This is a genomic window from Streptomyces sp. AA4 (assembly GCF_000158875.1).
GTDB lineage: Bacteria > Actinomycetota > Actinomycetes > Mycobacteriales > Pseudonocardiaceae > Amycolatopsis.
The window spans coordinates 3833978-3891351 of record NZ_GG657746.1 but is presented as its reverse complement, the minus strand read 5'-3'; the positions used below and the strand labels follow the sequence as shown (position 1 = coordinate 3891351).

At 70.5% G+C, this 57374-nt stretch carries 53 protein-coding genes and 1 pseudogene (1 of these 54 cut by a window edge); 22 read left to right on the top strand and 32 right to left on the bottom strand.

The window, feature by feature from the left end:
• The 3 genes from SSMG_RS17905 to SSMG_RS17895 form a co-directional block, all read right to left on the bottom strand.
• Positions 1-930: the 5' portion of an MFS transporter gene (locus tag SSMG_RS17905; RefSeq protein ID WP_009078125.1), read on the bottom strand. Its footprint begins 327 nt before the window's first position; 930 of the gene's 1257 nt are visible here — the first part of the coding sequence; the start codon lies at positions 928-930; its stop codon lies beyond the left edge, outside the window.
• Complete coding sequence (locus tag SSMG_RS17900) at positions 927-1511, bottom strand: helix-turn-helix transcriptional regulator (RefSeq protein WP_009078124.1); 585 nt, start codon at positions 1509-1511, stop codon at positions 927-929. Before SSMG_RS17900 ends, SSMG_RS17905 begins: the two co-directional genes overlap by 4 nt.
• Before the next feature lie 83 nt (positions 1512-1594).
• Complete coding sequence (locus tag SSMG_RS17895; RefSeq protein ID WP_037714056.1) at positions 1595-2164, bottom strand: dienelactone hydrolase family protein; 570 nt, start codon at positions 2162-2164, stop codon at positions 1595-1597.
• 245 nt (positions 2165-2409) lie between these two features.
• On the opposite strand from SSMG_RS17895, the gene SSMG_RS17890 reads away from it, so the two are divergent.
• Positions 2410-4035 carry an ABC-F family ATP-binding cassette domain-containing protein gene (locus SSMG_RS17890; RefSeq protein ID WP_009078122.1) on the top strand — a complete coding sequence of 542 codons (1626 nt, stop codon included), beginning with the start codon at positions 2410-2412 and terminating at the stop codon, positions 4033-4035.
• Between the two features lie 69 nt (positions 4036-4104).
• On the opposite strand, the gene mshC is transcribed toward SSMG_RS17890, so the two are convergent.
• The 4 genes from mshC to SSMG_RS17870 form a co-directional block, all read right to left on the bottom strand.
• Positions 4105-5343 (bottom strand): cysteine--1-D-myo-inosityl 2-amino-2-deoxy-alpha-D-glucopyranoside ligase, encoded by a 1239-nt coding sequence (gene mshC, locus SSMG_RS17885; protein WP_009078121.1) that lies wholly within the window; start codon positions 5341-5343, stop codon positions 4105-4107.
• An 81-nt stretch (positions 5344-5424) separates the two neighbouring features.
• Positions 5425-6189, bottom strand: a complete 765-nt coding sequence (locus tag SSMG_RS17880) for a MerR family transcriptional regulator (protein ID WP_009078118.1) — start codon at positions 6187-6189, stop codon at positions 5425-5427.
• A gap of 157 nt (positions 6190-6346) precedes the next feature.
• Positions 6347-8305 (bottom strand): VWA domain-containing protein, encoded by a 1959-nt coding sequence (locus tag SSMG_RS17875; protein ID WP_009078117.1) that lies wholly within the window; start codon positions 8303-8305, stop codon positions 6347-6349.
• Positions 8305-9702: an ATP-binding protein gene (locus tag SSMG_RS17870; RefSeq protein ID WP_009078116.1), complete on the bottom strand. Its 1398-nt coding sequence runs from the start codon at positions 9700-9702 to the stop codon at positions 8305-8307. The genes SSMG_RS17875 and SSMG_RS17870 overlap by 1 nt, the downstream gene beginning before the upstream one ends.
• Positions 9703-9802: 100 nt before the next feature.
• Here SSMG_RS17870 and SSMG_RS17865 point away from each other — a divergent pair, with 100 nt between their 5' ends.
• Complete coding sequence (locus SSMG_RS17865; protein WP_037714053.1) at positions 9803-10600, top strand: hypothetical protein; 798 nt, start codon at positions 9803-9805, stop codon at positions 10598-10600.
• A gap of 377 nt (positions 10601-10977) precedes the next feature.
• Here the strand turns inward: SSMG_RS17865 and SSMG_RS17860 are convergent, their stop codons facing one another.
• Positions 10978-12021 (bottom strand): ferrochelatase, encoded by a 1044-nt coding sequence (locus SSMG_RS17860; protein ID WP_009078114.1) that lies wholly within the window; start codon positions 12019-12021, stop codon positions 10978-10980.
• 88 nt (positions 12022-12109) lie between these two features.
• Here SSMG_RS17860 and SSMG_RS17855 point away from each other — a divergent pair, with 88 nt between their 5' ends.
• Entirely contained in the window at positions 12110-12694 is a 585-nt protein-coding gene (locus tag SSMG_RS17855) for a TetR/AcrR family transcriptional regulator (RefSeq protein WP_009078112.1), read from the top strand.
• Between the two features lie 434 nt (positions 12695-13128).
• Positions 13129-14298: a Cmx/CmrA family chloramphenicol efflux MFS transporter gene (locus SSMG_RS17850; RefSeq protein ID WP_037714050.1), complete on the top strand. Its 1170-nt coding sequence runs from the start codon at positions 13129-13131 to the stop codon at positions 14296-14298.
• Positions 14299-14349: 51 nt separating this feature from the next.
• Here the strand turns inward: SSMG_RS17850 and fabI are convergent, their stop codons facing one another.
• Complete coding sequence (gene fabI / locus SSMG_RS17845; RefSeq protein WP_009078109.1) at positions 14350-15117, bottom strand: enoyl-ACP reductase FabI; 768 nt, start codon at positions 15115-15117, stop codon at positions 14350-14352.
• Between the two features lie 40 nt (positions 15118-15157).
• A complete protein-coding gene (gene fabG / locus SSMG_RS17840) occupies positions 15158-15862 on the bottom strand; it encodes a beta-ketoacyl-ACP reductase (protein WP_009078108.1) in 705 nt (234 codons plus the stop codon).
• Positions 15863-16029: 167 nt separating this feature from the next.
• Here fabG and SSMG_RS17835 point away from each other — a divergent pair, with 167 nt between their 5' ends.
• From SSMG_RS17835 to SSMG_RS17810, 6 genes are read left to right on the top strand one after another with little or no spacing between them, the layout of a single operon-like run.
• Entirely contained in the window at positions 16030-17352 is a 1323-nt protein-coding gene (locus SSMG_RS17835) for an MFS transporter (protein WP_009078107.1), read from the top strand.
• Between the two features lie 14 nt (positions 17353-17366).
• Positions 17367-18032, top strand: a complete 666-nt coding sequence (locus SSMG_RS17830) for a response regulator transcription factor (protein WP_037714048.1) — start codon at positions 17367-17369, stop codon at positions 18030-18032.
• Positions 18033-18036: 4 nt separating this feature from the next.
• Positions 18037-19425 (top strand): HAMP domain-containing sensor histidine kinase, encoded by a 1389-nt coding sequence (locus SSMG_RS17825; protein ID WP_009078105.1) that lies wholly within the window; start codon positions 18037-18039, stop codon positions 19423-19425.
• Complete coding sequence (locus SSMG_RS17820; RefSeq protein WP_009078104.1) at positions 19422-20363, top strand: TAXI family TRAP transporter solute-binding subunit; 942 nt, start codon at positions 19422-19424, stop codon at positions 20361-20363. Before SSMG_RS17825 ends, SSMG_RS17820 begins: the two co-directional genes overlap by 4 nt.
• 16 nt (positions 20364-20379) lie before the next feature.
• Positions 20380-20805, top strand: a complete 426-nt coding sequence (locus SSMG_RS17815) for a thioesterase family protein (protein WP_009078102.1) — start codon at positions 20380-20382, stop codon at positions 20803-20805.
• A complete protein-coding gene (locus SSMG_RS17810) occupies positions 20805-21266 on the top strand; it encodes a tRNA (cytidine(34)-2'-O)-methyltransferase (RefSeq protein ID WP_009078101.1) in 462 nt (153 codons plus the stop codon). The genes SSMG_RS17815 and SSMG_RS17810 overlap by 1 nt, the downstream gene beginning before the upstream one ends.
• On the opposite strand, the gene SSMG_RS17805 is transcribed toward SSMG_RS17810, so the two are convergent.
• Positions 21253-22047 (bottom strand): alpha/beta fold hydrolase, encoded by a 795-nt coding sequence (locus SSMG_RS17805; RefSeq protein ID WP_009078099.1) that lies wholly within the window; start codon positions 22045-22047, stop codon positions 21253-21255. The genes SSMG_RS17810 and SSMG_RS17805 overlap by 14 nt on opposite strands.
• 114 nt (positions 22048-22161) lie before the next feature.
• On the opposite strand from SSMG_RS17805, the gene SSMG_RS17800 reads away from it, so the two are divergent.
• Positions 22162-23016 (top strand): AraC family transcriptional regulator, encoded by an 855-nt coding sequence (locus SSMG_RS17800; RefSeq protein WP_037717438.1) that lies wholly within the window; start codon positions 22162-22164, stop codon positions 23014-23016.
• On the opposite strand, the gene SSMG_RS17795 is transcribed toward SSMG_RS17800, so the two are convergent.
• The 4 genes from SSMG_RS17795 to SSMG_RS17780 form a co-directional block, all read right to left on the bottom strand.
• Positions 22982-23962: a VWA domain-containing protein gene (locus tag SSMG_RS17795; RefSeq protein ID WP_009078098.1), complete on the bottom strand. Its 981-nt coding sequence runs from the start codon at positions 23960-23962 to the stop codon at positions 22982-22984. The two genes, SSMG_RS17800 and SSMG_RS17795, sit on opposite strands and share 35 nt — an antisense overlap.
• Before the next feature lie 46 nt (positions 23963-24008).
• Complete coding sequence (locus SSMG_RS17790; protein WP_009078097.1) at positions 24009-24962, bottom strand: DUF58 domain-containing protein; 954 nt, start codon at positions 24960-24962, stop codon at positions 24009-24011.
• Positions 24963-24966: 4 nt separating this feature from the next.
• A complete protein-coding gene (locus SSMG_RS17785) occupies positions 24967-25962 on the bottom strand; it encodes a MoxR family ATPase (RefSeq protein WP_220508231.1) in 996 nt (331 codons plus the stop codon).
• A 181-nt stretch (positions 25963-26143) separates the two neighbouring features.
• On the bottom strand, positions 26144-26698 hold the full coding sequence (locus SSMG_RS17780) for a molybdenum cofactor guanylyltransferase (RefSeq protein WP_009078095.1): 555 nt from the start codon (positions 26696-26698) through the stop codon (positions 26144-26146).
• A 65-nt stretch (positions 26699-26763) separates the two neighbouring features.
• On the opposite strand from SSMG_RS17780, the gene SSMG_RS17775 reads away from it, so the two are divergent.
• Positions 26764-27558: a GNAT family N-acetyltransferase gene (locus tag SSMG_RS17775; RefSeq protein ID WP_009078094.1), complete on the top strand. Its 795-nt coding sequence runs from the start codon at positions 26764-26766 to the stop codon at positions 27556-27558.
• Between the two features lie 118 nt (positions 27559-27676).
• On the opposite strand, the gene SSMG_RS17770 is transcribed toward SSMG_RS17775, so the two are convergent.
• Positions 27677-29065: an NlpC/P60 family protein gene (locus tag SSMG_RS17770; protein ID WP_050788215.1), complete on the bottom strand. Its 1389-nt coding sequence runs from the start codon at positions 29063-29065 to the stop codon at positions 27677-27679.
• Between the two features lie 360 nt (positions 29066-29425).
• On the opposite strand from SSMG_RS17770, the gene acnA reads away from it, so the two are divergent.
• The 4 genes and pseudogenes from acnA to SSMG_RS17755 all read left to right on the top strand — a co-directional run bounded on the left by acnA (position 29426) and on the right by SSMG_RS17755 (position 33746).
• A complete protein-coding gene (gene acnA, locus SSMG_RS17765; protein ID WP_037714040.1) occupies positions 29426-32233 on the top strand; it encodes an aconitate hydratase AcnA in 2808 nt (935 codons plus the stop codon).
• Between the two features lie 134 nt (positions 32234-32367).
• Positions 32368-32532, top strand: a pseudogene (locus SSMG_RS47675) (hypothetical protein); the annotation flags it as partial.
• 39 nt (positions 32533-32571) lie between these two features.
• Positions 32572-32895: a helix-turn-helix domain-containing protein gene (locus SSMG_RS46970; RefSeq protein ID WP_234392755.1), complete on the top strand. Its 324-nt coding sequence runs from the start codon at positions 32572-32574 to the stop codon at positions 32893-32895.
• Positions 32892-33746, top strand: a complete 855-nt coding sequence (locus SSMG_RS17755) for an IS3 family transposase (protein WP_009077419.1) — start codon at positions 32892-32894, stop codon at positions 33744-33746. The genes SSMG_RS46970 and SSMG_RS17755 overlap by 4 nt, the downstream gene beginning before the upstream one ends.
• Before the next feature lie 478 nt (positions 33747-34224).
• Here the strand turns inward: SSMG_RS17755 and SSMG_RS17750 are convergent, their stop codons facing one another.
• The 11 genes from SSMG_RS17750 to SSMG_RS17700 all read right to left on the bottom strand — a co-directional run bounded on the left by SSMG_RS17750 (position 34225) and on the right by SSMG_RS17700 (position 46621).
• Positions 34225-35829 carry a phospholipase C gene (locus SSMG_RS17750; protein ID WP_009078091.1) on the bottom strand — a complete coding sequence of 535 codons (1605 nt, stop codon included), beginning with the start codon at positions 35827-35829 and terminating at the stop codon, positions 34225-34227.
• A gap of 17 nt (positions 35830-35846) precedes the next feature.
• Positions 35847-37007, bottom strand: coding sequence for a Dyp-type peroxidase (locus tag SSMG_RS17745; protein WP_009078090.1), 1161 nt, complete (start codon positions 37005-37007; stop codon positions 35847-35849).
• A complete protein-coding gene (locus SSMG_RS17740; RefSeq protein WP_009078089.1) occupies positions 37004-38143 on the bottom strand; it encodes an EfeM/EfeO family lipoprotein in 1140 nt (379 codons plus the stop codon). Before SSMG_RS17740 ends, SSMG_RS17745 begins: the two co-directional genes overlap by 4 nt.
• A 117-nt stretch (positions 38144-38260) precedes the next feature.
• Positions 38261-39889, bottom strand: coding sequence for an alpha/beta hydrolase (locus tag SSMG_RS17735; RefSeq protein WP_037714038.1), 1629 nt, complete (start codon positions 39887-39889; stop codon positions 38261-38263).
• A gap of 123 nt (positions 39890-40012) precedes the next feature.
• Positions 40013-40417: an Imm7 family immunity protein gene (locus SSMG_RS17730; protein WP_009078087.1), complete on the bottom strand. Its 405-nt coding sequence runs from the start codon at positions 40415-40417 to the stop codon at positions 40013-40015.
• A 24-nt stretch (positions 40418-40441) separates the two neighbouring features.
• Entirely contained in the window at positions 40442-40912 is a 471-nt protein-coding gene (locus SSMG_RS17725) for a nitroreductase family deazaflavin-dependent oxidoreductase (protein ID WP_009078086.1), read from the bottom strand.
• The gene (egtD, locus tag SSMG_RS17720) at positions 40905-41876 is read right to left on the bottom strand and encodes an L-histidine N(alpha)-methyltransferase (RefSeq protein ID WP_009078084.1); all 972 of its coding nucleotides are present in this window, start codon (positions 41874-41876) and stop codon (positions 40905-40907) included. Before egtD ends, SSMG_RS17725 begins: the two co-directional genes overlap by 8 nt.
• Positions 41873-42637, bottom strand: coding sequence for an ergothioneine biosynthesis protein EgtC (gene egtC, locus SSMG_RS17715; RefSeq protein WP_009078082.1), 765 nt, complete (start codon positions 42635-42637; stop codon positions 41873-41875). The genes egtD and egtC overlap by 4 nt, the downstream gene beginning before the upstream one ends.
• A gap of 4 nt (positions 42638-42641) precedes the next feature.
• Complete coding sequence (gene egtB / locus SSMG_RS17710; protein WP_009078080.1) at positions 42642-43991, bottom strand: ergothioneine biosynthesis protein EgtB; 1350 nt, start codon at positions 43989-43991, stop codon at positions 42642-42644.
• 62 nt (positions 43992-44053) lie between these two features.
• Entirely contained in the window at positions 44054-45316 is a 1263-nt protein-coding gene (locus SSMG_RS17705) for a glutamate-cysteine ligase family protein (protein ID WP_009078077.1), read from the bottom strand.
• 378 nt (positions 45317-45694) lie between these two features.
• Positions 45695-46621, bottom strand: a complete 927-nt coding sequence (locus SSMG_RS17700; RefSeq protein ID WP_009078074.1) for a LysR family transcriptional regulator — start codon at positions 46619-46621, stop codon at positions 45695-45697.
• A 109-nt stretch (positions 46622-46730) separates the two neighbouring features.
• Between SSMG_RS17700 and SSMG_RS17695 the strand changes: the two genes are divergently transcribed.
• On the top strand, positions 46731-47939 hold the full coding sequence (locus SSMG_RS17695; RefSeq protein ID WP_009078072.1) for a Glu/Leu/Phe/Val dehydrogenase dimerization domain-containing protein: 1209 nt from the start codon (positions 46731-46733) through the stop codon (positions 47937-47939).
• A gap of 222 nt (positions 47940-48161) precedes the next feature.
• On the opposite strand, the gene pip is transcribed toward SSMG_RS17695, so the two are convergent.
• Genes pip through SSMG_RS17675 form a run of 4 tightly spaced genes read right to left on the bottom strand, consistent with a single transcriptional unit; the run spans position 48162 to position 51049 of the window.
• On the bottom strand, positions 48162-49109 hold the full coding sequence (gene pip / locus SSMG_RS17690) for a prolyl aminopeptidase (protein ID WP_009078069.1): 948 nt from the start codon (positions 49107-49109) through the stop codon (positions 48162-48164).
• A 10-nt stretch (positions 49110-49119) separates the two neighbouring features.
• Positions 49120-49869: an ESX secretion-associated protein EspG gene (locus SSMG_RS17685; RefSeq protein ID WP_009078068.1), complete on the bottom strand. Its 750-nt coding sequence runs from the start codon at positions 49867-49869 to the stop codon at positions 49120-49122.
• Between the two features lie 4 nt (positions 49870-49873).
• Complete coding sequence (locus tag SSMG_RS17680) at positions 49874-50659, bottom strand: WXG100 family type VII secretion target (RefSeq protein WP_009078066.1); 786 nt, start codon at positions 50657-50659, stop codon at positions 49874-49876.
• 33 nt (positions 50660-50692) lie between these two features.
• Positions 50693-51049, bottom strand: a complete 357-nt coding sequence (locus tag SSMG_RS17675; RefSeq protein WP_009078065.1) for a hypothetical protein — start codon at positions 51047-51049, stop codon at positions 50693-50695.
• Positions 51050-51193: 144 nt separating this feature from the next.
• Between SSMG_RS17675 and SSMG_RS17670 the strand changes: the two genes are divergently transcribed.
• The 5 genes from SSMG_RS17670 (at position 51194) to SSMG_RS17650 (ending at position 56238) form a co-directional block, all read left to right on the top strand.
• On the top strand, positions 51194-51781 hold the full coding sequence (locus SSMG_RS17670) for a TetR/AcrR family transcriptional regulator (RefSeq protein ID WP_009078063.1): 588 nt from the start codon (positions 51194-51196) through the stop codon (positions 51779-51781).
• Between the two features lie 300 nt (positions 51782-52081).
• The gene (locus SSMG_RS17665; protein ID WP_009078060.1) at positions 52082-53407 is read left to right on the top strand and encodes a hemolysin family protein; all 1326 of its coding nucleotides are present in this window, start codon (positions 52082-52084) and stop codon (positions 53405-53407) included.
• The gene (locus SSMG_RS17660; protein ID WP_009078058.1) at positions 53404-54447 is read left to right on the top strand and encodes a hemolysin family protein; all 1044 of its coding nucleotides are present in this window, start codon (positions 53404-53406) and stop codon (positions 54445-54447) included. Before SSMG_RS17665 ends, SSMG_RS17660 begins: the two co-directional genes overlap by 4 nt.
• Positions 54448-54529: 82 nt before the next feature.
• Entirely contained in the window at positions 54530-55462 is a 933-nt protein-coding gene (locus tag SSMG_RS17655; RefSeq protein WP_037714031.1) for a hypothetical protein, read from the top strand.
• Positions 55463-55551: 89 nt separating this feature from the next.
• Positions 55552-56238: a substrate-binding domain-containing protein gene (locus tag SSMG_RS17650; protein ID WP_009078054.1), complete on the top strand. Its 687-nt coding sequence runs from the start codon at positions 55552-55554 to the stop codon at positions 56236-56238.
• 223 nt (positions 56239-56461) lie between these two features.
• On the opposite strand, the gene SSMG_RS17645 is transcribed toward SSMG_RS17650, so the two are convergent.
• Entirely contained in the window at positions 56462-57250 is a 789-nt protein-coding gene (locus SSMG_RS17645) for an aldo/keto reductase (protein WP_009078052.1), read from the bottom strand.
• Positions 57251-57374: the final 124 nt, after the last annotated feature.

Sequence of the window (57374 nt, the reverse complement as noted above, 5' to 3'; positions counted from 1 at the left end):
GAACAGCCCGACGTAGACCCCGAGCACCGTCGTGGCGCCCGGCAGGTTCCAGATGGCTACCGACATCAGCCCCGCGGCGACCAGGCCCCAGCCCTGCAGCAGCACCGGCGCGACCCGGCGCGCCAGCGTCGCCACCGCGAACCCGGCCGCCAGCCCGCCGATCGCCTGCACGCCGCGCAACAGCCCGGCGTCGGCCTCGCTGCCCCGCAGGATGTCCAGCACAAACACCACGAACAGCACCAGGAACATGCCTTGCGCGAGCGAGGTCAATAGCGCTGACACACTCGTCGCCCGGAGCCGCTTGCCCGTCAGATCGCGGACGCCCGCGAGCCAATCCGCCTGCTCGGGCGCGGTCTTGCGGACCGCTGCCCGGCGGAACGGGAACGCGAGCAGCATCCCCGCCGCGGCGAGCGCGACCAGGTACCCGACGATCACGCGGTCCAGCCCGCCCCAGCCCAGCAGCGCTCCCCCGGCCCAGCCGCCCGCGAGCCGCGCGACGCTGCTGTTCACGCTCATCAGCCCGTTCGCCGGGGTGACGTCCTCGACACCGACCAGCTCGGGCACCAACGCGCTGCGCGCCGGTTCGAACACCGACGCCAGCCCGGCTTGCGCCGCCATCACCGCGTAGACCGCCGCGACCGGCAACTCGGAGCTGGCCAGCAACGGCAGCACCACCACCGCCTGCCCGACGCACACCACCGCCAGCACGACCCGGCGGTCCCACCGGTCGGCGACGATCCCCGCGACCGGGCTCAGCAGCACCGCGGGCAGCAGGCCGAGCACGATGCTCAACGCGGTCGTGACCGCCGATCCGGTGCGGACGAACAGGTACACCGGCAGCGCGACCTGCAGCATCCATTCGGCGGTCTCGCCGAAGAACGCGGAGACCCAGAGCCGGGCGAATCCCGGTGCGGCGAGCAGCCGTCTCATGCCGGTTTCCCGTCGTGCCCGATCCGGCGGAAAGCCCGCATCCCGAGGAAGACCGCGCGGGCGTCGGCGGGCGCGTCCTCGCGGATCGTGCTCACGTAGGGCCGGACCAGGTCGTCGATCGCCTTGGTGAGTGCGTTGACTTCCTCCGGGGTCGCGTTCAATCCGTAGGAGAAGAAGCCGCCTGCCTCGCGCCAGTCCTCGTCCAGCTGCTCGATCGTGTCGAGGTACCGCTGGGTCAGCTCCTGCTCCTCGGCCAGCTCGGTGCCGGTGACCGCCAGCTGTGCCGCCGCGAGCGCCGGGTCGTCGCCTGAGCCGCCCAGCACGAGGCCGACCTGGCAGGCCCGCCACGGCCGTTCCCGCCCGTCGCCGCCCTCGGCCCGCTCCACCAGGCCGTGTTCCGCCAGCTTGCGCAGATGCCAGCTGCAGTTCGACGCCGTCGAGCCGACCGCGTCCGCGCACTCGCTCGCGGTCGACGGGCCGACGGCCATCAGGTGGTGCACCAGCGCCGACCGCAACGGGTGTGCGAGGGCCCGCAGCAGCTCGACGTCGTCGACCCGCTTGCGCGGGGGCAGTTCGGTCATCGGCCGTCCCAACTCTGAAGGGTTTCTTTCGAAACTGTTCTTTCAGAGTTGCAGGCCGCTGCCCCCGCGTCAAGCCGGCCCGGTTACCGCGCGGCCAGGAAGGACCGTGCGCGCTCCAGGAGCACGCCAGCCGCCTCGGGGTCGTAGGCGGGCAGGGAGGAGTCGGCGAAGAGGTGCTGGTCGCCGGGATAGACGAACAGCTCCGCGTTCGCGGCGGAACCGACGAGCTCGCGCGCGGCGGGCAGGTCCTCCTCGAAGAACTCGTCGTGCTCCTTGCCGTGGATCTGGACCGGGACCCCGTCCGGCCAGGCCGGTCCGAACTCCTTGACCGGAAGGCAGGAGTCGATGAGCAGCGCGCCGCGCGCACCGGGGCGAGTCTGCGCGAGCCGCTGCGCGATGGTGACGCCGAAGGAGAAACCGGCATACACGAGGTGCTCCCCCAGCGCCTCGGCCTCGGCGACGCCGCGCTCGCGCAGTTGCTCGAAGCCTGCCTTGCGCGCGAAGGCGAAGCCGTCCTCGATGCTGCCGAACGTCCGCCCTTCAAACAGATCGGGCGTGTGCACCGTGTGCCCGGCCCGGCGCAGCTCGTCGGCCACGCTCCGGACTCCGTCGGTCAATCCCTGAATGTGGTGGTACAGCACGATTTCAGCCACGTCGGAGCCCCTCAGTCGATGAACCAGTTGCCTGAACTTCGGCAACGCTAGCGCCACCGCGCGCGAACTCCGCGAAAAACCATTTGCCCGGCGAGACGCCCTCCGCGTTATGCTCTCCGCCATCATGGACAGCTGAACCGAGCCCTCCCCGCATCGAGGCCGCTCCCGGTCGAGCCCTGCTCCCGGGAAGCCGCGCGTTGCCCGTCGGGGATTTCGCTTCCACCGCAAAGGCCCGGTGTTCACTCATGTCTACTGTCCTGCACGCCTCCGACCTCGTTTTCGGCTACGGCGCCCGCACCGTCCTCAACGGCGTTTCGCTCGTCGCGTCGCCCGGAAGGCGGATCGGTCTCGTCGGCGAAAACGGGGTCGGGAAATCCACCCTGCTCCGGCTGCTCGCCGGGCTGGAAGTCCCGCGCGCCGGCGACGTCGTGCGGCACGGCGACCTCGGCTTTCTCTTCCAGGAACTGCCGTTCGCCGGCACCGCGAGGGTTTCCGACGTCCTCGACGAGGCGCTCGCCGAGATCCGCACCGCCGCGGCGACGCTCGACAAGCTCGCCGCCGTGCTCGCCGAACGTCCCGACGATCCGGAGGTGCTCAGCGAGTACGGCCACGTCCTCGAATGGGCGCAGGCCCACGACCTGTGGGACGCGGACCGGCGCGCCGATCTCGTCCTCGCCGGTCTCGGGCTCGGCGACATCCGGCACGACCGGCGGCTGCACACGCTCTCCGGCGGCCAGCGGTCGCGGCTCGGACTGGCCGCGCTGCTGGTCCGGCGGCCGCGGATCATGCTGCTCGACGAGCCGACCAACCACCTCGACGACAACGCCATGGAGTTCCTCGAGCGCCATCTCGCGGAGCTGACCGGCGTCGTCGTGCTGTCCTCGCACGATCGCGTGTTCCTCGACGCGGTCTGCACCGACATCGTGGACCTGGACCCGGTTCCGGCGGACCGCCGCGTCGGCGGCGCGACGCGCTACGGCGGCAGCTACACCGACTACCTGGGCCAGAAAAAGGCCGAACGAGCGCGGTGGGAGCAGCGGTTCACCGAAGAACAGGAGGAACTCAAGCAGCTGCGGGAATCCGTGCACGGCACCGCGCGCCGCGTCGCGCACAACCGGGCGCCGCGCGACAACGCGAAGATGCTCTACGACTTCAAGACCGGTCGCGTGCAGAAGCAGATTTCCCGCCGGGTCCGCAACGCGCAGCTCAAGCTCGAAACGCTGGAGCGCGAGCAGGTCCGCAAACCTCCCGCGCCGCTGCGGTTCCGGGCCCCGCTCACCGCGGACACCAGCGGCGAAGGCCCGGCGGTGTCGGTGCGCGGCATCGCGGTGCCGGGCCGGGTGCAACTGGACGAGCTGGACGTGGACCGCAGCGCGCGGCTCCTCGTGACCGGCGGCAACGGGGCGGGCAAATCCACGCTGCTGTCGGTGCTCGCCGGTCAGCTCACCCCGTCGGCCGGGACTGTCCACTTCGGACCCGGCGTGCGGGTCGGGTTGCTGGAGCAGGACGTCACGTTCGCTCGGCCCAAGCGGACCGCGCAGGAGGTGTACCGCGCCTCCGCTGGCGAGGCGGCGCCTTCGCTGTCCACGCTCGGGCTGCTGCCGCCGAGGGAACACGACCGTCCGGTCGGCGAGCTTTCGGTGGGCCAGCGTCGCCGGTTGGCTCTGGCGGTGCTGCTCGCGGAACCGCCGGACGTGCTGTTGCTGGACGAGCCGACCAACCACCTGTCGCTCAGCCTGGCCGAGGAACTGTCCGAAGCGCTGGACAGCGCGCCGGGCGCGGTCGTCCTTGCCTCGCATGACCGGTGGCTGCGCCGCCGCTGGGAAGGCGACCACCTGGCGCTGGCGGACGGCCAACGCCAGGATGTATAGGTCGTTATACAGTTAGCAGAACGGGCAGTGGCCGGAGCGATTTCCGGCCACTGCCCGTTCCCGAAAGGCTCAGAGCACGATGCCCAGCAAGGCGTCCACGGCCTCCTTGATCAGCCCCGGAGCGGCCTGATCGGTGCCGTCGCGGCGCAACGCCGACGTGACCCACGCGTCGATCGCGGTGAGGGCCTTCGGCGTGTTCAAATCGTCGGAGAGGTGGTCGCGCAGCCGGGCCACGGTGTCCTCCGCGTCCGGTCCGGCGGGCAGCGCGACCGCTTCGCGCCAGCGGGCCAGCCGCTCCTGCGCGTCGACCAGCAGCTGGTCGGTCCACGCCCGGTCCTCGCGGTAGTGCCCGGCGAACAGCGCGAGCCGGATCGCCGCCGGGTCGACGCCGTCGGCGCGCAGCCGCGACACGAAGACCAGGTTGCCGCGGGACTTCGACATCTTCTCGCCGTCCAGCCCGATCATCCCGGCGTGCACGTAGTGCCGGGCGAACGGGTGATCGGCGGCGACGGCCTCGGCGTGCGCCGCGCTGTACTCGTGGTGCGGGAAGATCAGGTCGGAACCGCCGCCCTGGACGTCGAACCCGAGCCCGAGGCGGTTCACCGCGATCGCGCTGCATTCGATGTGCCAGCCCGGCCGTCCGGCGCCCAGCTCCGACTCCCACGACGGCTCGCCTTCGCGCGCGACGCGCCACAGCAGCGCGTCCAGCGGGTGCCGCTTGCCGGGACGGTCCGGGTCGCCGCCGCGCTCGGCGAAGAACTTAGCCATGGTCTCGGCGTCGTAGCTCGACTCGTAGCCGAACCGGCCGGTCGCGTTGTGGTCGAAGTAGACGTCCGGGAACTCGGCGTCGTCCGCGCGGTAGGCGCTGCCGTCGGCGAGCAGCTTCGCGATGACCTCGACGATCTCCGGGATCGCCTCGACCGCGCCGACGAACTGGCGCGGCGGCAGCACCCGCAGCGCCTCCATGTCCTCGCGGAACAGCGCCGTTTCGCGCATGCCGAGCACGATCCAGTCGTCCGAATCGCGTTCCGCGCGCTCGAGCAGCGGCTCGTCGATGTCGGTGACGTTCTGGACGTAGTGCACCTCGTGCCCGTTGTCCCGCCAGATCCGGTTGACCAGGTCGAACGCGAGGTAGGTGGCGGCGTGGCCGAGGTGGGTGGCGTCGTAGGGGGTGATGCCGCAGACGTACATCCGGGCGGCGGCGCCGGGTGCCGTCGGGCGGACCTGCCCGGTCGCGGTGTCGTGGAGCCGGAGGGGGCGGGGCGTGCCGGGCAGCCGGGGCACGGCGACGGATGACCAAGTCTGCATGCCTCCGACTGTAAGCGTGACGTCCGTCCGTTATCCCACCCGGTGGGAGGGACAGCTGTGGTGTCCCTCCCACCGGAGCGGTCAGGCCCGCTGCCGGACGGCGTTCGCCCGCACGACGTCCCGCACGTACGCCCCGATGCCGGGCCGCTGCTCGTCCTCCCGGACGAGGAACGCCAGCTGCGCGGGCTCGTCGGCGTACAGGTCGGCGATCTTCTGCTGCATCGCGTACCCGCACTCCCCCATCACCGCCGACAGCATCGCCCGGTGCTCCTCGGCGAGCTCGGCCGCCGCCGGGCTGTCCGCGGGCGCGCCGTCGTCGACCAGCGCGAGCAGCCGGCGCACCCAGTCCTTCCTCCGCCGCTCCGCCTCGGCCCACTCCTCCTTGGTCTCCGGCAGGTCGGTCCGCTGCCACTCGGCGCAGCCGCCCCACCGGCGGACCACCTCCTCCGAGTAGCCGTCCGGCGCCTGGAACCCGCCGAACACTTCGAATTTCTCCTCGGGCGTCAACGCGTTGCCCATGGCTCTCGCCTCCAGCAATCGATCGACGGCCGCGACCATGTGCGCGATCCGGTCCGCCTGCGCCACCAGCAGCTCCCGCTGCCGTTTCAGGTGGGCGTCGGCGCCGATTCCCGGATCCGCGAGCACGGACGCGATCGTCTCCAGGGGAAAGCCGAGCTCCCGGTAGAGCAGGATCCGGTGCAGCCGGTCGAGATCGGCGGGCTCGTAGCGCCGGTAGCCGGACGCGGTCCGCCCGCTCGGCGACAGCAGCCCGATCTCGTCGTAGTGGTGCAGCGTGCGCACGGTGACGCCGGCCAGCGCCGCCACCTCGCCCACCCGGTAGCCCATCGGTCTCCCCTGTCGGTTCTTCGGCCGTGCGGCCCTTGCGAGAACCACGATCACGCCTCACGCCGCGTGAGGGTCAAGCCTGGCGGACACGGCTGTTCGGCGCGAGCACGAACGAAGGACGCGTCGAGGTGTTCGACCACGGACCTTCGCCGAGGGGTCAGCGGCGCCGCGTGCGGAGGTAATCCCCCACTACCGCCGCGCCCAGGCCGTCCAGGTCCGGGGCCACGACCCGGCCGCCGGAGCGGCGGGCGATGGTGTCCACGAAGGCTTCCAGCCGCGGGTCGTCGCCGAGGCGGAACACGGTCACGGACGCGCCCAGTTTGGCAATCCTGTCCACTTCGGACAGTGTCTTGTAGATGGTCGCCGGTTCGGGCGGGTAGGAGAATTCCGCCTCGCCGTCGGGTTCCAGGTGGGCCGTGGGTTCGCCGTCGGTGACCATGAGGACCACCGGCTGGGCGTCCGGGTGGCGGCGCAGGTGCCGTCCGGCCAGCAGCAGCGCGTGGTGGGCGTTGGTGCCTTGTTCCCAGGTGCCTTCCAGACCCACCAGTTCCGGCAGTTCCACCGGCATCGCGTAGCGGCCGAAGGTGATCAGCTGCAGCGCGTCGTTGCGGAACCTCGTGCTGATCAGCTGGTGCAGCGCCAGCGCGGTGCGTTTCATCGGCAGCCAGCGGCCCTCCTGGACCATCGACCACGACGTGTCGACCAGCAGCGCGACGGCGGCCCGGGAGCGGTGTTCGGTCTCGATGACCTCGACATCCTCGACATCGAGCCGAACGCTCCCCGCGCCGACCGCGGTGGAGCGCAATACGGCGTTGCGCACCGTCCGCGGGACGTCCCAGGGCTGCATGTCCCCGAATCGCCAGGGGCGGCTGGAACCCGTCGGTTCACCTGCCGCGCCCGCGGATTCGGTCTCTCGTTCCCCGGCTTTGCCGCGCAGCGAATTGACCACATCGGACAGTGCGGTCTCGCCAAGACGGCGCAATGCCTTGGGAGACAACCGCAAGGTGCCGTCCGCGGCGCGTTCGAACAGGCCCTGCTGACGCAGTTCTCGTTCCAATTCGGACAGCCGGCGCGCGTCGACGCCCGCGTCCGGACCGAGCTGGCGCTCCAGCGCCTCCAGATCGATGTCCTCCAGGCGGGCACCCGGGTACGACTGGCCGAGCTGCTCGGCGAGCGCGTCGAGTTCCGCGAGATCGGCCATCGCCTGTGCGCCTTCGCCGAGGCCCAGCGGGTCTTGCCCGCGGAAGCGCGAGGACGACGTCCAGTCCTCCCCCGGCCGCAACGCGCGCAGCTGGGAGTCCAAAGCGGACAGCTGCTGCGCCAGCCTCGGGTCGCCGAAGGCCTGCTGCGCCAGCTCGGCCAATTCGGCCCGCTGTTCCTCGGACATCGAGTTCAGCATCCGCTGTGCGGCGGCGGAACGGGCGGCCAGCACGTCGATCAGCTCGTCGACGTTCTGCGGGTTCTCCGGGAAGAACTCGCCGTGCCGCCGCATGAACTCGCTGAAGCGTTCGTCGATGTCGCTCGCGCCCTGGGCGTGCGCGGAAAGCAGCGCGTTGAGGTCGCCGAGCATCTGGTTGATCCGCTCGACGTCCTCGGGCCCGGCGTTCTGCATCGCCTGTTTCATGCCCTGGAAGCGCGCGTCCAGCATCTCGCGGCCGAGCAGGTCGCGGATCTGCTCGTACTTCTGCCGGGCTTCGTCCGAACGCCAGTCGTACTCGTTCAGCTCGCGGACCGCCGCGGCGGTGCCGGGCGGCAGCGCGTCCAGCTGGGCTTCGCGGAAGCGGGCCTCGTCGTCGGGGTCCGGGAACAGCTCCCGGCGCTCGGCTTGGAGCGCTTCCTGCAGCAGCTGCTGGACCTCCTGCAGCGTGCCGTCCAGCCGGTGCCGCCGCTGGATCTGCGAGCGGCGCTGCCACAGCCGGCGGGTCAGCTCGTCGAGACCGGCGGTGCGTTCGGTGCCGCGGCGCAGCAATTCCTCCAGCGCCGACCGCGGGGACGAGCCGCCCATCACTTCGCGGCCGATCTCGTCCAGCGCGTCCCGCAGGTCCGCGGGCGGGGCCAGCGGATCCGGCCCGTCGTGCCACGGGCCGTAGGAATATCCCTCCGGTAAGAGCGGCATTATTCGCCGTACACCGTCGTGTCGCCGTCGGAGTCCTTCGCCAGCCTGCGGGCGAGGAACAGCGACTCCAGGGCAAGTTCGACGGCCGCCGCGATCCGTCCCGCGGGTTCGTCCGCGGACACTCCGGCCCGCTGGGCGACCTCGTGCAGCACGGGCAGTTCCGGCAGCGCCGCAAGGACTTCCGTGCCGGGCACGCGCTCGCCGGTGGCGACCAGGTGGCCGTCGGCCACCGCGTCGGACAGCGGCCGCAGGTCCAGTCCGGCGAACCGCTCGCGGGCGGTTTCCGCGATCGCGCGGCGCATCAGGTGCACGAGGTGCTCGACCTCGCGGCCTTCCTCGCCGGGTTCGAACTCGACCTTGCCGCGCAGCACGGCGGGCACGGCTTCGAGATCGACCGGACGCGCGACCGCCGGGTCCTCCCCCGTCACCGCGGCCCGGCGGAGCGCGGCCGCCGCGACGGTTTCCGCCGCCGCCACCGCGAACCGGGCGGACACGCCGGAACGCTGGTCGATCACCGGCGATTCGCGCAGGTTGCGCACGAACCGGGCCAGCACCTCCAGCAGCGGCTCGCCGACCTCCGCGACGAGGTTCGCCTCCTGGCGCACGACGGCGACCTCGGACTCCACGTCCAGCGGGTAGTGCGTGCGGATTTCCGCGCCGAAGCGGTCCTTCAGCGGCGTGATGATCCGGCCGCGGTTGGTGTAGTCCTCGGGGTTGGCGGTCGCGACGAGGAGGACGTCCAGCGGCAACCGCAGCGTGTAGCCGCGGACCTGGATGTCCCGTTCCTCCATCACGTTCAGCAGTGCGACCTGGATTCGCTCGGCGAGGTCGGGCAGCTCGTTGATCGCGACGATGCCGCGGTGCGCGCGCGGCACGAGTCCGAAGTGGATGGTCTCCGGGTCGCCGAGGCTGCGGCCCTCGGCCACCTTCACCGGGTCGACGTCGCCGATCAGGTCGCCCACGCTGGTGTCCGGCGTGGCGAGCTTTTCCGTGTAGCGCTCGCTGCGGTGCCGCCAGGCCACCGGCAGGTCGTCGCCGAGTTCGGCGGCGCGCCGGATCGAGGCGGGCGTGATCGGGTCGAGCGGGTGTTCGCCCAGTTCGGAGCCCTCGATGACCGGGGTCCACTCGTCGAGGAGCCCGGCCAGGGTGCGCAGCAGGCGGGTCTTGCCCTGGCCGCGTTCGCCGAGCAGGACGACGTCGTGGCCGGCGAGCAGGGCGCGTTCGAGCTGGGGCAGCACGGTGCGGGAGAAGCCGACGATGCCGGGCCACGCGTCACGGCCCTCGCGCAGCGCGGCGAGCAGGTTGTCGTGGATCTCGCGCGCGATCGGGCGCGGGGCGTATCCGGCGGCGCGGAGCTCGCCGGCAGTACGGGGAAGAGCGTCGGGAACAGCATTCACCTCTTCGACGCTACTGACCGTTCCGGCATCCGTCGACGTGGAGCGGCTCCAGCCGGGCGGGGATCGGCGGAGGCGGGAGGAACCGGTAAAATGAGCAGTCGTGTGCCGACCCAGTGCGACCCTCGCCGTCTGGTCCTCCGCGTGGCTGAACGGGGCCGCGGCGTCCGACGACGTCCTCGACGCCCTGCAGGACTGGGCCGAGGCCCACGACGTGGTCGCGGCCGATCCCGCCGCGGCCGACGCGTTCGATCTCCCGCTCGCCTTTCACCGGGCGGCCACTCCCGTGCAGCTGCTGCTCGCGTTGCGGGCGCAGGGAGCGGTCAGTGTTCAGCTCGTGCTGCCGGTTCCAGGCGATGTGCGGGGTCTTGGCGGCGGCGGGCCGTTCGCCGAGGCGGCGTTGCGGTGCGGCGAGGCGGTGGTGCTCGGCGGGCTCGGGTTCGGGCTGGTGCCGGAGCCGATCGCCGAGGGGTTGATGCGGTGGACGGTGTATTCGCTGCCCGCGCCGGTTGCGTTGGAGTATCAGCCGCTGCCGGATGCTGAGCACGGGTTGACGGACGCTATCCGGGCCAGTGCGGGGGCGTTGCAGGCGTTGGACGTGGCGAGCGACCGGCCTGGGGTGCGGGCCGAGTTGTCGGCGCATTTGCGGGCCCGGCCTCAGGTGGAATGGCCTGCAGGGACCCCTGGGCGGGCGTTGCGGGTTCTGCAGCGGGCGGAGGAGATTTCGGCGATTCTGGCGGTTGCGCAGGCGGATGATCCCGGTGGGGCGTTGTCGGCTTCGGCGGTGAACCGGCGGGCGGAGGCGTTGCGGCCGTTGGCGGAGGCGGTTCGGGGGGCTCGGACTGCGTCCGTCAATGAGGCGGTTCGGGTTTTTGCTGAGCAGGGGGATCGGCAGGTTTGAGGGGGCCTGGCGGCTCGTCGCCCTGGCGGGCGACATTGCCGTCCCCTGGTTGCGTGGGGCACCCCGAAGCTTGATTGTGCTGACGGTTCGGGGGTGCTTGTCAAGGCGGGAAAGATGCCTTGACAAGCACCCCCGAACCGCAGGGCGGCTTTGTATCGGGGTTGGGGAGGGGCTGGGTGCCCCCGGCGGTTGGGAGCATCGGCTGCGGTTTGTTGCGCGGTTTGGGTGGGTGGTTGCTGTGGGGAGCGCGGTGTGCGGGTAGCGCCCCAATGTGGCATTGGGTGCATGTGACGCACCCAATGTGGCGTTCGGTGCGTCTGACGCACCCAATGTGGCATTGGGGCGCTATCCGGGCGGCGCGTGTGGCGTGACGAAGGTCAGCGGGTGGGGCGGCGAGGGGGTTCGCAGCAGGCGACTGCGCAGGGGGCGCCGTTGACGGTGCAGCCTGCCGCGGGGAACGGGGAGAGTTTCCGGGCGGGGGCATCGTCCAGGTGTTCGCGGACCAGTTCCACCACCATTTCCGCGAACCTCGGGTCGGCGTCCGGCGTGGCGGCGCGGGCGAAGGCCATGCCGTGTTCGGCGGCTCGGTCTGCTGCCTCGTTGTCCAGGTCCCAGATTACTTCCAGGTGGTCGGCGACGAAGCCGATCGGGCTGACCACCACGGAGTCCACCCCCTGGGCGTGCAGGGCGTCGATGTGGTCGACGATGTCCGGTTCCAGCCACGGGATCTGCGGCGGACCGGAGCGCGACTGCCAGACGACGTCGTACTCGGCGATTCCTGCTTCGGCAGCAACGAGGCGCGCGGCTTCGGCGATCTGGTTCGAGTAGCGGCGGCCGCCCTCGGAAGGGGGGCCGGAGGCCAGGTCGGCGCTTTCCGGGATCGAGTGAGCGGTGAAAACCGTACGGGTGCCGGCGCGGTCGCCGAGTTTCGCGTGGGCTGCGCGGACTGCGTCGGCTACTGCGGCGACGAACAGCGGGTGGTCGAAGAATTGGCGCAGCTTCACCAATTCCGGCGCACCTTCGCCGACGGCGGCGCGGGCCCGTTCGATGTCCTCATCGTACTGGCGGCACGCGGAGTAGCCGCCGTACGCGCTCGTCGGGAACACCAGCGCTCGGCGGACGCCCGCGTCCTTCATCCCGGCCAAAGTGTCCTCGACCATCGGCGCCCAGTTGCGGTTGCCGAAGTGCACCGGAAGCTCGATGTTCTCCGCCGCGAACTGCTTCTCGACCGCCGCGATCGCGGCCCGGTTGAGCCGGTTGATCGGCGAGACCCCGCCGAAGTGCTGGTAGTGCTCAGCAACCTCGAGCAACCGCTCCCGCGGCACTCCCCGGCCCCGGGTGACGTTCTCCAGGAACGGCATCACCTCGTCGGGCCCCTCCGGACCGCCGAACGAAAGCCATAGCAACGCGTCGTAACCCACGGTGCTCCATCCTGCCCCTGTGGCGCTCCGCACGCCTCGGCGGCCCAGTTGTGTACTGACCTATCTAAAATGTGTTAGCGTGGTGGACATGCCGAGGCCACGAGAGTTCGACGAGACCGAAGCGCTCGAAGGTGCCATGAATGCCTTCTGGGCGCGAGGATACGAAGCGACCTCGACCGAGGAACTCTGCGCCGCCACCGGACTAGGTCGCAGCAGCATCTACAACACGTTCTCCAGCAAACACGAACTGTTCCGGCGCGTACTGGACCACTACTCCCACCGCGGCATCCGACTGCGGGAATCCTTAATGGACAGCGCCCCAGACGGACTGGGCGCCATCCGCCTGCTCCTCACTTCCACCATCGACGACGAACTGGAAAACGGCAGACGCGGTTGCCTGATGGTGAACACGATCGCCGAATTCGGCACCACAGACCCGGAATTCGCGGCGCAAGTAAACGCGGACACGGAAGCACACCTGTCAGCCTTGGTGCACTTCGCCCGCACCGGACAGGCAGACGGCAGCGTCACCCGCGACCGCGACGCCGCCGACATCGCGAACTTCATCCACGCCACCATCTCCGGACTCCGAACCATGTCCAGACGCGGCGCGGAACGCGAGGCACTGACCTCAGTAGCGGAAATCGCGGCAAGCGCAGTCGCCAGGCGTTAACCACCGAGCCGCCAGCACCCGAAGCCACCTTTAGCCCTCTCCCCACTCACGCGAATGCACCCAATGCGGCATTGGGTGCATCCCACGCAACGAACGCCACATTGGGTGCGCCACACGCACCCAATGCCACATTGGGGCGCAAGCCCCACCCCAAAAACACCGCCGCCGACGCACCCAACTCCGGGGGCACCCAGCCCCTCCCCCAACCCCGATACAAAGCCGCCCTGCGGTCGGTAGGTGCTTGTCAAGGCATCTTTCCCGCCTTGACAAGCACCTACCGACCGTCAGCACAATGAAAATTCGGGGTGCCCCACGCAACCAGGGGACGGCAATGTCGCCCGCCAGGGCGACGAGCCGAACCCCAAGCCCAAAACGAGGCCACCGCCGCCCTCACCCCCATTCTGTACTACCGATTCCAGAAAGAGAGCCCCCTCGTGCCCCTAGCCGTCTTCGTGCTCGGCCTCAGCATCTTCGCGCTGGGCACCTCCGAGTTCATGATCACCGGCCTCCTCCCCGGCATGGCCTCCGACCTGCACGTCACCATCCCCGACGCAGGCCTCCTGATCTCCGCCTTCGCCATCGGCATGGTCGTCGGCGCCCCGCTCCTGGCCATCACCACCCTCCGACTCCCCCGCCGAACCACCCTCCTAGGCCTCCTCATCGTCTTCGCCGCAGCACACCTGATCGCCGCCACCGCAGACGGTTACGCCATCCTCTTCGCCACCCGCATCATCAGCGCGATCGCCTGCGCCGGATTCTGGGCAGTAGCCGCCGCAACCACCGTCAACCTCGTCCCGGAAGCCCGCCGCGGCCAAGCCCTCGCAGTCCTGGTCGGCGGCCTCACCATCGCGAACGTCGTAGGCGTCCCAGCAGGAACCCTCCTCGGCCAGCACGCAGGCTGGCGAAGCGCCTTCTGGGCAGTAGCCGCACTGACCGTCGTAGCCGCCCTCGCCGTCCTGCTCTCAGTCCCGCGCACCACAAAGCAAACCGAAGCACCTCGAATCGCCGAAGAACTGCGCGTGTTCCGCCGCAGCCGACTGTGGCTCGCGCTAGGCGTGATCGCACTCCTGCAAGCAATGGTCTTCGCGACGTTCAGCTACCTCGCGCCCTTGCTGGTCTCCGTCGCCGGACTGCCCGAATCCGCCGTCCCAGTAGTGCTCTCGCTCTTCGGCGGCGGCGCGGTAATCGGCATTTTCGCGGGCGGCAAACTAGCCGACGCCTACCCGTTCGCAACGCTCTACGGCAGCCTCGGCATCGCCGTCGCCGCCCTCGTCGCTCTCGCCTTCGCCACCAACCCAGTCGTCGCAGTGGCCGCAGTACTCGTCCTCGGCGCAGCGGGATTCGCCGCGAACCCAGCGCTCAACGTGCGCGCCTACGCCGAGGCAGGCGGCACCTCCACACTCGTCGGCGCAAGCACGACGTCCGCCTTCAACGTAGGAAACACCGTCGGCCCCTGGCTCGGCGGCACGACGATCAGCGCCGGGCTCGGCTTCTCCAGCGTCGCCTGGGTGAGCGTCGCACTCGGAGCACTCGCGCTGGCCGCTCTCACGTACGCGCTGCGCCTGCACCATCGCGACAACACACCAGAACTGGCGACTGTCTAAAAGGGAATGGCCCCGCGGGAAACACTCCCGCGGGGCCATCGCCAAACCAGCTCAGATGCCGAGCGCGTGCACCCCGCCGTCGACCATGATCATCGAACCAGTGGTCGCGGGCAGCCAGTCCGACAGCACCGCGCACACCGTCTTGGCGGTCGGCTCCGGGTCCGCGGAGTCCCAGCCGAGCGGCGCGCGGCCGTCCCAGCCGCCTTCGAGTTCGCCGAAGCCGGGGATCGACTTGGCGGCCATGGTCTTCATCGGGCCGGCGCTGACGAGGTTGACCCGGATGCCCTGCGGGCCGAGTTCCTTGGCCAGGTACCGGTTCACCGACTCGAGCGCGGCCTTCGCGACGCCCATCCAGTTGTAGACCGGCCACGCGACGCGCGCGTCGAAGTCCATGCCGACGATCGAGGCTCCGCGGCCGAGCAGCGGCAGCGTGGCGACGGCGAGCGACTTGAACGAGAACGCCGAGACGTCCACCGCGACCTTCACGTCGTCGCTGGGCGCGTCCAGGAACGGCGCGCCGAGGCAGCTCTGCGGCGCGAAGCCGATCGAGTGCAGGACGCCGTCGAGGCCGTCGACGTGCTCGCGGACGCGGTCGGCCAGCGAGTCGAGGTGCTCCTGGTTCGTGACGTCCAGTTCCAGCACCGGGGCGGGCTCGGGCAGCCGCTTGGCGATGCGCTCCACCAGCGACAGCCGTCCGAAGCCGGTGAGCACGACCTTCGCGCCCTCCTGCTGGGCGATGCGGGCCGCGTGGAACGCGAGCGAGGCGTCGGTGATGACGCCGGTGATCAGCAGCCGCTTGCCTTCGAGCAATCCGGGCAACACGTCCTCCAGGTCGTGGGTGGTCTTCTCGGGAAAAGAGTCAGTGGCCGAGGCCGAGGCCGCCGTCGACGGGCAGCACCGCGCCGTTGACGTAGCCCGCCTCGTCCGAGGACAGGTACCGGACCGCGGCGGCGATCTCGGCCGGTTCGGCGTAGCGGCCGGACGGGACGTTGGCGAGGATCTCCTTGCGCCGCTCCTCGCTGAGCGCGTCGGTCATGTCGGTGTGCACGAAACCGGGAGCCACCACGTTCGCGGTGATGTTGCGCGAGCCCAGCTCCCGCGCGAGCGAACGCGCGAAGCCGACCAGGCCCGCCTTCGAGGCGGCGTAGTTCGCCTGCCCGGCCGAGCCGGAAAGGCCCACCACGGACGAGATGAACACGAACCGGCCCCAGCGGGCGCGCAGCATGCCGCGCGAGGCCCGCTTGGCGACGCGGAACGCTCCGGTGAGGTTCGCGTTCAGCACGCGCTCGAACTGCTCCTCCGACATCCGCATGAGCAGCGTGTCGTCGGTGAGCCCGGCGTTGGACACCAGGACCTCGACCGGACCCTGGTGCTCCTCCACGAGCTTGAACGCCGTGTCCACCTGCTCGGCGTCGGTGACGTCGGCCTGCACGCCGAACAGCCCCTCCGGCGCGCCGGACCCGCGGTGCGTCACCGCGACCCGGTGGCCCTGCTCCGCGAGGTCGCGGGCGATCGCCAGCCCGATCCCACGGTTGCCGCCGGTGACCAAGACCGACCGTCCCACTGCGTTCTCCTCGTCGTCTTCGCGGTTGCGCCCGCCTGAGGCTATCGGCTGGGCTGACCGGCGGCGCATCCGGCACTCCCGTCCTAAGCGACGGTAAGGAACCGCGTCTCGACCTTGATGGTTACTGCCCGGTTGGTCACCGTGAGTCGCGACACAGGAGGTCAAGGATGACTACCCGGATCCAGGACGCCGGCTCGGCGCGGGACGAGCGGCGCGTGGTCGGCAACGTGCTGCGCGGCTCGATCGGCAATCTCGTCGAGTGGTACGACTGGTACGCCTATTCCGCGTTCACCGTCTATTTCGCGAAGGCGTTCTTCCCCGGCGGCGACGCCACCGCGCAGTTCCTCAACACCGCGGCGGTCTTCGCCGTCGGATTCCTCATGCGCCCGCTCGGCGGCTGGCTGCTCGGCCGGTTCGCCGACCGCTACGGACGCCGTTCCGCGCTCGTGCTCTCGGTTTCGATGATGGCGGCCGGTTCGCTGCTCATCGCGGTGACGCCGGGCTACTCGACGATCGGCATCGCGGCGCCGATCCTGCTGGTGTTTTCCCGGCTGCTGCAAGGGCTTTCGGTCGGCGGCGAATACTCCACCTCGGCGACGTACCTGTCCGAAGTGGCCACTCCCGGCAAGCGCGGCTTCTACTCCAGCTTCCAGTACGTGACGCTCGTCGGCGGGCAGCTGCTGGCGCTGGGGCTGCAGCTGATCCTGCAGAGCGTGCTCACCGACAAGCAGATGGGCGATTGGGGCTGGCGGATCGCGTTCGTTGTCGGCGCGCTCGCGGCGGTGATCGTGATGGCGCTGCGGCGGTCGATGGACGAGTCGGAGAGCTACCAGCGGGTGACCGAGGGCGCGGAAACCGGCAAGGGCGAGCGCGGGACGCTGCGCCAGCTCGTGAAGTACCCGCGCGAGATCCTGCTGGTCGTCGGCCTGACGCTCGGCGGCACGGTCGCGTTCTACACCTACGCGACCTACACGCAGAAGTTCCTGGAGAACACCGCGCACATCCCGCGGCGCACGGTCACCGTGATCATGTTCCTCGCGCTGCTGGTCTTCGCGATCCTGCAGCCGCTGGCCGGACGGCTGTCGGACCGGATCGGCCGCCGGAAGCTGCTGATGTTCTTCGGGATCGCGGGCACCCTGCTGACCGTGCCGATCATGACGCTGATGGCGCGCACCAGCCAGCCGTTCCTCGCATTCCTGCTGCTGCTCGGCGCGCTGGTGATCGTGACCGGCTACACCTCGATCAACGCGATCGTGAAGGCCGAGCTGTTCCCGACCCGGATCCGCGCGATCGGCGTCGGCCTGCCCTACGCGCTCACCGTCGCGATCTTCGGCGGGACCGCAGAGCTGATCGCCCAGGCGCTGAAGAAGGCGGGGCACGAATCGCTCTTCTTCTGGTACGTCGCGGGCTGCGTCCTCGTGTCGCTCGTCGTGTACGCGACAATGCGGGAAACTTCGCGTTCGTCCGCTCTCGAACGCGGCGAGGACTGATCAGGAGGACGGCCGTGCGCGTGCTGCTCGTCGAGGACGACACCGGGGTCGCCCGGGCACTCGCCGAAACGCTGCAAGCGCACGGCCACTCCGTCTCGTCGGTCGGCCGCGGCTCGGACGCCCTCACCCGGCACCGGGACGCGGACCTGCTGCTGCTCGACCTCGGCCTGCCGGATCTCGACGGGCTCGACGTCCTGCGCAAGATCCGGCAGGTGTCGCCGGTGCCGGTGATCGTGCTGACCGCGCGCGACGACGAGCGCTCGGTGGTCCGGGCGCTGCGCTTCGGCGCGGACGACTACCTGGCGAAACCGGTGCGGATGGCCGAACTGCTGGCCCGGATGGACGCCGTGGCGCGGCGCGCGGGCAGCTCCTCCCCCGCCCCGAAAGACCCGGTGGTGCGGATCGAGGACGTCGAGATCGACCTGGCCGCCCGCCGCGTCGTGGCCGGCGGCCGGGACATCGGGCTGACCACCAAGGAATTCGCCGTGCTGGCGGTGCTCGCCGCGCGGCCCGGCACCGCGGTGAGCCGCCAGCAGCTGATGGACGAGGTGTGGGGCGACGCGTACCTCGCGGTTTCGCGCTCGCTCGACGTCCACATGACCCAGCTGCGCGCGAAGCTCGACCGGCCCGGCCTGCTCACCACGATCCGCGGCTTCGGCTACCGGCTCGGCCGGGGCTGACCCGGTGCGCACTCGCCTGCTGGCCGTCCTGGTCACGCTCGCGCTCGCCGTCGTGGCGGCATTCGCCGTCCCTCTCCTGTCCGCGACCGCCGACCAGCGGACCCAGCAATTGGTGATTTCTCGCAGCAGCGACGTCGACCGCTTCGTGGTGCTCGCGCAACAGGCGGTCGATTCCGGCGACGCGACCGCGTTGAACGCCGACGCGCGGCAGTATTCGTCGTTATACAGCGAAGGCGTGCTGATCGTCGACGCGCAGCGGCGGCCGCTCGTCGAAACCGGCGGGCTGACCAGCAGCGATCCGGCCGCGCGGGCCCTCATCGAGGCGACGCTGCGGAACCAGCCGGACTCGCCGGTCGAGCGGATCCGGCCGTGGTCGGACGCTCCGGTGCTGTTCGCGCGCCCGGTCGGCACCGGGACGCGCGTCTCCGGCGTGGTCCTGCTGCGCGCGTCGGTGACCGCCGCGGCGGCCGACGTCGGCGCGGCGTGGAGCGCGATCGCGACCGGGGCGATGGTGGTCGCGGCGCTGTTCGTGCTGCTCGCGGTCCTGCTGTCGCGGTGGATGGTGCGGCCGCTGGTGGAGCTGGAAACCGGCGTGCTGGCCGTGGCGGGCGGACGCCGGGCGCAGGTGCCGGAACGGTCCGGGCCGCGCGAGCTGCGGTCGCTCGCCGCGTCGGTGAACCGGATGTCCGACGCCGTGGTCGAATCGGCGAACCAGCAGCAGCGGCTCGTCGCGGACACCTCGCACCAGCTGCGGAACCCGATGGCCGCGCTGCGGCTCCGGCTCGAACTGCTCGGCACCGAGGTCGAAAACCGCCCGGCGTACGAGGCGACGGTGGCGGAAGTCGAACGGCTGGAACGCATTCTCGACGGCCTGCTCGCGCTGGCCACCGCGGAAAGCACCGCGACCCGGCTGGCCGCGCGCGCTGATGACGAGCCCGCCGACCTGGCCGCGGTCGTAGCGGAACGGGTCGACGCTTGGCGGTTGTCCGCCGACGAAGCCGGCGCGACCCTCGTGCCGTGCGAGGGGCATACTGAGCCGCTGCTGGTGCACACGCCGGAGAGCGAACTGGCGCAGATTCTCGATGTCCTGCTGGACAACGCCGTCCACCACGCCGGTCAGGGAGCGACCATCACCGCCGCTTGGGAGTCCACTCCGGACAGTGTCACGCTGATCGTCACCGACGACGGTCCCGGTCTCCCGCCGGAGGACCTCGCCCGGGCCACCGAACGATTCTGGCGCGCGGGCGGCGACGGCGCACCGCGCGGGACCGGCCTCGGCTTGGCCATCGCCCGCGAGCAAACCCGTGCCCGGGGCGGGGTTCTGGAGCTGCGCGCGGTCGAACCGCACGGCTTGCAAGTCCGGATCACGCTGCCCGCGGCGGTGACCCCATGACAGTCACCCGCCGCGCCGCCCTCCTCGGCGGCCTCGCCCTGACGCTCGCCGCCTGCGACGACACTTACCGCGGCCCGGAGCGGAAGATCACCATCGCGTCCGGCGAACCCGGCGGGTTCTATCTGGCCTTCGCGGAAGTTCTGGCCGCCGAGGTGTCGCGCGCTGAACCGCGCTTGCACTGCAGCGCGCTCCCCACCGAGGCGAGCGTCGAGAACGTGCAACGCGTCCAAGACGGAACGGCCGACTTCGGCCTGGCCCTCGCGGACGTCGCGCAATCCGCCATTACCGGCGGCACACCGTTCGGGAAACCCGTTCCGCTGCAAGCACTCGGCCGCGTCTACGAGAACTATCTGCAGCTGGTCGTCCGCGCCGAGGACCGCCTCACCGACCTGCGTTCCCTGGCCGGCCGCCCGATCTCAGTCGGCGCGAGCCGGTCCGGTGCCGCGCAGCTGGGCGAACGGGTCTTCGCCGCGAGCAACATCCCGGTCCAAGCCCAGCACCTGCCGCTGAACGACGCGGTCGCCGCCCTGCACGACCGCCGGATCGACGCGTTCCTCTGGTCCGGCGGCATCCCGACCCCCGCACTCGCCGACCTCAACCGCACGACGCCGCTCTCGCTCATCCCGCTCGCGTCGGTGCTCCCGCAGCTGCGCAAGGCGTACGGGCCGCTGTACGAGCAGGTGCAGGTGCCTGCCGGGGCCTACCGCGGGGTGGGCGCGCTCGGGACGATCGGGGTGGCGAACCTCTTGGTCTGCTCGCCTAAGCTGCCGTTCGACGTCGCTGCCGCTGTGGTGCGGGTACTCGTTGAACGAGCCGCCGAACTCGTGCCCGCGCAAGCTGTCGGGACGCAGTTCCTCGACGTGCGCACCCTGATCGGCACCCACCCCGTCCCGCTGCACCCGGGGGCGGCCGACACCTACCGCGCCCTGCACGGCTGATCGCTAGATTGGTCGGGTGACCGAACGCCGACCTCTCGTCGAAATGCCCCTCCGCGTGCGCTATCACGAATGCGACGGCCAGGGGATCGTCTTCAACGCGCATTACCTGGCCTACGCGGACATGGCGGCGTTCGAGGTGGAGAGAGCACTGTTCGGTTCGCACGACGGGCTGCTCGCCACCGGGGTCGACCTGGTGGTCGCCGAGTCGCATCTGCGGTATATCGCGCCCTGCCGTTACGACGACGAACTGGTGGTCGCCGTGTACCTCGTGCACCAGGGCACCACGTCGATGCAGTTCGAGCAGGAAATCCGCCGCGACGGCACGGTGACGACCGAGATCCGACTGCGGTACGTGTTCGTGGACACCGCCAATTACCGCAAGGCGGAGCCGCCGCCGGAGGTGCGCGCGGCCTACGCCAAGTACCTTCCCGAGGCGGCGTGATGTTCCGAGTTCTCTTCTACCGCCCCGAAATCCCGCCCAACACCGGCAACGCGATCCGGCTGGCCGCGAACACCGGATGCGAGCTGCACCTGGTCGAGCCGCTGGGATTCACCTTGGAGGACAAGCAGCTCCGCCGGGCCGGGCTGGATTACCACGACCTCGCGCGGGTCCACGTGCACGCTGATCTGGCCGCGGCGTGGCAAGTCCTCCTGCCCGCGAAGGTGTATGCGTTCAGCGCGACCGCGACCCGGCTGTACACCGATGTTTCTTACGCACCCGGCGATGTGCTGATGTTCGGGCCGGAATCCGCCGGGCTGCCGGACGAGGTTCAGCGGGCCGCGGAGGTCACCGACCGGCTGCGGTTGCCGATGCTGCCGAACAACCGGTCGCTGAACCTCGCGAACACGGCCGCCATCGCCGTCTACGAGGGCTGGCGGCAGAACGGCTTCACGACGCCGTAGCTGATCCGGCGGCAGGTGCGAAGGCCGTGATCGCGTCGGCGAGTTCCGCCGGAGCTTCCAGCGGGATCAGGTGGCCGGTTTTCGGAAGCACCGCGAGGTTCGCTCCGGAAAGGTAGGGCACCAGGTTGTCGACGAGGATGTCGACCGGCTCGACCTGGTCGTTCTCTCCGGCGACCACGAGGGCGGGGACGCTGATCCTGCGGGTGTGTTCGCTGATGTCCTCCGCGATGCCGCGCAGCGGCCACTCCGTGCGCGCGGCGTCGGCACTGGCCCGCGAGTCGGTCGCGATCTGCGCCTTGACCGGCTCGGACAGCTCGGTCGCGGTCAGGATGTGCTCCCGTGCGCTGGCGACGGACTCGGCGGAGTCGTAGGCATGGGAAAGGCCTTCCCGGTACGTGGGAGTGACCTCGGCGGCGGGCTTCGCCGGGGCGGGGCCGACGAGAACGATTCCGCGGAGTCCGTCGGGCCGGGCCGCCGCGACGAGTTGCGCGACCTTGCCGCCCATGGAATGTCCGACGAGGACGTAGTCGGTGACGCCCGCATCGGCGATCACGGCGAGCGTGTCGTCCGCGAGCTGGCGAAGAGTGTAAGGGCCCGCCAGGTGCTTCGAGCGGCTCCAGCCGCGGAAGTCGACAGTGAGCATGTCGCGTCCCGCGAGACGGTCTACGACGAGGTCCCAGGTGCGGGCGGAGCCGCCCCAGTAGTGCAGGAACACCAGGGTCGGCCCGGTCCCCGGCCGATGGTCGTAAGCGGGCAGTAGCTGCTGTTGCGTCGTGGTCATAGTGGCCCTTTCGATCAGTGGTGTGCGGCAGGGTTTTCCGATGCCTCCATGGAATCCCTTCCGCGACGCCGGGGCATCGGCAGGACTGGTCGGCTCATGGTGAAAACTGGACAGGTGACCGGGATCCGGCAGATGACCTACCAGCCCGCCGGGCGGCGCGCCGCCAGTGTCGAGACGATGACGTTCGACCGCCTTCGCGAGCTGAACGACGGCGGGACCCAGCGTGCCGACTTCCACGTCCTCGCCGTAGTCGATGCCGGACACGGTTCCGTCACCGTGGACTTCCTCCAGCACCCGCTCCAGGAGCGATCCGCGGTGTGGGTCGCGCCTGGAGCAGTGCACCGGTGGGACGACATCGCCGACGTGACGGGACAGGTCGTGCTGTTCGTGCCGACCGCGCCGGTCACCCGCGCCACCCGGGAACTCGCCGCGTCCCCGGACCTGGCCGCGCGCTGGGCCATTCCCGCCGCGGACTGGCCGTTCGTCGCCGCCGCGCGCGACCATCTCGTCCTCGAAACATCCGCGCCGCCCGGTGACATCCCGGCAGAGCTGCCCGAGATCCTGCTCTCCGCGCTCCTCGCCCGGCTCCGACCCCGCCCTGCCGAAGCCCGGCCGGTCAATCCGGTGTTCCGGCGGTTCCAGTCCAGCGTCGAAGCGCATTTCCGGGAACATCACGACGCCGGCTACTACGCCTGGACGCTCGGTTACTCGCCCCGCACCCTCACCAGGGCCGTGCAGCAGGCCACCGGACGCACCGCGAAGGCATACGTCGTCGACCGGATCGTCCTGGAAGCCAAACGGCTCCTCGCGCACGACCGGCTCACCGCGGCCGCCTGCGCCCGCACGCTCGGCTTTCCCGACGCGTCCAACTTCTCGGTGTTCTTCCGCAAGGCAACCGGGGTGCGGCCGGGCGCGTGGCAGGCCGCCGAGCCTGTTACGGCAATCTCTGGCCGAACACCAGCGCGGTAGCCGCCCCGGCCATGAGGATGATCGTCCCCAGCACCACCCACGGCTTGCTCGCGTCCGCGTTCTTCAGCTCGTACCCGATCTGCTCCCCCAAGTCGGCGTACACGCGTTTCAGCTCGTCCGCGCTCGCTGCCTTGTAGAACTCTCCTCCGGACAGCCGGGCGATCTCGCGCAGCGACTCGTCGTCCACGCGGACGTCCTGCTGTTTGCCCTCGATGTCGACCGACCCGTGCTCGGTGCCGAACGAAATCGACGAGATCGGCATCTGCGCCTGCTTCGCCGCCTGCGCCGCCGTGTACGCGCCGCGGGGGGCGTACAGGTCTTCCGGCACCGTCTGCTTGCCGTCGCTCATCAGCACGATCCGCGCGGGCGGCGGCCCGTCCGCGCCGCCGACCACCGCCGAGAAGCTCTGGATCGACTGCATCGCCGCGTAAATGCCTTCGCCGGTGGCGGTGGACTGCGCGAGCTTGAGGTTGTCGATCGCCTTCGTCACGCCCGCCCGGTCCGTGGTGGGGTTGACCAGCACGGTCGCGGTTCCGGCGAAGGAGATCAGGCCCAGGTTGACGCCCGGCGTCATGTTCTGCGCGAACTGTTTCGCCGCGTCCTGAGCCGCCTTCAGCCGCGTCGGGGCGACGTCGGTGGCTTCCATCGACAGCGACACGTCGATCACCAGCATGACCGTCGCCCGGTTGCGCGGGACCTTCTGCTCGGCCGTCGGACCGGCCAGCGAAACCGTCAGGAACAGCAGCGACAGCACGATCAGCACCGCGGGCACGTGCCGGATCCAGCCCTGCGCCTTGGGCGCGACCTTCTCCAGCAGTTCGAGGTTCGCGAACCGCATCACCCGGCGGCGGCGCTGCCGCTGCGACAGCACGTACGCGGCCGCCACCGCGGCGACCGCGATCAGCAGCAGGAACCACCACGGGGAACTGAATCCGGCGAGGCTCATGCCGTCGCCTCCTTACCGGTCGTCCGGGCGGCGGTCGCGGGCGTGCTCACGCGACCCCTCCCGACCAGCGGCGCTTGCGGGCGACCACGAACCGCACCATGTCCGCGATCCAGTCGGAATCGGTGCGCAGCACCAGATGCGCCGCCCCGGCCCGGCGCAGCGCGGCCGCGACCGCCTGCCGGTGCGCGTTCGCCGCCGCGCCGAATTCCTTGCGCAGCAACGCCGAAGCGTGCACCTCGCGCTGCCGTCCGGTCTCCGGGTCGGCCAGCACGACGGTGCCGACGTCCGGCAGGTCCACGTCGCGCGGGTCGATGATCTCGATCGCGATCAGCTCGTGCCGCCCGGCGAGCGCGCGCAGCGGGCGCTCCCAGTCCATCGGGCCGAGGAAGTCGGACAGCACCACCGCGAGACCGCGCCGCCGCGGCGGACGGCGCAGCTTTTCCAGCGCACCGGCCAAATCGCCGCGGACGCCCTCGGGGGCACGGGGCGTCTCGGCGAGCCGCCGCACCAGGCCGCGGGCGTGCGGAAGCCCACCGCGCGCGGGGAGCCGGGTGATGCCCTCGCCGTTGGACACGAGCGCGCCGATGCGGTTCCCGCCGCCGCCGGTCAGGTGCGCGACCGCCGCGGTCGCGCAGACGACCAGGTCGCGTTTCTCGCACAGCGCGGTGCCGAAGTCGAGGCTCGCCGACATGTCCGCGACGACCCACGTCTCCAGCTCGCGGTCGGCGACCGTCTCGCGGATGTGCGGCGTCGTCGTGCGCGCGGTGACCGCCCAGTCCATCCGGCGCACGTCGTCGCCGGGCTGGTACGGCCGGGCTTCGCCGGGCTCGGACCCCGGGCCCGGGACGAGCCCGAGGTGGTTGCCCTGGAGCAGTCCGTCGAGGCGGCGGCGCACCTCGAGTTCGAGGGTGCGCAGCCCCGCTTCCATCCGCTCGCCGCGCAGGATCGGCGGGGCCCAGCCGGGCCGTCCGCCCGGGTCTTTCGAGGAGGTGCCAGCCACGCCGTTACCTGACGGGCGCGCCCGCCGGCACGGGGCCGGCGCCGCCCTGCGGCCGGGCCGAAACCTGCGGCAGCGGCACGGTCTGCAGCACGCGGGTGACGATGTGGTCCACCGGGACGCCGTCGGCCAGCGCGTCGTAGGACAGCACGAGGCGGTGCCGCAGCACGTCCGGCACGACGTCGACGACGTCCTGCGGGAGCACGTAGTCGCGGCCGCGCACGAGCGCCAGCGCCCGCGCCGCGGCGATGATGCCGAGGCTCGCGCGCGGCGAGGCCCCGTAGGACACCCAGCCCGCGACGTCGGAAAGCCCGTGGTCGTTCGGGGTGCGCGTGGTGAGCACGAGCCGCACGACGTAGTCGACCAGCGCGTGGTGCACGAACACCTGCGACGCGACGCCCTGCAGCCGCACCAGCTCCGCCGGGCTCAGCACCTCGTGCGGTTCCGGCGGCGTGACGCCCATCCGGTAGATGATCTCGCGCTCCTCCTCGGCGGAGGGGTACTCGACCAGGATCTTGAACAGGAACCGGTCGCGCTGGGCTTCCGGCAGCGGGTAGACGCCCTCGTTCTCGATCGGGTTCTGCGTGGCCAGCACGAGGAACGGATCGGGCATCGGGAAGGTCTTGCCGCCGATCGACACGTGCCGCTCGGCCATCACCTCGAGCATCGCCGACTGCACCTTCGCCGGGGCGCGGTTGATCTCGTCGGCGAGCACGAAGTTCGCCACGACCGGGCCCAGCTCGACGTCGAAGCGCTCGGCGCCCTGGCGGTAGATGCGCGTGCCGAGGATGTCGGCGGGCACCAGGTCGGGAGTGAACTGCACGCGGGAGAAAGAACCGCCCACGACGCGCGCGAACGTCTCGACCGCCAGCGTCTTCGCGACCCCGGGCACGCCTTCGAGCAGCAGGTGCCCCTTCGCCAGCAGCCCGACGAGCATGCGCTCCACCAGCCGGTCCTGCCCGACGATGACGCGCTTCACCTCGAACACGGTGCGTTCCAGCAGCTGGGCGTCCCGCGCCGGGGTGCCGGGCTGCTGCCCGTTCGCTCCCTCGGCGTAGCCGGGCTCGGTCACTCTTCCTCCAGGGGTTTCCGCGTCTGCGTGCTCGCCCGCGACCCTACTGGGTCGAGAACTTCCCGCGACGGTAGCCAATCGCATCGCCGGTGTGACAGCTGTGAAGCCCCTGTCAGCGGTGCTTTTCCAGGTCCTCCGGCGTGTCGATGTCGTCGCTCTCGCCCGGCTCCGCGGGGACTTCCGCGATCCGCAATCCGCCGAGCGTCCGACGCAGCGACGCGTTTTCCGGACGCTCCGGCATCGCCCCGCGCAACGCCGCCGTGCGCCAAGCGCTCACCAGCCATTGCCGCTCCCCTGTCGCATCGACGAGCACGGCACCGTCTGTATCGACCACTGTGGACCGCAGCCGGTCCACAGTGGAGCGCCGGATGCCCGGGAGATCAGCGGCGAGCAGCACGACGAGTTCGGCGTCCCCCACTGCTTCCAGCCCCGCCGCCAGCGCCGCGACCGGCCCCGCGCCGGGGACGGCCTCGCGCGTCCAGACAACCGTGTCGTATCCCGGCCGCCGCGGACCGCACACCACGACCGGGTCCGCTCCCGCCAGCGCCTCGACGGCCCGGCCCAGCAAGGAGATCCCGCCGACGCGCAGCTCCGGCTTGTCCACTCCGGACAATCGGCGCGCGGACCCGCCGGCGAGCACGATCCCGGCGAACCGGCGTTCAGTCATCGCCCCAGCGTGCCCGCCGCGGAAACCCGCGCGCGCTCCGGGGTCGCCCGCGTTAGGTTGCCGTCGTGCCTGACGCCGCGCGGCTGCTCGCCGCTTACGACCGCGAAGTCCGCCAAGCCGAACTGAGCCAGGCTGAACCTGGCCAAGAACTGACTGTCGACGGCCCGCTCGCGCGCCTCACCGGCGGCCGCCGCGGGTTTGTCTCCGGCCCGCCCGACCTCGGCGTGACCGGCTCGGCGCTCGACGAGCTGATCGCCCGGCAGCGCGCGTTCTTCGCCGCGCGCGGCGAGGAGTTCGAGTGGAAGACGCGCAGCCACGACCGTCCCGTGCAGCTGCCGGAACGGTTGCTCGCCGCCGGATTCGTCCCGGAGGAGACTGAAACCGTCCTGATCGCGCCGCTCGACGCGGTCGCCGCCTCGGCCCCGCCGTCCACCGACGTCGTCGTGCGAGAGGCAGCCGGCGACGACGACCTGCTGCGGATCGCGACCCTGTCGGCCTCGGTGTTCGGCCACGACGAGGCCGCGGTGGCCGCCGATCTGCTCGCCCGGGCCCGCGCCGATTCCGGAACCACGACGCACGTCGTCGCCGAAGCGGACGGCCGGTTCGTCGCCGCGTCCCGGCTGGAGTTGGTTCCCGGCACCGGATTCGCCGGGCTGTGGGGCGGCGCGACCCTCCCCGAATGGCGCGGCCGAGGCCTCTACCGCGCCCTCGTCGCACACCGCGTCGGCACAGCCCGCGCCCGCGGCGTGGCCTATCTGCAGGTCGACGCCCTGCCCACCAGCCGCCCGATCCTCGAACGGCTCGGCTTTACCGCCGTCACCGAAACGACCCCGTACGTGTGGAGCCCCCTGAGCCGCTAAAGCACGACACCCACGGCCCGCCACCCGCGTAGCCGCCGAGGCCGACTGCGGGTTCGTCGCACCCCGCGTCACCAGAACGGCTCGGCTTCACCGCCGCCCCGTACGTGTGGGTGCCCGCTCAGCCGATGAGGCGAGTCGCGTACGGCATGATCCCGCCGTAGCGGACCGGGACCACGCGCACGTACGAACCCGACTGCGGGGCCTCCACCATCTGCCCGTTGCCCAGGTACAGCGCGACGTGGTGGATGCCGCCCGAACCGCCCCAGAAGAGCATGTCGCCGCGGCGCATCTGCGACAGCGGCACATGGCGGCCGGAGTTGTACTGGTAGCCGCTGTAGTGCGACAGGCCCTGGACGCCGGCGAAGGCGTAGATCATCAGGCCGGAGCAGTCGAAGCCGATCTTGCGGTAGTCGCCGTAGCTGTCGGCCACGCCGCCGTCGCGGATGCCGCGGGTCGGGCCGCTGCCGTTGCCGCCGCCCCACGCGTACGGCATGCCCACTTTGGACAGCGCCCGCGCGATCACGGCCTCGATCGAGCTGCCCGCCGCCGGGGACGGACGGCCGCGGCTGCCGCCGCCGTTGTCGTCGTCGCCACCGTCGTTGTTGTTGTTCGCCGCGGCTGCCCGCAGCGCCGCCTGCCGGGCGCGCTCCTCGTCCTCGCGCTGCTTCTGCGCGAGCCAGTCCTGGTAGCGCTGGCGCTGCCCCTGCAGCCCGTTGACCTTCGCCTGCGCCGCGTACAGCTGCTGCTCGACGGAGTTCTTGCTGGCCTCCAGCTGCGTGTTCTGCGAGGCCTGGGCCTGCTGCGCGGCCACGGCGGCGGACTGCGCGGCGTCCGCGGTGCCCTTCGCCCGGGTGGCCGCGTCCTGCTTCTGCTGCGCGAGCTCGAGCGCCTTGCGCGCGGCCGAGTCCTTGTTGGCCTTGTCGGTCTGCGCCTGCTGGAGCCGGTCCATCGCGTTGAGCCGCGACCCGCCGATGGCGTTGAGCAGCTGGGCGCGGGCGAGCAGGTCCTTCGGGCTGTCCGAGGTCAGGTACGCCGAGATCGACCCGATCGTGCTGCCCTGCTCGAAGCTGGCGGCGGCGAACTTCTTCGCGTCCTCGCGAGCCTTCTCGATCGCGCCGACCGCCGCGTCCGCCTCCTGGCGCGCGGACTTCGCGTCGTTCTGCGCCTGGGTCGCCTCGTCCTGCGCCGTCTGCAGGTCGACCAGGGCCTTCATGGCCTGTTCCTGCTTCAGCTCGACGTCGTCCTGCAGCGCGCTCAGCTTCTGCTCGGCCTGGGCGAGCTGGTTCGTGAGCCGGCCGACCTCGCCCGCCTTCGCGCTGGCGTCGCCCTTGGCCGAGTCGATCGCCGAATCGCTCGGGTTCGGCGGCGGCGGGGGCACCGCGAGCCCCGTGCCCGTCGCGCCGAGCAGCGCCGCCAGGGCGACGGCCGCGACCGTCAGGCCTCGCCGGGCTCCCGCGCCGCGCACCAGCGCGTCCGCCGTCCCGGACCGTCCCCGCCGGACCCTCACGCCCGCCACCTCCGCTCACTGGCTGCCGCGTTACGGGCACACCGCGTACCACTGCAGTCACACCACTATCACAAGCCTCAGGAAGAACTTACACACCGCGGAGATCATTTCCCCTGTTCGGGGGACCTGGCGGGACGGCGTGTCCGGATGGCGCACGTCACTCCGCGTGTCGTCTTGAACGAAATACAGGACACGCGTACTGTTTGGGGCGACGGACGAGGTGTGCCCTCCCGGTTCCGGTTCTACGGTGGGGGTGCGCAAGACTCGCCTGGGTCGACCCGACGACCCGGAGAACGACACCGAACTGACCCGGGAGGAAACGCCGGCTGCGGCGTGGAATCCATGCCACTGGAGTTAGACGTGACTGCACCTAGCAAGGACAGCTTCGGCGCCAAGGACACCTTGCAGGTGGAAGAGAACTCGTACGAGATCTTCCGCCTGGACAAGGTCGAAGGCTCCGCGCGGCTGCCCTACAGCCTGAAGATCCTCCTCGAGAACCTGCTGCGCACCGAGGACGGCGCGAACATCACCGCCGACCACATCCGCGCGCTCGGCGGCTGGGATCCGAACGCGGACCCGTCGACCGAGATCCAGTTCACGCCCGCCCGGGTGATCATGCAGGACTTCACCGGCGTGCCCTGCGTGGTCGACCTGGCCACCATGCGCGAGGCCGTGACCGACCTCGGCGGCGACCCGGACAAGGTCAACCCGCTCGCTCCGGCCGAGATGGTCATCGACCACTCGGTGATCATCGACGTGTTCGGCCGCGCGGACGCCTTCGAGCGCAACGTCGAGATCGAGTACGAGCGCAACCGCGAGCGCTACCAGTTCCTGCGCTGGGGCCAGGGCGCCTTCGACGAGTTCAAGGTCGTCCCGCCGGGCACCGGCATCGTGCACCAGGTCAACATCGAGCACCTGGCCCGCACCGTCATGGCGCGCAACGGCCAGGCCTACCCGGACTCCTGCGTCGGCACCGACTCGCACACCACCATGGTCAACGGCCTCGGCGTGCTGGGCTGGGGCGTCGGCGGCATCGAGGCCGAGGCGGCCATGCTCGGCCAGCCGGTCTCCATGCTGATCCCGCGCGTCGTCGGCTTCAAGCTGACCGGCGAGATCCCGGCCGGCGTGACCGCGACCGACGTCGTGCTCACGATCACCGAGATGCTGCGCCGCCACGGCGTGGTCGGCAAGTTCGTCGAGTTCTACGGCGAGAGCGTCGCCCAGGTACCGCTGGCCAACCGCGCCACCATCGGCAACATGAGCCCGGAGTTCGGCTCCACCGCGGCGATCTTCCCGATCGACGAGGAGACCGTCCGCTACCTCAAGCTGACCGGCCGCTCGGCCGAGCAGGTCGCGCTGGTCGAGGCGTACGCCAAGGAGCAGGGCCTCTGGCACGACCCGTCGCACGAGGCGCAGTACTCCGAGTACCTCGAGCTGGACCTGTCGACGGTCGTCCCGTCGATCGCCGGCCCGAAGCGCCCGCAGGACCGCATCGAGCTGTCCGACGCGAAGTCCTCGTTCCGCAAGTCGGTGCACGACTACGTGGAGGGCGAGCAGCCCACCCCGCACACCAACGTCGACGAGAAGGTCGAGGAGAGCTTCCCGGCCTCCGACGCGCCCGCGCTGTCGTTCCAGGACGAGACCGCCGTGCCGGTGCAGTCCGCGGCCAACGGGGCCACCGGGCGGCCGAGCAAGCCGGTCAAGGTGTCCAGCGCCGACCGCGGCGAGTTCGTGCTCGACCACGGCGCCGTCGTGATCGCCTCGATCACCTCGTGCACCAACACCTCCAACCCGTCGGTCATGCTCGGCGCGGCGCTGCTCGCGCGCAACGCGGTCGACAAGGGCCTGTCGGTCAAGCCGTGGGTCAAGACGTCGATGGCTCCCGGCTCGCAGGTCGTCACCGACTACTACGAGAAGGCCGGTCTCTGGCCGTACCTCGAGAAGCTCGGCTACCACCTGGTCGGCTACGGCTGCACCACCTGCATCGGCAACTCGGGCCCGCTGCCCGAGGAGGTCTCGGCCGCGGTGCAGGAGAACGACCTGACCGTCGTGTCGGTGCTGTCGGGCAACCGGAACTTCGAGGGCCGGATCAACCCGGACGTCAAGATGAACTACCTGGCGTCGCCGCCGCTGGTCATCGCGTACGCGCTGGCCGGGACGATGGACTTCGACTTCGAGAACCAGCCGCTGGGCCAGGACTCCGAAGGCAACGACGTGTTCCTCAAGGACATCTGGCCGTCGCCGCAGGAGATCCAGGAGACCATCGACTCCGCGATCACGCAGGAGATGTTCTCGAAGGACTACGCGGACGTGTTCGACGGCGGCGAGCGCTGGAAGTCGCTCCCGACGCCGACCGGCAAGACCTTCGACTGGGACGCCGAGTCCACCTACGTCCGGAAGCCCCCGTACTTCGACGGCATGACCGCCGAACCGGCTCCGGTGCGGGACATCTCGGGCGCCCGGGTGCTGGCGAAGCTGGGCGACTCGGTCACCACCGACCACATCTCCCCCGCCGGCGCGATCAAGGCCGACACCCCGGCCGGCCGCTACCTGACCGAGCACGGCATCGAGCGCAAGGACTTCAACTCCTACGGCTCGCGCCGCGGCAACCACGAGGTCATGATCCGCGGGACCTTCGCGAACATCCGGCTGCGCAACCAGCTGCTGGACGACGTGCAGGGCGGCTACACCCGCGACTTCACCCAGGAGGGCGGCCCGCAGGCCTTCATCTACGACGCGGCCCAGAACTACGCCGCGGCGGGCACCCCGCTGGTCGTGCTGGGCGGCAAGGAGTACGGCTCCGGTTCGTCCCGCGACTGGGCGGCCAAGGGCACCAGCCTGCTGGGCGTGCGCGCGGTGATCACCGAGTCGTTCGAGCGCATCCACCGCTCGAACCTGATCGGCATGGGCGTCATCCCGCTGCAGTTCCCGGAGGGCGAGTCGGCGTCGTCGCTGAAACTGGACGGGACCGAGACGTTCGACATCGAGGGCATCACGAAGCTGAACGAGGGCGAAACCCCCCGCACGGTCCACGTGACGGCCACGAAGGAAGACGGCTCGAAGGTCGAGTTCGACGCGGTCGTCCGCATCGACACCCCCGGCGAGGCGGACTACTACCGCAACGGCGGCATCCTGCAGTACGTCCTGCGGAAGATGACCCAGTCCTGACGGTCTGACCCCAAGTACGTGGCCCGCCCCGGTTCCCCGGGGCGGGCCACGCTTGGTTTCCGGCCGCCGCTCCGCACCGGGCGCCCTCGTGCCACGTCCGTGAGGGGAACCCTGAGTGAACTGCGCCCCGGAAGTTGGACTGGGAATCCAGTTCCAGCTGTCCGGGGAGTGGTTCGTTGCATCCACGCAGTTCGTTGTCTGAGTGGCAGCGGGCGTCCGCTGTTGCGTTGTTCGAGGACGGGTATGGCGCGAAGGCCGTGGCGTCCCGGTTGGGGGTGTCGGCGGGTGCCGTGCGACGCTTGCGTGATCGTTGGAGGCTGCGGAGCGCGGGAGCGCTGATGGACAAGCCAGGCAGGCGGTCGTTCGCGTTCGAGTTCAAGCTGGAGGTCGTGCGCCGGTATGTCGGCGGCGAGGCGACCGCGGCCGAGCTGGCGCGCGAGCACGGGCTGTCCTCGCCCAAACTCGTGGAGAACTGGGCGCGGGCGTATCGGCGCGAGGGAGAGGACGCGTTGCGGCCCAAGCCGAAAGGCCGTCCGCCCGGTGTCGCGGACTCGCCGGGTCCCGGCGAGCTGGAGCGGTTGCGGGCGGAGAACCTGCGGCTGTCGGCGGAGAACGCCTACCTAAAAAAATTGCGGGCCTTGAGGGAGCAGGGGCGAGGGTGAAAACCCAGGCCGTCGCCGCCCTCAAGGCCGACTATCCGCTGCCGGTGCTGCTGGCGGTCGCGGGCCTGGCCCGGTCGACGTTCTTCTACCACCAGGCCCGGCCCGACCGGCCCGACCCGCACGCCGGGCTCAAGGCCGCGATCGCCGAGGCGTTCGAGGCCGCCCGCGGCCGCTACGGGCACCGGCGGATCCACACGGTCCTGGCCCGCGCCGGCTGGCGGGTGGCGAAGAAAACCGTGCTCGCGCTGATGAACGCCCTCGGCCTGGTCTGCCAGGTCCGGCGGCCGCGCCGGCGCCGGTCCTGGCCCGGCCGGCCCGGCACGGCCGCCGAGAACCTGCTCAACCGCGAGTTCGGCGCCGAGGCCCCGGACACCAAATGGGTCACCGACGTGACCGAGTTCCGCATCGGCGACCGCAAGGTCTACCTCTCGCCCGTGATCGACCTGTTCGACCGGTCCGTGATCGCCTACGCCTGCGGGCCGTCCCCGACGCTGGAGCTGACGAACTCCTCGCTGCGCGCCGCGATCGCGACCCTGCCCGCCGGAGCCCGCCCGCTGGTGCACTCCGACCAGGGCTTCCAGTACCGGCACGCCTCCTGGCGCTCCCTGCTCGCCGACGCCGGCCTGACCCAGTCGATGTCCCGGCGAGCCACCTGCCTGGACAACGCCGTCGCCGAGAACTTCTTCGGCCACCTCAAAGAAGAACTCTTCCACCACACCAAGTTCGACACCGTCGACACGTTCATCACGGCACTGCACGACTACATCGACTGGTACAACACCACCCGCATCTCCACCACGCTCCAAGGCCTGAGCCCGGCCGAATACCGGGCCCAGACCCTCGCCGCCTAACCTCTACATAACCAGTCCAACTTCCGGGGCCCAGTTCAGAGGGACTCTGAGTCCCTCAGGGTTCCCCTCACGACACTCCCGCCCCGCCGCCTCCGCGCCCCAATGCCACATTGGGTGCGTCAGACGCAACGAATGCCACATTGGGTGCGTCACATGCACCCAATGCCACATTGGGGCGCTCCCCGCTCCGCCCAACGCAGCGACGCCCAAGCCGCGAAAAAACCGCCGCCGATGCACCCAAACAGCGCAGCACCCAAGCCGAGCAACAAACCGCCACCGATGCACCCCAACCACCGGGGGCACCCACCCCTCCCCCAACCCCGATACAAAGCCGCCCTGCGGTTCGGGGGTGCTTGTCAAAGGCATCTTTCCCGCCTTGACAAGCACCCCCGAACCGTCAGCACAATGAAAAATCGGGGTGCCCCACGCAACCACCCAATAGCAATGTCGCCGCCAGGCGACGAGCCGAAACGCCCCCCTACCCAACAACCGCACCAGTTTGAGGATCCACCCTCACCACCCCCGCCCCCGCACGCGAAAAGTCGAACATCCCCGACAACGACCCAGCCATCACATCGAACGACCCGCCGCCAACCCGCCCCAAATGCCAGTTGTCCTCGATAAACCGCAACACCGAAGTCTGATCCGTCACGGTGTGATCAACATAATTAACCCGACTGAACGGAGAAATCACCAACAACGGCAGTCGCGGCCCATACCCACACCGATCCGCAAACCCACCCAACTTAACCGGCTCAGCCGTACAAATCGAAGCATCCTGCGCCAAATCATGCGACCCGTTCACCACCCGGGCCGGAACATGATCATACCAACCGTCGGAATCGTCATAAGCCAACACAATCGCCGTATTCTTCCACTGCGGCGAAGCCTGGATCCGATTAATCTCCTCAGCCACGAACGCCTGCTCGTCCAACGGATCCGAGTACCCGGCATGCCCGTCCTGATACTCCGGAGCCTTCAGAAAACTCACCGCAGGCATAGTCCCCGCCGCAAGCGCGTCATTGAAGTCCCGAACATCATACTGATGATTAGCCTGATCCTGCTGCCCCACCGCAGCCAACGACGACGGCGGCAGATGCTTCCGATTAGCAGTAGACCGGTAATACTGGAACGGCTCGTGATGCGGACTGTAATCAACCGAAGCCTGCCCGCCCACATTCGCATGCTTGGCCCCGCAAACGGCATACCCGTTAGCCTCACCAGTAGGCCGGAACCCCCCTTGGAACCACCCCCAGGTAACCCCACGCGCATTCAGCAAATCACCGACATTCCGCCCCCGGAACTCCCCGAGATTGTCCTTAGCGGTGTGATTCTTGTCCGAACAGTCGTCGAACGCCGGGTCCGGATCCGTGATCATGGTCCCCACGCCACGGGCATCCGGCGAAGCCGCCGTACGCGGATCCACCTTAGGCTCGCCGGTAACCGAATCCACCGGCTGCAACCCATGCGTCTGACCGGAAATCAGATTGATCGCACCAGGACTGGACGGCCCGAAAACCGTATTGAAGGAATTGTCATTCAACGCGTAATGCTGCGCGTAATTCCACATCGCGGTAACAGTGTTGCCGTCGAAGTAGTTCATCACCAGACCCGGCTCGCCGAACAGCACGGGCTGCCCGGTGCACTTGTCCTTCTCGGTGTACTCGACGAACTTGTCCATCTTGCCGCCGTTGAACGCGGCCTGTTCCTTCTTGTAGTCGTGCGCCTGGTCGCAAGTGAGCGCCTGGTCCGGGCTCAGCCGCTTCGGGTTGTAGGCGTTCGGGTTGTGCTGCAGCAGCTCGGGAGTGAGGCCGTTGACCTTCGGGGTGCCGGGCGCGGCGTGGAACGGGGTGCCGTTTTCGTTGGTGGCGTTCGGATAGGTGCCGAAGTAGTGGTCGAAGGAGATGTTCTCGCCGAAGATCACCACGACGTGCTTGATCGGCGTCGACGTCGCGAACGTCTCGGCGGCGATCGCGCGCGCCGGGGCCGAGGGCGACGCCGAACTGCTCGCGCACGCCGCGGCCAGCGCCGCGGTCGCCGCCAGCGCGGCCGCCGCGGTGGCCCGCTTCCTGGTCCGCTTCACTGCAGAACTCCTTCCGCTCAGCCCAGCATCGCCCGGCCGTAGTGGTCGGCCGGATCCGTCACGCCCGGGAACAGGTGGAAATACCCGCCCCCGAACGGCGAGACGTAGTCGATGAGCGGCTCCCCGGCGAGCCGCTTCTGCACGGCCTCGAACTGCTGCTTGAGATCGCGCTGGTAACAGGTGAAGACGAGGCCCAGGTCGAGGTTGCCGTTGGAGTCCACGCCGCGGTCGTAGTTGACCGCGCGGCGCAGGATCCGCTGTCCGTCCGTCTGCGGCGTGCGCGGGTTCGCGAGCCGGATGTGGCTGGTCAGCGGGATGACCGTGCCGACCGGGTCCTCGGCGTAGCGCGGCACGTCCTGTTCGGCCGCACCGTCGAGGGGCGCGCCGGTGTCGCGGCGGCGGCCGATCATGTTCTCCTGCTCGGACAGCGACACCCGGTCCCAGAACTCGACCAGCATCCGGATCAGCCGGATGACCTGGTAGCTGCCGCCGTCGTCGGTCCACACGAGACTGTCCGCTTCGGACGGTCCGGGGTTCGCGGTGCCGTCCTTGAACCCGAGCAGGTTGCGCGGCGTCCCGGACGGACGCGGCGGCGAGCTGAACCCGTCGATCTTCCAGCGCAGCTGCATCCCGCCCCGGGTCGCGCGGGCGATGTCGCGCAACGCGTGCAGCACGGTGTCCGGTTCGGCGGCGTTGAGGACGAGGCTCAGATCGCCGTGGCACCACTGCGGATCGAGCGCGTCGTCCGGGAACGTCGGCATCTGCTTGAGCTTCGGCGGTTTGCGCGCGGCGAGCCCGTACCGGTCGTCGAACAGCGAGGCGCCCGCGCCGACCAGCACGGACAGCTCGCCTTTCGGGACCTCCGGGCCGAGCACGCCGGAATCCGCGGGCGGCCCGGTGATCCCGACCGACGCGGGCGCGCCGCCGCTGGCGAGGAACCGCGCGCGAGCGGTGAGTTCCTTGAGCAGGCCGGCGAGTTCGGCGCGGTTCTCGGCGACGACGTCGAACGCGGCGACGATCGAATGTCTCGCTGGTTCCGCCAGCACGGCCGTCTGGCGGGGACCGTGGAACGGCACCGCTCCCCCGGCCGCCGTCGCGCTTCCGGACAGCCCGACCAGACCCGCGCCCGCTCCGGCGGCCGCCGCTCCGCGCAGGAACGCGCGCCGTCCCAGGGTCACGAGACCCTCCTCGGCTCGGCGATCGCCGCGACCGGGGCCAGGCGTTCGGTCAACTCGGAGACGTCGGCGTTGATTCGCTGCCGCTGTTTTCGATCGAGGGCGGAGAGCGGTTTCCCGGCGACAGTTTGGAGATCGTGGTCGGTGCGCGCGATCCAGGCGTCGAGGTCTTTCAGGCCGGGGAACCTCGTGGTCAGCAGTGGGCGCAAGACGTCGAGCACCGCACGGGTCCCGGTGAGGTTTGCGCGGGCGGTCGCCAGGTTCGAGCCGCTGCCGTAGTCGGTGCGGCCGGTCAGTTCGAACTGGAGGGTGTTCTCCATGATCTCGTGCGCGCGCAGGCCGAGGTCGTTCTGGTCGATCTGCGCGTCGGCGAACGATGTGCGCAGCTTCTGGACCGCCTGATCGAGTTGATCGGCGATCGGGCTCAGCGCCGGCAGCGCTTCGTTGTGCCACAAGCCGTTCTCGAGGCGATGGAAGCCGGTGAAGCCGGGATCGGCGGCTCCGTCCGGCAGCCCGGCGGTGGTGCCGTTGATGGCTTTGTCCGAATCGCCGAAGGCGTGGTAGGCAGCGCCGAGCCGTTCGTAGGTGAGGTGCGCGGTGAGCCAAGCTTGTTGCGCCGCACCGCGATCGCCCGAACGGACAGCTTGCGCCAGCGCGGCGGTCTGGCCGGTGAGCGTGCCGAGTCCGTCGGCGACATAGGCGTGGTACTGCTTGAGCGGGCCGAGCAAATCCGCGTTGGTCACCGGCACCACGGCCGGTCCCGGGCGGTCCGTGCCGCCGGTGACCTGCACGGTCGGGCCGATGAACGGCGTGCCGTCCTCGGGCGCGCAGCGCAGGGCGTACGCGCCGTTGCCGAAGTTCACCGGCAACGCGCGCGTAGTCCCTGGGCCGACGCCGTCCAGTTCCCCGAAGACCGTACCGGTGGCCGGGTCGACGAGTTCGATTTCCATCGTGACGGCTGCGTTGTTGCGCACTTGGAGGGTCTGCGGCCCGGCCGGCGGCGCGGTCCAGCCGTCGCCGCAGGCCGCGCGCGAAACCTCGATCGGACCGGGCTGGGCGGGCGAGCCGGAACAGCCGGCGAGCGCCGCGGTCCCGGCGAGGACCGCGGCCGCGCCGAACCCGCCCGCCCAGCGCCGCACGTCAACTCCCCTCAGGTGAACTTCTGGCGGACACTTTCACCGATCCGCCGGGCGCTGACAAGAGGGTTGTGCCGTTATGCCCGATTCCGGGCCGAGATCAGCCTCAAGATCAACCGATCAGCCGTTCGCGGGCGGCGTGAACGGCTGCCGGTCCGGCTGGAACACCTGGCCGTCGGCGGGCACCTTGAGGTCGATCAGGTACGCGGCGGCCGCGTCGTCCACGCCCCGCGAGCTGCCGAGGACGCAGTGGCCGAACGCGTCGACCGACAGCAGCCGCGAGTTGCCCAGCTCCTCGGCCATCCGCTGGCCGAAGCGGTACCGGGTGGCCGGGTCGTAGAAGTTGCTGACCACGAGCACCGGCGTCGCGGTGTTCGCGCGCCACGGCCCGCGGTACGGGTCGGACGTCTTCGCGGCCGGCCACACCGGGCACGCGGCGATGTCGGAGAAGACCTGGTAGCGGCCGAACGTCGGCGATTCCCGGTCCGCTTTCCCCGCGATGGCGGGCACCTGCTCCTGCCGGATCCGCATCGGCTTGTCCGCGCAGTTCACCGCGAAGTACGAGTCGTCGCCGGTGTACGGGCTGTCCGGGGCGAGGTCGAGCAGACCGCCGTGCCCTGCGGAAAGGGTTCCCTTGCGCGCGGACTGCGCCTGCAGCGACGGGTGCAGCGCCGAGTACGCCTGCTGCAAGCCCTCCGCCAGTTCGCCGAACTGGGCCGGTTTGTACAGCGCGCTCGACACCGCGCTGGTCAGCGTGCCGATGTCGACCTTCGTGCCGTCGGGCAGCGTGATCGGGTCGGTGCGCACGTGCTCGCGCAGTTCGTCGAACTTCGCCCGCGGGTCGCCCGCGCTGAACGCGCATTTGTCGCCGGCCTGGGCACAGCGCTTGAGGAAACCGTCGAGCGCGATCTCGAAGCCCTGCGCCCTTGCGAGGTCGTAGGTGACGCCGTCGTTGGTGCGCAGCTGCGGGTCGACGTTCCCGTCGATCACGATCGCCCGCGTCTGCTTCGGGAACATCGCGGCGTAGGTGGAGCCGACGAGCGTGCCGTAGGAGAACCCGGTGTAGGTCAGCTGCTTGTCGCCGACGGCGGCGCGCAACTGGTCGAGGTCGCGTACGACGTCGCGGGTGGACATGTGGTCGAGCAGCGCGCCCGCGTTGCGGCGGCAGAACTGGCCGTAGTCGCGGTACGCGGCGAGCGTGCCGGAGATCTCCTTGCGCGACAACGGAACCGCGACCATCTGGCCCTGGACTTCGTCGGCGTCCTCGGCGGTGGTGAAGCAGCGCAGCGGATTGCTCGCCCCGACGCCGCGCGGGTCGAAGCCGACGAGGTCGAAGCGGTCGAGCACCTGCGGGCGGAAATACCGCTCGCCCGCGATCGGCATCCGCAGCCCCGAGCCGCCCGGCCCGCCCGGGTTGAGGAAGAGCGACCCGATCCGCTGGCCGGGAACCTTGGCGGCGCGCTTCATCAGCGCGATGTCGATGCTGCCGAGCGACGCGTCGTCGTGGTCGATCGGCACGCGGTACCGCGAGCAGCTGTACAGCTTCAGCTGGTCTTGCGGGACCCCGCGCAGCTGGTCTTTCGTGCAGTCCTCCCACCGGACCGGCGCGATGCGCGCGATCTCCGCGGGTTTGGCCTGCTGCGCCGCCGGGCTGGCGGGCGCTGCCGCAGCAGTGCCCGCCAGCCCGGTCAACGCGGTCGCGATCGCCGCGACCAGTGCTCCGGTTCGTGCTCTTTTCGCTCCGCGCACGTGGAATCTCCCCTGGTTGCGCACCCGTCTGATTACGGGGCGTCACCGAGACTGGCATAATCCGGCCAAGCCGGGCACCGGCCAAAAGGAGGAAGTGCGGGTTCCGACGAGCGACGCCGCGGCTCAGGGATCCTCGACGACCGGCTGGAGCGGCGAAAGGAACGGGTCGAACCTGAAGGTCAGCTCGCCCCGCGCCATGACGCCGACCCGGTAGCCACTGAATCCGGGCGGTTCGGCCGACTCCTCGTCCCAGATGTAGAGCAGGCCGTGCGAGCCGGGAAGCGTCCGCGCGACGTACTCCAGAAGTTCGAGCAGGTCGGGCCCTTCCTGGCCGCGATGGTTGGGCATGCCGTTCACCGTCAGGACGTGCATGCCGTTGAACACGTCGATCCGCGCTTCGCCGGAACCGAAAGAGGAACCGGCCACCCGCTCGCTGACCTCCGCGAGCAGCTCGTCGAACTTCTCCTCGCCCCAAGGAGGCTCGGCCGGGGATTCCGCGAGATCGAACCAGCCGTGGTACTTGTACATTCGTTCTCCCCCTCCGCGACCCGCTCAGCAGCGGGTCAGAACGAATACTGGCAGCTCCCTCCCCGCCGCGTCGCGCTCCATTTCGTAGCCCGGCCAGAATTCGAGCAGTTCCGCCCACATCCGGTCGTACTCCGCGCCTTCCAGCTCCCGCGCCTTGACCTCGATCTCGCGGCCGCGCAGCGCGACCGTCGCCTTCGGGTTGTCGCGCAGGTTGTGGGTCCACGCCGGGTTTTTCGGACGGCCCCAGTTGGAGCCGGTGAGCACGAACTCGCTGCCGTGGGGGTAGTACAGCAAGTTCGTGCTCCGCGGCAGGCCGCTGCGCCGTCCGGTGGTGGTGAGCCGCAGCGACGGCAGCCCGGCCAGGCCGACCAGGCTGATCCGGCCGCCGAACCACCGGTGCAGCTGCCGGTCGGTCGCGATGATGGCGCGCGAGGCGCCCATCAGCCGGGGCTGGGTGCCGAGCTTGCGGGCGAGTGCCGCGAGAGGGTTACGCACGCACTGATCTTGCCAAACTCACCCCGAACCGCTCCTGTGAGTCTGTCCACCATCGTTCGAGCGCGAACCCGGCGGCGTTCAGTTCCGCCTCGACGCCGTCCGGCCGGAACTTCGCGGACACCTCGGTGCGGATGTGCTCGCCCTCGGCGAACGGCACGATCAGGTCCGCGCCGGGAATGCGCACCTCCGTCCGCTGCCGGGTGCGCAGCCGCATTTCGATCCACTCGTGCTCGGCGTCCCAGTACGCGACGTGGTCGAATTCGTCCGGGTCGAAGTCCGCGCCCAGTTCGGCGTTGATCACGCGCAGCACATTGCGGTTGAACGCCGCGGTGACGCCCGCCGCGTCGTCGTAGGCCCGCTCCAGCGTTTCGCGGTCCTTCACCAGGTCGGTGCCGAGCAGCAGCCACTCCCCCTCGCCGAGCACGTCCCGCACCGAGCGCAGGAACTCGGCGCGTTCGCCGGGCAGGAAATTGCCGATCGTGCCGCCGAGGAAGGCGACGACCCGCGGCGCGGTGCCCGGCAGCAGCCGCAGGTGCTGGGTGAAGTCGCCGACCACCCCGCGCACCTCGAGCTTCGGGTAGTCCGCAGTGATCGCCGCGGCCGCCTCGGCGAGCGCGGTTTCCGACACGTCCATGGGCACGAACGACTCCAGCGTGCCGTGCGCGGTGAACGCGTCCAGCAGCAGCCGGGTTTTCTCGCTCGACCCCGACCCGAGTTCGACGAGCGTGTGCGCGCCAGTGCGTTCGGCGATCTCGCCCGCCCGGTCCGCGAGCACCTCGCGCTCGCTGCGGGTCGGGTAGTACTCCGGCAGCGCGGTGATCTTCTCGAACAGCTTGCTGCCTTCGGCGTCGTAGAACCACTTGGGCGGCAACCATTTCTGGTCGGCCGTGAGTCCCTCGCGCACGTCCGCGCGCAGTTCGGCGGTCACGTCGCGGCGATGGCTCTCCAGGTCCGCTTCGGTCATCGGGCGGTGCTCCGTTCCAGGGTCAGGGGAAGAACGTCGACGCCGGCCGCGGTGGCGCGCACGGCGTGGCGGTCGGGCACGGCGGTCCAGGCCGGGTCCGGATCGCACGGCTCGGACGCCAGCACCACGCCGGTTTCGGTGCGGCGCACGGACAACGAGTGCGTCCAGGCGGTGCCGACGAGCAGTTCGCCGTCGGTGAGCAGAAGGTTCAGCCGGGAGCCCGGGGCGACCGCCTCGACCTCGCGCACGAGGCCGGTCACCGCTTGGAGCGGCTCCTCCCCCGCGCGCAGCCGGGCGCGCAGCAACGCCCACAGCAGTGCGGAGTCCGTCGGCGCTTCGAGCGTGAACAGCTCGGTGACGTCCAGCTGCCCGGCCAGCCCGCGCATCGACCCGGGCCAGCCGCGCACCACGCCGTTGTGGCTGAACAGCCAGCGGTCCTCGGTGAACGGCGCGGCGGCCGCCTCGGTGACCGGCATTCCGGTGGTGCCGTTGCGCACCGCCGCGACGAACGCCGTGGTGCGCACCGAAGCGGCCAGCGCCGGCAGCGTCTGGTCGGTCCACAGCGGTTCGCGGCGGCGGTAGCGCTGCGGCGGCGCGCCCGGTTCCGGGTACCAGCCGAGGCCGAAGCCGTCGGCGTTCACCGAACCGCCGCCGCGCATGTCGAGCGGCGCGTACGACTGCACGAGCAGCGCGTGCGGCGCGGCGAACATCAGCTCCGCCGGGGACGCCGGCGCGCCGAGATAGGCGAGATGACGGCACATCCGGCTAGCCCGCCTCGCCCGGGCGCGGATCGCGCGCGCACCGGAAGCCGGAGAAGATCTGCCGCCGGATCGGGTAGTCCCAGTTGCGGAACGTGCCCCGGATCGCCGCCGCGTCGGTGCCGAACGACCCGCCGCGCAGGATCTTGTACTCCGGCCCGAAGAACACCTCCGAGTACTCCCGGTAGGGGAACGCCGAGAAGCCCGGGTAGCCGTGGAAATCGGTGCTCGTCCACTCCCAGACGTCGCCGATCAGCTGGTGCACGCCCAGCGGCGACGCGCCGGCCGGATACGCGCCCGCCTCGGCCGGGCGCAGGTGGCGCTGCCCGAGGTTGGCGTGCTCGGCGGTCGGTTCCTCGTCGCCCCACGGGAATCGCCGCGACCGGCCGCTCGCCGGGTCGTATCGGGCGGCCTTCTCCCACTCCGCCTCGGTGGGCAGCCGTTTGCCCGCCCAGCGCGCGTACGCCTCCGCCTCGTAATACGAAACGTGCACGACCGGCTCGTTCTGCGGGACGCGTTCGCGCACGCCGAAGCGGGTGCGCCACCAGCCGTCCGGTTCGCGGCGCCAGAACCGGGGCGCGATGATGTCGTGCTCCTGCCGGTACGCCCAGCCGGGCTCGCTCCAGAACCGCTGGTCCTGGTAGCCGCCGGAGTCCAGGAACTCGACGTACGCGCCGCAGGTGACTGGGGTGGTGTCGAGGACGAAGGCGGGCACGTCGACCTCGTGCGCCGGGCGTTCGTTGTCCAGCGCCCACGGTTCGGCGGTGGTGCCCATGGTGAACCGGCCGCCGGGCACGAGCACCTCGGCGGGCAGCTTCCGGGCGGGCGCGCGCGGCGGCTCCGGGGCGTGCAGCACCGGTTCGCCCTTGCGCAGCTGGTGGGTGGCCAGCATGGTCTCGTCGTGCTGCTGCTCGTGCTGGGTGATCATGCCGAAGGCGAACGCGCTCTCGGTAAGCCGGCGGCCCTCCAGCGGCGCGGTTTCCAGGACGTCGAACGCCTTTTCGCGCACTTCCTTCACGTACGCGCGGGCCTCGGCCGGGCCGAGCAGCGGAAGCGACGGACGGTCCGCGCGGGCGTGCTGGAAGGCGTCGTAGAGGTCGTCGATGTCCGGCCGCAGCGGTTCCCGGCCGCCGACGTCGCGGACCAGCCACAGTTCTTCCTGGCTGCCGATGTGCGCGAGGTCCCACACCAGCGGCGACATCAGTTTCGAATGCTGCCGCACGAGGTCCTCGTCGTCGACCGCGTCGGTGAGGGCCACGCTGCGCTCGCGCGCCCGGGTGAGGGCCGCGGCCGCGTGCGCCCGCAGGTCTTGCGGGCTCAGCTCCAGCAACGGGTTCTGTTCGGGGATGGTGCTCATGGCTCCTGACTCCTCGAGTCCGGTTCGCCGGGCGCCCGGCCCGGCGGTGTTCTCGGTCCTGCTCATCGGTCCTGGCGCGGCACTCCGGCGGCCCGCGCGCGCAGCCCGGCGGCGAGCCGGGCGACGGTGTCCCCGGGCAGCCCGGTGGACGGCAGCCCGGCGATGCCCAGTTCCACCAGCTCCCGGGCGACCGCGGCCAGCTGCGCGTCGGCCATCCCGCACCGGGCGGCGTCGGCCCAGCGGCCGGCCGCCGGCGCGCACACCTCGCGCACTTTGTCCACAGTGGACTGTTTCGCCAGCAGCGCGGTGACCAGCGCGACCGGCGGCAGCCATTCCCCCGGCGGCTGCCCGTCGAGGTACCTCAGCTCGAGGTAGCCCTGCGGCCGCACCGGGGTGAACATCGTGGTGAGGTGGTAGTCGAGGTCCGCGACCGTCGGGCGGCGCAGCACGGCGGCCGCGCCCCGGCCGCCGATCCACTCGGCGAAGGTGAGCCCGTCGGGCGCGTCCCACGGCCGTTCGCCGCGCGGGAACACCATCAGCGGCGTGTCCATCATCCGGCGGGCCCATTCGCGCGCCGGATCCGCCCCGGGTTCGGGCGACTGGGTGCGGACCGGTTCGGTTTCCATCACCGCGAGCCAGCGCGCCGACGCGAATCCGGTGTCGGATCCCGCGTGCACCCGGGAATTCGCGAACAGCGCCAGCAGCGGCGGACCCATCGCGTGCGCGGCCGCCCAGCGCGCGGCGGCCTCGTGCGCTTCGCCCGCGTCGACGCAGATCTGCAGGCCCGCGGTACTGCACATCATGGTGATGCCGCCCGCCCCGATCGGGGCGAACCGGCGTTCCATGGCGGCGTAGCGGGGCGTGCGCAGAATGCGCCGCGGCGGACGGTGTTCGTCGATGCCCGCGGCCCCGAGTTCGAGGCCGTGGCGGGCGAGAAGTCCGGTGAGATGAGCGAGGTCGGCCTCCACAGCCGCGTGCAGGGCACGCAGCGAGGCCTGCGGCGGAGCGGAGATCTCCACCTGGCACCCGGGTTCCAGGCTCACCGGCGCACCGGCCGGGAGCGGGACCGCGGGACTGTCGGGGCGCAGCGTCCGCGGGGTGTGCGGGCCGAGCGCCGTGGCGAGGACGTCGGGGTCGAGCGGGCGGACCGGGTCGCCTGCGTGGTGCACGGTGAACTCCAGTTCCACCCCGAGCAGTCTCGGCGGGCCGTGCTTGAAACACACCGACGCGACGTACCGCTCCCCTTCCGCACGGTCGGCAAGCACCCGCGCGGTCAGGTTCGCCGCACTCCCGGATCTGTCCGGAAAATCGTGCACTGCAGTCATCTGTCGCCGTCCACCTCAGGAGGTCCGCGGGGCCGGACCTCGTCGCTTCGCGACGCTACACGCGGGGTCTGACAAAAACAGGGCCGAGAAGGCGCGGCGGCGAGCGATAAGACCCTCGTAATCTGTGTTGACCTGGGAGTTCACTGAACAGATCAAACTCGGTCGCGCTGCTCCATCCGGGGCACCCCGAATCGGGCAGCGCGGGGTTCGGGGCCGGGTACCGGATCTTCGTGCAGCACGCCAACAACGCCATCCGCAGCGCGCAAATCGGACGCCCGGGGCACGGCAGGGCAAGCTCCGTCCCCGACTCCGCCTGCCGCCCCGCCGTACGCGAACGACGCCGACAGCCGGCCCGAACCGGACACCGAGGTGACGGCGTCACGGCAGGGCGGGTTCCGTCCCCAGCCCCAGCTCCGCCGCCGCCTCCTGCACCGCGCCGATCACCAGGTGCAGCGCCGGGCGCCGGATCTCCGTGCGGCGGTAGGCGATCGACACCGTCCGCAGCAGCGGCGGGGCCAGCGCGACCACGTCGATCCCCGGCGGGCGCAGCAGCCGCAGGCCCAGATCGGACACCAGGGTGACGCCGAGCCCGGCGCCCACCATCGCCATCGCCGTCGACTGTTCCTCGACCTCGTGGTTGATTTTCGGCTGGAAACCGTGCCGCTGGCAGGCAATCCGGATCGCGCGGCCGAAATGGGACTTCGGGCTCGCCAGGATCCACGGGTGCTCCGCCAGCGCGTCGAGCGGCGCCGTCGCGGACGGCAGCGCGCCCGCCGGGACCGCCGCGTGCAGCCGTTCCACCGCCACGACCGCGCGCTCCAGCCCGTCGCTCAACTCCATCGGAGCATCGGAATAGTCGATGACGAACGACAGGTCCAGGGTGCCGTCCCGCACCGCGTCCGCGGTCGCCTCCGGGGCCAGTTCCTTCGTCCGCACTTGGATTCCCGGGTAGTCCGCGGCCAGCGCGGTGAGCGCGGTCGGGAGCAGACCGGACGCCACGGACGCCCAGACCCCCGCGGTGAGCCGCGCGGACATCGAGCCCTGCGCTTCCTCCAGCGCGAGCGTCGCGCGCTCGACCGAACTCAGGATCTCCTCGGCGTGCTCGGTGAGCAGGATGCCGAGTTCGGTGAGCTGGACCCGCCGGCCGAGCCGTTCGAACAGCTTCGCGCCGACGTCTCGTTCCAGCTGCGCGAGTTGCTGGGATACCGCCGAAGCGGTGTAATGCAACGCCGCGGCAGCCGCGGTGACCGTGCCCCTGCGGTGCAGTTCGCGGAGCATCCTCAAGCGGTGCAGCGAAAGCTCCATGTACGAACCCTAAACAACTTCGTGCACATTCGGTAAATGGACGCGGGCCCGGCCCCGCCCCCACCCTCGGAAGCAGGCGGCGGAAACGCGCCGCCAAGGACTCGAGGAGGTGAGTGGCTCGATGGACCCGCGGATCGCCGAACCGCTGATGAAGCTCACGTGGACCGACCCGGTCACCGGCGCGCACGGCTACCTGGTCGTGCACAGCCTGGTCTCCGGCGTCGCCACGGGCGGCACGCGGATGCGCGCCGGCTGCACCGTCGACGAGGTCGCCGACCTCGCGCGCGGCATGGCCAACAAGACAGCCGCGTTCAACCTCCCGGTCGGCGGCGCGAAGGGCGGCATCGACTTCGACCCCAAGGACCCGCGCGCGACCGGCGTGCTCACCCGGTTCTGCGAGTTCCTGCGTCCTTGGCTGGACGCCAGCTGGGTGACCGCCGAGGACCTGGGCGTGCCGCAGCACCTCATCGACGAGGTTTTCGCGTCGCTCGGGCTGGAGCAGTCGTACCACGCCGCCATCCGCCGCTCGGCCGATCCGGCGCGCACGCTTCGGCGGGTCCAGGCCGGGCTGAACGCGCCGGTTCCCGGCGGGCAGTTGCTGGGGGACGTGATCGGCGGGTACGGGGTCGCGCAGGCTTGCCTGGGGGCCGCCAACACGTGGGGGTGGGCGGTTCCGGAGACCACCGTCGCCATCCAGGGGATCGGGACGATGGGGGGCGGTGCGGCTTGGTACCTGCACGAGGCGGGGATGAAGGTCGTTGCCGTCGCGGACGCTGCCGGGACGTTGTACGACCCGGAGGGGTTGGACATTCCGGTCTTGCTGGACCTGCGGGACCGGTTCGGGGAGGTCGACCGGGGGCGGTTGCCGGAGGGGGTGCAGTCGTTGCCGCGGGAGGCGGTGGTGGCTGCTGACGCGGATATCTTCGTGCCTGCGGCTATTTCTTACGCGCTGCGGGTGGACAACGAGAATCTCGTCAAGGCCAAGGTGGTGGTGGAGGCTGCGAACGCGGCTACTACTCCGGAGGCTGAGGCTGCGTTGTCGGCTCGTGGGGTGGCGGTGATTCCGGACTTCATCGCCAATGCCGGGGCGGCGGCTTGGGCTTGGTGGTTGTTGCTCGGGGAGGTCGGGGCGGATCCGGCGGATTCGTTCTTGCGGCTGCGGACGGAGATGCAGGCCAAGGTGGCGTTGGTGCTGGCGGAGTGGCATTTGGACCGGGTACCGCCTCGGGTTACTGCTTTGCGGCAGGCGGAAGCTACGCGGGCCGCTCGGGTGGAAGAGTCGCTTGGTTCGGCGGCGCCTGCGTTGATGATTCCCTGAGCGGCTCGTCGCCTGGTGGCGACATTGCGCCGGAGAGGTTGCGTGGGGCACCCCGAAGTTTCATTGTGCTGACGGTTCGGGGGTGCTTGTCAAGGCGGGAAAGATGCCTTGACAAGCACCCGAACCGCAGGGCGGCTTCGTATCGGGGTTGGGGCAGGGGCTGGGTGCCTCGCTCGTTGGGTGGAGCGGCTGCGGGTTGTGTCTGGTGAAGCTGCGCTTCGCCTACTCGGTGGCGGCGAATTTGTCTGTGGCGGCGATTAGTGCGGTTTCCATGGAGGGGACTGCGGTGGTGTGGCCTGCGCCGCTTACCAGGATCAGTTCTGCGTGCGGGATGGCGCGTTCGAGCAGCCAGGGGGTGCCGGTGAGGCTGCTCAGGTCCAGGATTCCTTGCACCAGGACTGTGGGGATTCCGGCCAGTTTTGCCGCGTCGCGGAGGATCGCGCCGTCTTCCCGGAAGCAGCCCTGGGAGAAGTAGTGGGTGACCAGGCGGGCGAAGCACAGGCGGAAGCGGGGGTCATCGAATTTCGGCGAGGGCGGGACGCCGGGTTGCATCGCGGATTCCCAGTCGCACCAACGTTTGGCGGCTGCCTCGTGGACTGCTGGGTCCGGGTCGGTCAGCAGGCGGTAGTAGGCCGCGGCCAGGTCGCCGTCTCGTTCGGATTCCGGTACGCCCTCGCGGAAGCGGGCGTAGGCTTCCGGGAACATTTCTCCCAGGCCGCCGGTCAGCAGGTCGATTTCGCTCTGGCGGTCGGTGGCCAGGCCCATCATGACGATTTCCGTTACGCGTTCAGGATGCTGTTCCGCGTAAGCCAGGCCTAGTACGCAGCCCCAGGAACCGCCGAAGAGCTGCCAGCGTTCGATGCCCAGTTTTTCGCGCAGCAATTCGAAATCGCTGATCAGGTGGGCGGCGGTATTCGCGTTCAGTGCGTCGACGGTGTCGCCCGCGTGCGGGGTGCTGCGGCCGCTGCCGCGTTGGTCCAGCAGGACGATTCGGTAGCGCTCCGGGTCGAAGAACTGGCGCATTCCTTCGCTGCAGCCGGTTCCCGGGCCGCCGTGCAGGACGGCGACCGGTTTGCCGTCCGGGTTGCCGCAGGTTTCCCAGTACACCCGGTGGCCCTCGCCGACGTCGAGCAGGCCGCTGTCGTACGGTTCGATTTCCGGATAGCGCAAGAGCGTTCCCCTAGTTCAGGGTGCGCTCCAGAGCCCGCAGCGCACCGCACAGTTCCGCCGGGCCGGCCGGCCCGATCCGGATTTCCGCGTCCGGCCCGGCCCCGACGGTGTAGCTCAGGTACCGGCCCCAGTCCGTGTCCGCGTAGTGCAGAGGTTCTTCCAGCCGGACGTACCGGCCGACGTCGTCGCGTCGTCCCGCGTACAGCTCTCCGCTTCCGTGCACCGGACGCTGCACCAGGGTTAGCACGTCCGACAACACCGGGTCCAACGGATAAGCGTCCTCGCCGCGGCGCGCGGCTTCGGTCAGGTCCGCGACGCGCACGCTGCGCACGTATCCGCCGCCCGGGCCGACCGCGGGAAGCTGCTCGACGAGAGTTTCCAGCACGCGTTCGCGGTCGATTTCCTGGACGCCGACCTGTTCGCCGTCCGACACCGCCAGCACCGCCTGCATTCCGCTGGCCGCGGCGAGCACGCCGTAGGTACGGTCGCCGGTCGCGACCCAGCCGTAGTACTCGATGACCGGGCGCACGAGCAGCGGCAGCCAGTCCAGGAAGTCCGCTGTGGCCCGCCCGCGCGAATCGACCAGGCCGGCCAGCGCCAGCGCGTCGTCCACCCGCTTCGCGGCTTCGTCGCGCTCGGTTTCCGACAGCCACGCCGGGTCTGGCCGCAGCGTCACGTGCAGCCGGCCCATCTGCTCGCGTTCGGCCAATGCCGCGAGCGCTTCGACCGGGACGTCCACTCGTCCCGCCGGATCGGCCACCGGGCTACTCCTCCTCGTCGCCGAGAACCGGCAGGGTCGCCGAACCGTCCACCCCGAACGCGCCCTCCGGATCGGGCTCAAGCAGGTATTCCGGTCGCCAATGCAGTCCGTCGCCCGGGCCGCCCTGCGCGGCGGGGGCGCCGCCGACCGCGGGGCCCGAGCCGCGCTGGGACGGTTCGCTGACCGGAGCGGGCAGCACCGCGGCTCCCGGGCCGTTCCGGTCGTGGCTCGCGGCGGCCTGCGTCGTCGAGTTGTCCGACGTGGTCCGGCGGATCGGGGCGCCGTCCGGAAGGATCGGGCCGAATTGCTTCGGCAGCGCGCGTTTCGTGTTCGCGGTGACGCCGTGGTACTGCTCCATCACCCGGACGTTGTTCTCGTTCGCGCTGTGGAACCGGTCGATGCTGTCCTGAAAGGACACTGGCGCGGCCGACGCGGGCAGCACCGCCTGCAGCGGACCGGCCCACGGCTGCGGCCGCTCCGGCCGGGGCGGCACGTCGACGACCGCGTGCCGCGAGCTTTCGAAGCTGCTGGCCTGGGTGTCCATCGACGCGCTGGTCAGATCGAGCGGGTCGGCGGACTCCCGGAACCCGGCCTCGACCGGTCCCGCGCCCGCCTTCGCGGCGTCGGCGGAATCGCCGGTCCACGAGCGCAGCATGCGCTCCTGCAGGTCCTTCACGCTCTGTGCGCGCTCCAGGTAGGCCGCCGAAAGCTGCTGGACCTTCGCCGCGGCCGCGCGCAACCCGGACGTGTCGCCGCCGCGGAAGTTGTCGAAGATCTGCTTGCCGTCCACCTGGTTCCCTTCGTGCGCGCCCGGGCCGTCCGCTTACCGGCCGCGGCTGAGGTCGGCGCCGGCCTGGTCCGCCTCGGCGGTCCGGTCCCGCGCGGCGCGCAGCTTGTCGAGGTATCCGGCGGCGTACCGGCGCAGCGCCTCGTTCTGGTCGCGCAGCGTGCGCAGGGAATCCGCGCCGGCGGCGGCGTACTCGACGCTCGCCGGGTCGGCGCCGGGGGCGGCGAAGACCTCGAGGACCTCGTCGATCGCGCGGCCGTCGGCGGCGATCTTGCCCAGCTGGTCCTCCCACAGCCGGATGACCGCGGTCAGCTCCGCCGCGTCCATGGCGAACGCGCCCCGCGCACGGCCCGACTCGCCGATGACCAAGGCCGCTCCCTCTCCGGTGCTCACGTGGTGCTGTGCACAGCGTAGTCACCCGGCCCGGTCGTGTCAGCCGAGGACGCGCCGGTGCGACGCGCGCCTCCGTTCCGCCGTCACGTCACAGTACGTACGTACGGATTGCGAGAACCCGGTCCTCGATGTCAGGATTTCAGGATGCCACGGGTCAGCCAGGATCACCTCGACGCACGCCGCCGGCAGATCCTCGACGGCTCGCGCGTGTGTTTCGCACGCTACGGCTACGAGGGCGCCACGGTCCGCCGCCTCGAAGAAGCGACCGGACTGTCGCGCGGGGCCATCTTCCACCACTTCCGCGACAAGGAATCGCTCTTCCTCGCCCTCGCCGAGGACGACGCGGTGCGGATGGCCGACGTCGTCGCCGAACAGGGCCTGGTCCAGGTCATGCGCGACCTGCTGGCCGGCAACAGCGAGCATCCGGCGGACTGGCTCGGCACCCGGCTGGAGGTGTCTCGGCGGCTGCGCACCGACCCGGAGTTCCGCGGCCGGTGGGCGGAGCGCTCGCAGCAGCTGACCGAGGCCACCCGCGACCGCCTCGAATGGCAGCGCAAGGCGGGCAACCTGCGCGACGACGTCGACGTCAGCGTGCTGACCGCGTTCCTGGAACTCGTCCTGGAAGGACTCGTGTCGCACCTCGCGATGGGCCTTCCCGGCGACGATCTCGGCCCGGTGCTCGACCTGGTCGAGGAGACCGTGCGGCGGCACCGGCCGGGCGCGCGCGGCTAGCTTCCCGGCCGGCCGCGCCGAACCGCCACAGTGGACGGACCCGCGCGGGCACACCCGGCAAGCCGAACACCGCTGGCCGGGCTGGGGCCGGAGGAAAAAGCGGACCCGGGTTCGCGTCCTTTCGCGGCACGGCTGCCCGGACCCGGTACGATTGTCGGCATCGTCGCAGTACAAACCAGTTGTCGAGGAGTGACTTCCATCCGTGCGCGCCGCGCCATCGCCCGGTGACAGTACCGGGCCGGGTCCCGCCCGACCCGGCTTCCCGCCCGCCGTCCGTTCCGCCGTCCCGGACGGTGCGCTGTGATCCACGTCCTGCTTTCCGTGCTCGGCGTGCTGCTCTTCCTGCTTCTCACGATCGGCACCGGACTCGCCGTGGCCGCCGAGTTCTCGCTGACCGCGCTCGAGCGCAGCACGGTCGACGCGGACGTCCGCCAGGTCGGTGACAAGCGCTCGCGCACGGTGCAGAAGGCGCACCGCACGCTGAGCTTCCAGCTCTCCGGCGCGCAGGTGGCGATCACGCTCACCACGCTGATCACCGGTTTCCTGGCCGAACCGCTCATCGGCGACCTGGTCCGCCCGCTGCTCGGCGCGACCGGCCTGCCCGCTTCCGCGGCCACCGGGGTTTCGGTCGCGGTCGCGCTGGTGCTGGCCACGTTCCTGTCGATGATCCTCGGCGAGATGGTGCCGAAGAACATCGCGATCGCGCGGCCGCTGCCGACCGCGCGCGCGGTTTCCGGCTACCACGCCCGGTTCTCCGCGCTGTTCCGCTGGCTCATCACGCTGATGAACAACAGCGCCAACTTCCTCGTCCGCAAGTTCGGCATCGAACCGCAGGAGGAGCTCCGGTCCGCGCGGTCGCCGCAGGAGCTGGGCTCGATCGTCCGCTCCAGCGCGGAAAGCGGGAAGCTCGACACGTCCACCGCGGAGCTGCTGGACCGGTCGCTGCGCTTCGGCGACCGCACCGCGGACGAGCTGATGACCCCGCGCGTGCAGGTGGAATCGCTGACCGTGGACGACACGATCGACGACCTCATCGACATCTCCCGGCGCACCGGGTTCTCGCGGTTCCCGGTCTACACCGAGGATCTCGACGACGTGCAGGGCGCGGTGCACGTCAAGCAGGCGTTCGCCGTCCCGGCCGCGGACCGCGCGACCACGCGGATCCGCTCGGCGATGCGCCCGGTGCCGACGGTGCCGGAATCGCTGCCCGGCGACGATCTGCTGAACCGGCTGCGCGATTCGCGCTACCAGCTCGCGATCGTGGTGGACGAGTACGGCGGCACCGCCGGGCTGGTCACGCTGGAGGACGTGGTCGAGGAGATCATCGGCGACGTCCGCGACGAGCACGACGACCGCGAGGCCCCGGCCGCGCAGCAGCTCGGCGCGGACCGCTGGCTCGTGTCCGGGCAGCTGCGCGCGGACGAGGTCCGCGACATCACCGGCTTCCGGATGCCCGAGGGCGACTACGAAACGATCGCCGGGCTGATCCTGGAGCGGCTCGGCGCCATCCCGGCCGAGGGCGACGCCGTCGAGGTCGACGGCTGGCGGCTCGCGGTCACCAGCATGGACCGGCACCGCGTCGCCGAGGTCCAGGTGCGTCCGGCCGAACGCGAGGTGACCGCGTGAGCGACTGGCTGAACATCGCCCTCGTCGTGGTCCTGCTGCTGGCCAACGCGTTCTTCGTGGGCGCGGAATTCACCCTGATCTCCTCGCGCCGCGACCGGCTGGAAGCGTTGCTGGAGCAGGGAAAGACCCGCGCGCAGATCGTCATCAACGCGAGCAAGCACGTTTCGCAGATGCTCGCCGGGGCCCAGCTCGGGATCACCATCTGCTCGCTGCTGCTCGGCCGTCTCGGCGAGCCCGCGGTCGCACACCGGCTGTCCGGGTTCTTCGACCTGCTCGGCCTGCCCGACCAGCTGCTGCACCCGATCTCGTTCGCCCTCGCGCTCGCGTTCATCACCATGCTGCACGTGCTGATCGGCGAGATGGTGCCGAAGAACCTCGCGATCGCCGAACCGGAGCGGCTGGCGTTGTGGCTCGTGCCGGTGCACGTGGCGTGGGTGAAGGTGGCGAACCCGGTCATCGCCTTCCTCAACTTCGTCGCGAACTCCTTGCTGCGCCTGATGAAGGTGGAGCCGAAGGACGAACTCGAGACCGCGTACAGCTCCGACGAACTCGCCGAACTGCTCAGCGAATCGCGCCAGGAAGGGCTGCTCGACCAGTCCGAGCACCAGCGGCTTTCGCAGACGCTGTCGTCGGTCGCCAAGACCGTCGCGGACGTGCTGGTGCCCACCTCGGAACTCACGACGCTCCCCTGCGGGCCGACGCTCGGCGACGTCGAACGCGCGGTGTCCACCACGGGGTTCTCGCGGTTCCCGGTGTGCACGGACGACGGCTCGCTCACCGGCTACATCCACGTGAAGGACGTGCTGGACCTCGTCGGCCAGGACCCCGGCACGGTGATCCCGGACGACAAGACGCGGCCGCTCACCGAACTGCGGTCGGACGCGCGGCTCGACGTCGCGCTTTCGGCCATGCGCAAGGAAGGCAGCCACCTCGCGCGGGCGCTCGACGCGTCCGGCGCGGCCGTCGGCGTGGTGGCGCTGGAAGACCTCGTCGAGGAATACGTGGGGACCGTGCGAGACGGCACCCACGTGGCGGCATGAGCGCAGCTTGCCGGCGAATCATCGGCGCTCATGCCGCCGCCTCCCGGATGACCAGCGTGAAACTCGTCATGGAGGCGGCGGCATGAGCATGGTCGTGCTCGCCGAGGAGGACTGGCAGGCCCGGGAGCGCGCGCACGCCGAGCGGATGCGCGCGTGGACCGGGCCGCACCAGGAACGCCGGGCGCGGGGCGAGAAACATCCCGTGCTGGATTTCCTGTTCACCTACTACTCGCACCGGCCGGGACACCTCGAACGCTGGCAGCCCGGTCCGGGCGTCGTGCTCGCGGGCGCGTCCGCGCGGCGGTTCCTCGAGCGTCCGGCCTACGTCGAGACCGAGGCCGGGGTGATGCTCGACCCGGCGGCGTTCACCGGCCGCCGGGCGCGCACCGCCGAGTTCGTGCTGAAGCTGCTCTCGGCGACGGCGTCCCGGGCGCCGCGGCTGAGCTGCTTCGGGCTTCACGAATGGGCCATGGTCTACCGCGAGCCCGCGGACTCGGTGCGGCACGCGCAGGTCCCGCTGCGGCTCGGGTCGGCCGGGACCGACGAGGTCGTGGAGTCGATGGACATCCGGTGCGGGCACTACGACGCGTTCCGGTTCTTCACCGCTCCGGCGCGGCCGCGGAACACGCTCGCGCCGACCCGGGAAGCGCAGGTCGCGCTGGAGCAGCCGGGCTGCCTGCACGCGAACATGGACCTGTTCAAATGGGCTTACAAGCTCGATCCGTTCGTGCCCGCCGAGCTGGTCGGCGACTGTTTCGCGCTCGCCGCGGACGTCCGCGAACTGGACATGCGGGCCAGCCCGTACGATCTAGCGGACTACGGCTACCGGCCGGTGCCGATCGAGACCGCCGAGGGGCGGGCCTCCTACGCCCGCGCCCAGGCCGGATTCGCCGAGCGGGCCGCGCCGCTGCGGGCCCGCCTCATCGGCCTCTGCCGAGGGCTGCTCGCGGACCCGGCCCGGCCGCCGGACCCCGTGCCGGAGTCGCCCGGCCGCGGAGCCGACAACTCTGCGTAACGGTATTCACTGCAGGTCGCTGGCCTGATAGAGTGATAACGGTTCGATTGCATAACTGAGCGTGTTGTGCAGGTCACGAAAGGACAACGATGGGGCGTCACAGCCTGCCCGAGGAGCCGGTGCCGCACCCTCTCGATCCGCCGAAGCGGCCGGCCGGCCGCAGCGAGACGACCGGGTCGCACCGGATCGTCGCCAAGAAGGCGCCTCGCCGGCGGATCGCGAAGTGGCCTCTCGTGGCCCTCGGGCTCGTAGTGCTGGCCACGCTCGGCGTGGTCGGCTGGAACTGGGCCGACAGCGTGCTCAACAACCGCGCCGAGGCGCAGGCCGCGAGCTGCAACGGCGGCCGCACCGACGTCCGGATCGTGGTGACCCCGCAGATCGCCAAGCCGGTCGAGGCCGCGGCGGCGCGCTGGAACCAGGACCTGACGCAGGTGCACGGCAGCTGCGTGCACGTGGCCGTGCAGAGCAAGCCCGCCTCCGACGTGCTGAACGCGCTCACCGGCAAGTCCTCGCTCGACACGATCGGCGGCCTGCCCGACGGCTGGATCCCGGAATCGTCGTACTGGGTCGCGCAGCTCTCGAAGGCCAAGCCGGACGTCATCGGCTCCCCCGCGATGCCGATCGGCTCCGGGCCGCCCGCCGACTACCCGTTCGTCGGCCTGGCCGGACAGTCGATCGACGAGGTCCAGCAGCGCGGCACGCAGAGCTTCCGGGCGTTCCTGAAGGAACCGGCCCAGCTGGCCGACTTCGCGGCGGCGGGCATTCGCGCTTCCTGACCGCCGACCACGCCAGCACCGCCTCCGTCCGCGCCTGGGCTGGGGCGGTGTCGCGCATCCGGGACAGACCGGCTGACCGGGCCGGGCGCGCCGCCTGACCGCGCCTGGGCCGAGCGGACCGCCTCGTGAGTGCAGACGCCGGTTCTAACCGGCGCCAATACTCACGAGCAGCCAGCTGCGCCACAGCGCCGCCGTCAGCGCGGGCCTGAGCGGCTGGGGCGTCTCACGAGTCGAGTTCGGCCAGCGCCAGCAGGTCGTCCTCGGCCAGTTCGAAGTCGAACACGTCCGCGTTCTCCCGGATCCGCGACGGGGTCGCCGACTTCGGGATCGCGATGATGCCCAGCTGCAGGTGCCAGCGCAGGACCAGCTGGGCGGGCGTCTTCCCGTACTTCGCCGCCAGCGCCGTGATCACCCGGTCGTTCAGGTGCCTGCCGCGGGCCAGCGGGCTCCACGCCTCGGTCGCGATGCCGTGCTCGGCGTGGAACGCGCGCAGCGGGGCCTGCTGCTGCCACGGGTGCAGTTCGACCTGGTTGACGACCGGCACGACGTCGGTCTCGTCGAGCAGGCGGCGCAGGTGGTCGATGCCGAAGTTCGAAACGCCGATCGCCCGGACGCGGCCCTCGTTGAGCAGCAGTTCCAGGGCGCGCCAGGTCTCGACGTAGCGGTCCAGCTCCGGTTTCGGCCAGTGGATCAGGTACAGATCGACCGGGCCCAGGCCGAGGGCCTCGGCGCTGCGGTCGAACGCGCGCAGGGTGTTGTCGTAGCCGTGGTCGGTGTTCCAGACTTTGGTGGTCACGAAGACGTCCTCGCGCGGCAGCCCGGACTCCCGCACCGCAGCGCCGACCTCGGCCTCGTTGCCGTACATGGCGGCGGTGTCGATGCTGCGGTACCCGGCTTCGAACGCCGTCGCGACGACCTTCGCGACCTGGTCGGGCCGGACCTGGTACATGCCGAGTCCGAGCTGCGGAATGGCGACTGAGTTGTTCAGCGTGAGCAGGGGCGGCACAGCCATGCGGCGATCCTCACTGCGGTGTTCTCGGGAACGGGTCTCCTGGGGAACACCGCAGATCTTGCCACTCCCGGGCCGCCGCTGCGTTCACACCCCGCCGCAGTCCGCCGCCGGATGTCCGTGAAGG

Bases quoted from the DNA above. Each gene is read 5' to 3' on its own strand.
- SSMG_RS17900 (WP_009078124.1), bottom strand. From the start codon at position 1,511: ATGACCGAACTGCCCCCGCGCAAGCGGGTCGACGACGTCGAGCTGCTG.
- SSMG_RS17890 (WP_009078122.1), top strand. From the start codon at position 2,410: ATGTCTACTGTCCTGCACGCCTCCGACCTCGTTTTCGGCTACGGCGCC.
- mshC (WP_009078121.1), bottom strand. From the start codon at position 5,343: ATGCAGACTTGGTCATCCGTCGCCGTGCCCCGGCTGCCCGGCACGCCC.
- SSMG_RS17880 (WP_009078118.1), bottom strand. From the start codon at position 6,189: ATGGGCTACCGGGTGGGCGAGGTGGCGGCGCTGGCCGGCGTCACCGTG.
- SSMG_RS17875 (WP_009078117.1), bottom strand. From the start codon at position 8,305: ATGCCGCTCTTACCGGAGGGATATTCCTACGGCCCGTGGCACGACGGG.
- SSMG_RS17855 (WP_009078112.1), top strand. From the start codon at position 12,110: ATGCCGAGGCCACGAGAGTTCGACGAGACCGAAGCGCTCGAAGGTGCC.
- SSMG_RS17835 (WP_009078107.1), top strand. From the start codon at position 16,030: ATGACTACCCGGATCCAGGACGCCGGCTCGGCGCGGGACGAGCGGCGC.
- SSMG_RS17820 (WP_009078104.1), top strand. From the start codon at position 19,422: ATGACAGTCACCCGCCGCGCCGCCCTCCTCGGCGGCCTCGCCCTGACG.
- SSMG_RS17810 (WP_009078101.1), top strand. From the start codon at position 20,805: ATGTTCCGAGTTCTCTTCTACCGCCCCGAAATCCCGCCCAACACCGGC.
- SSMG_RS17805 (WP_009078099.1), bottom strand. From the start codon at position 22,047: ATGACCACGACGCAACAGCAGCTACTGCCCGCTTACGACCATCGGCCG.
- SSMG_RS17795 (WP_009078098.1), bottom strand. From the start codon at position 23,962: ATGAGCCTCGCCGGATTCAGTTCCCCGTGGTGGTTCCTGCTGCTGATC.
- SSMG_RS17780 (WP_009078095.1), bottom strand. From the start codon at position 26,698: ATGACTGAACGCCGGTTCGCCGGGATCGTGCTCGCCGGCGGGTCCGCG.
- SSMG_RS46970 (WP_234392755.1), top strand. From the start codon at position 32,572: ATGGACAAGCCAGGCAGGCGGTCGTTCGCGTTCGAGTTCAAGCTGGAG.
- SSMG_RS17730 (WP_009078087.1), bottom strand. From the start codon at position 40,417: ATGTACAAGTACCACGGCTGGTTCGATCTCGCGGAATCCCCGGCCGAG.
- egtD (WP_009078084.1), bottom strand. From the start codon at position 41,876: ATGACCGAAGCGGACCTGGAGAGCCATCGCCGCGACGTGACCGCCGAA.
- egtC (WP_009078082.1), bottom strand. From the start codon at position 42,637: ATGTGCCGTCATCTCGCCTATCTCGGCGCGCCGGCGTCCCCGGCGGAG.
- egtB (WP_009078080.1), bottom strand. From the start codon at position 43,991: ATGAGCACCATCCCCGAACAGAACCCGTTGCTGGAGCTGAGCCCGCAA.
- SSMG_RS17705 (WP_009078077.1), bottom strand. From the start codon at position 45,316: ATGACTGCAGTGCACGATTTTCCGGACAGATCCGGGAGTGCGGCGAAC.
- SSMG_RS17700 (WP_009078074.1), bottom strand. From the start codon at position 46,621: ATGGAGCTTTCGCTGCACCGCTTGAGGATGCTCCGCGAACTGCACCGC.
- SSMG_RS17670 (WP_009078063.1), top strand. From the start codon at position 51,194: ATGCCACGGGTCAGCCAGGATCACCTCGACGCACGCCGCCGGCAGATC.
- SSMG_RS17655 (WP_037714031.1), top strand. From the start codon at position 54,530: ATGAGCATGGTCGTGCTCGCCGAGGAGGACTGGCAGGCCCGGGAGCGC.
- SSMG_RS17650 (WP_009078054.1), top strand. From the start codon at position 55,552: ATGGGGCGTCACAGCCTGCCCGAGGAGCCGGTGCCGCACCCTCTCGAT.
- SSMG_RS17645 (WP_009078052.1), bottom strand. From the start codon at position 57,250: ATGGCTGTGCCGCCCCTGCTCACGCTGAACAACTCAGTCGCCATTCCG.